The organism is Streptomyces sp. NPDC091412 (genome assembly GCF_044756885.1).
Taxonomy (GTDB): domain Bacteria; phylum Actinomycetota; class Actinomycetes; order Streptomycetales; family Streptomycetaceae; genus Streptomyces.
Map to the genome: position 1 here is coordinate 194,983 of NZ_JBIVTV010000011.1, position 42,888 is coordinate 237,870.

The following is a 42,888-nucleotide window of genomic DNA, read 5'->3' on the forward strand; positions in this document are numbered from 1 at the left end:
CCGTCCCCGCAGAAGGCGACGATGTCCCCCCGCTCTTGCAGTTCGCGCACCTTCGCCGCCTTCTCGGCCGGCAGCACCTCGGCGAGTACATGCTCGATGCCGACCTGCTCGGCGATCGTCGCGGCGGTGGCGGCGTTGTCGCCGGTGAGCATCCACACCTGCAGCCCCAGCGCCTTCAGCTGGGCGACCGCCTCGGCCGACTCCGCCTTGACCGTGTCGGCCACGGTGAGCACGGCGGCCGCGGCTCCGTCGACCGCGACGAACATCGGCGTGCGGCCGGCCGCGGCCTCGGTGGCGGCGGTGACCTCCAGCGCGGCGACGTCGACGCCACGGGCGGCCATCAACGCGGCGTTGCCCACGAGAACGTGCTTCTCGCCGACGACGGCGTCGACGCCGTGCCCGGGAACGGCGTCGAAGGAGCGCAGCGCCGGCAGGTCGAGGGAGCGAGCGGTGGCGGCGACGACGATCGCCTCGCCGACCGGGTGCTCGCTGCCGGTCTCGGCGGCCGCCACCAGAGCCAGAACGTCGTTCTCGGTCCAGCCGTCGGTGGTGGTGATCCCGGTCAGGGAGGGCTTGCCCCGAGTGATCGTGCCGGTCTTGTCGAGCACCACGGCGGTGACGCGTCGTGCGGTCTCCAGGGCGTCACCGTTGGCGATGAGGATGCCCAGCTCCGCGGCGCGGCCGGTGCCGACCATCACCGCCGTGGGCGTGGCCAGACCGAGCGCGCAGGGGCAGGCGATGATCAGCACCGCGATCGTGGTGCTGATCGCCGTCGTCAGCCCTCCGGTGTCCGGGCCGAGCAGCGCCCACGCGACGAAGGTGGCCGCGGCCAGGCCGAGCACGATCGGCACGAACCAGGCCGAGACCCGGTCGGCGAGGCTCTGCAGCGGCACCTTCCCGCCCTGCGCCTCTTCGACGAGCCGGACGATCTGCGCCAGCGCGGTGTCCGGGCCGACCGCGGTCACCCGCAGCACCACCGTGCCGGTGCGGTTGATCGTGGCGCCGATGACCTGGTCGCCGACGGCTTTGTCCGCCGGCAGGCTCTCGCCGGTCAGCATGCTCTCGTCGACCGCGGTGGCGCCGTCGGTGACGACGCCGTCGACCGGTATCTTCTCGCCGGGCCGGACCCGCACCAGGTCGCCGACGACGACCTGTTCGACCGGGATGTCGACCGCGGTGCCGTCGCGCAGCACACGGGCGGTCTTCGGCGCCAGCCCGACCAGGGCGGTGATCGCCGCGGTGGTCTGCTTCTTCGCCTTCGCCTCCATCCACCGGCCGGCCAGGACGAGGGCGAGGACGACCAGCGAGGTCTCGAAGTACACGTGCAGCGGCAGGCCCCACCGCTCGGCGGCCGCGGGCCAGAGGGTGACGAACGTGCTGTAGGCGTAGGCGACCCCGGTGCCCAGCGCCACGAGGGTGTTCATGTTCGTGCTGCGGTGCCGCGCGGCTGCCCAGGCGGCACGGTAGATGTCCCACCCGGCCCAGAACTGCACAACCGTGGCGACCACGAGGATGGCCGGCATCAGCCAGTCCATCGCGTCGAGGTGGAGCGGCACGTACATCAGCACCATCAGCCCGAGGCCGGTGGCAAGGGTGATCTGCCACGTGCGCTTGAGTGACGTCAGGTGTGCCTCGCCGTCCCGTTCTTCGCTCGGCGCGGGGTTCGCGGCGTTCACGGCGGCGGGCCGGGTGGCGCGGCGCGGGGTCGCGGTGTAGCCGGCCCGGGTGATCGCCGCGGTCAGTTCCTCCAGCCCCGCCCGTGCCGGGTCGAAGTGGACGGTGGCGACCTCGGTGGCCAGGTTGACCTCCGCGGCCGCCACCCCGTCGACACGGCGAAGCGCCCTCTCCACCCGGCTCACACACGAGGCGCACGTCATGCCGCCGATGTCGAGGATGCATCCGGCGGTCGCCTGGGGCGCCGCGGTGGCGGTCGGCGCGTTGATGGTCATTGCGGTCTCCTGGTCGGGCGGGGCAGGGGGCTTCGGCTGATCGTTCCGGGGTGCGGCCCGGCTTCGGACCGGCGATTTCGCCGGGTTCGTGGCCGGGTCACCGGCCGGCGGCCGAGTCGGCGTACGCGCTTGGGGGCCAGGAGGCGAGGATCTTGGGCCGGAGTGTGGCGCCGAGGCGTTGGTAGAAGCGCTGCGCGTCGGCGTTGTCGACCTCCATGCCCCAGCGGATGAGCAGTCGCCCGGGCGCGGCCGACGCGGCGAGGGCGGCCATGAGACGGCGACCGGTACCGGCGCCGCGGTTCCCGGGGCGGACGTAGAGGTCGTCGAGGTTGAGCACGTCGCCGCCGGTCCACAGGTGCAGTTGGCGGACGGAGGAGACGTAGCCGACCGCCCGGCCGCCGCGCTCGGCCAGAAGGACGATCACCTCGGGGCGTGCGAGCAGGGCGCGCCACTGATCATCCGTGACGTGCACGTGCGCCGCCTGGTCCTCGTGGGCGGCTATCTCGCGGACCATCGCAGCTACGTCGACGGCGTCATCCGTCGTGGCCCGGCGGATCGTGACCTCGGACATCATGGGTCTTCCTTTCGTGGGGTGCGGCGGCGGACGGGGCGGACGGCGCCGACCGCCGCGGTCGGGTTCATGCGACGCCGCAGGTGTCTACGACGTCGCCGGGCCGGCGTGGGACCTCAGCAGTGGGCGTACTCGTGCGGACGTAGCAGCATGGCCACGGCCATGGCCGGGAGCATGAGCAGGTGGCCCCACAGCATCAGGTCGCTGGTGTCGATGAGTTCGAGCGCCAACGGCACGAACAGCACCAGGAAGGGCACGTACATGGCCGCGCCCATTTCGGCGATGGGCCGCCGGCGGTGGCCACGGAACCTCATCCACGCGGACATGGCCACGGTCATGTTCGTCGCCATGATCAGTGCGCCGGTGTACGGGTTGTGCATCAGTGCGACGGCGCCGAGAGCGTCGAGGACGAACATCCAGACCGGGTGCAGCACGACCATGCCGACGGCCATCGCCACGGTCATCTCGGCGAAGTGCAGGGCGAACTTCTTGGCGCTCAGGCGATGGCCGTTGTGCGTGACGGCGTCGGTGGGCGCGGGGGCCGCGCTCGGGGTGGTGGCTTCGGTGTGCACGGTGTGTCTCCAGGGATGGGAGCGGGTCACGGGACGAGGGCGTGGCCGGCCTCGTCGACCGCGGCGGCGATGTCGGCGCGGTCGACCGGCTGGGAGGCGGTGACGGTGACGCTGCGGGTGGCCAGGTCGACGGTGACGGACTCGACGCCGGCGACGCTGGAGATCTCCTCGGTGACGGAGCGCGCGCAATGCGCGCAGGTCATGCCGCTGACCTCGAAGGTGGTCGAGCCGATGAAGGTGCGGGGGGTACCGGAGAGCAAGGGGAACTCCTCGAGTTGTTGGTGGTGGTGCGGTCAGGTGGAAGAGTCGGCCCGGGAGCGGGTGTGTCTCACCGGGGTGCACGGCGTGCTGCGATGAAGCAATCTCCGCCTTCGCTTCGGCGCGCTCGCCGACGGTGTCGAAGGTGACCGGCGCCGCGCGGCCCACGCGTTCATCGAGCGGGCGGCGGGGACTGCGCATCCCGCGTCCGCCAGGCGACCACGGCCAGCCAGATCATCCACGCCACGTCGAGGACGAAGGCCAGAACGATGGCGATCGTCTCCGTTCGCGAGAAGCCCGCGGAGCCGACCACCCAGCCCTGCACCAGATAGGTGAGGCCGGAAAGCCCCATCAGGTGGCCGATGGACCGCGGGACCCAAGCCGTCCGCATGACCGCGGCCGCGAACAGGAGCAGTGCGAGGCCCAGGGCGAAGTTCTGGTAGCTCCTCACCCCCCATTCGAGCCAGCGGATCGCCTCGGCGCCCGCGAAGCGCGCCGGCTTCTCGGCGTACGGGGCGCTCGCCCACGCGTTCACGGCCTGTTTGAGGGCGACCCCGTCCACGGCCTGGAGGACGCCGTAGAGCGCCAGTGTCGCCACCGCCGAAGCGGCACCGAATCGCCCCGCCCATCTGGCTGTTCCAGCCTGGACGTCCAGGGCGAAGAACAGGGCGACCAGTCCCGCGAGGAGCACCGCCATGCCCGCGAACTGGCCGAGGTGGACGACCGTCCAGATCCCGCTGTCGGCGTACTCGGTGAACACGGCGGGGTGGTTGTTCGCGTCCCCATCGGTGTGGAACTGGGTGACCGCGATGTACAGGAGTTGTCCCACGAGCAGCAGCGTGGCGGGCAGGCGCAGCGACGTGCGGCGCGCCAGGGTTTCGGTGTGGGCGGGGGTGGCGCTGAGAGCGGGCAGTGTGCTGGGCACGGCAGGCCTCCGGGTGGCGTGCGGAATGGGCGGAGTCATGGGACGAGGGCGTGGCCCGCCTTGTCGACGGCGGCGGCGATGTCGGCGCGGTCCAGGGGGCGAGAGGCGATGACGGTGACCGTCCCCGCGGCCAGGCCGTTGGTGACGGTGCCGACGCTGTCGATGGCGGCGATTTGTTCGGTGACCGCGCGCCGGCAGTGCGCGCGGGTCGTGTCCTCGGCCTCGAAGGTGGTCGAGGCGATGTGGGTGCTGGGCTGCAAGGGCAATTCCCCGAGGTGCTGGTGGTGGTGCCGGTCAGGTGTAAGCGTCGGCCCGAGGGTGGGTGCGTCTCACCGGGGAAATCGCCGGGTTTTCCGCCAGGGTCGGCCCGGTCGGGGACGGTGCGCTCCGTGGCTGCTGACCGTGGCGCAGGGCTTGCCACGGGGGACGGCGAGCGCGGTGAGGACGAGCAGGGTGGCAAGGACGCCGACGGTGACGGCGAAAGCCCGGTTGTAGGCGGCGATCAGCCCGGCCTGCGTGGCGAGGTCGCCGGCTGTCGCGGTGAGCCCGGCGACACCGAGCGCGGCGCCGATCTCGTGGCAGGTGATCGTCAGCCTCGAGGACGGTCCGGAACCCGTGGCGGGCACGTCGCCCGTCGCAGCGACGTCGATGGCGACGGACATCGGCCCGACGCCGGCGCCGATGGGCAGGAAGCCAGGCGGACCGACGCCGGCGTCGGAAGTGCCGACGGCACCGGCGGCCGGCAGCACGCCTGCGGCCGGCCAAGGCGCCGCCGAGGACCAGGGTGCGGGCGCCAGGGCGTCCGAGTTGTGCGCGGCCAGCGCATGGCGCGACCGAGTTGTGCGCGGCCGGCCCACGAGGCGACCGGTGCCTGTGCGAGGGGGCTCCGGTTCGGCGGCGGGGTGGGCCGACGGGGCTCCTCCTCGGAATCGGGGTGATGGTCAGCTGCCACGCTCGCCGCAGGTGATCACTTGCGCCGGTGTCTTCACCGGCGCGTTCGGTACCGTTGGGCTCGTGCTGGCCGGACGTGACCCTGAACGCGCGGCGATCGCCGCCCTGCTCGACGCCGCACGCACCGGCAGCGGCGGCGCGCTGATGGTGCGTGGCGTCGCCGGGGTCGGCAAGTCGGCGCTGCTGGCCGACGTGTTGGCAACCGCGTTGGACCTGCGGGTGCTGCGCACCTCCGGCGTGGAGTCCGAATCGCCGCTGGCCTTCGCCGCACTGCAACGGCTGCTGTGGCCACTGCGCACCCGCATCGATGCCCTGCCGGCGCCGCAGGCTGCGGCACTGCGCGCGGCGATGGGTGAGACCGAGGGCGAGGGCGACCGCTTCCGCGCGTTCCTCGGCACGCTGAGCCTGCTCGCCGACGCTGCCGAAGAGGCGCCGCTGCTGGTCGTCGTCGACGACGCGCACTGGCTCGACGACGCGTCGGCCGCGGCGCTGCTGTTCGCCGCCCGCCGACTGCAGGCGGAGCGCGTGGCGCTGCTGTTCGCCGCCCGCGACGGCGACGCCCGCGAGTTCGACGCCGGGGACCTGCCCACCATCGTTCTCGACGGCGTGACCGGTGCCGACGCCCACGCGCTGCTGTCCGAACACACCGGGACCGACATCGATCCGGCGGCTCGCGACCAACTGGTGGCGGGCACCGGCGGCAACCCGCTCGCGCTGGTCGAGCTGGCCGGGGTGCTCACCGCGGACCAACTGGCCGGCCGGACGCCGCTGCCCACCCCGCTGCCGCTGACCGGCGGTGTGGAGCGCGCCTTCCTCGACCGCTACCGCCGCCTCGACGAGACCGCGCAGCGGTTCCTGCTGGTCGCCGCGACCGACGACACCACCCGCCTGACTGTGGTCCGCGACGCCGCCGAGCGCCTCGACGCCGCTGATACCGCCCTCGACGCGGTGGAGCTGTCGGGGTTGCTGCGCGTCGACGGCGACGCCGTCTCCCTCCACCACCCGCTGGTGCGCTCGGCGGTCTACCGGGCGGCCACCAGTGCGCAACGCCGTGCCGCGCACCGTGCGCTCGCCGACGTGCTGACCGGCGACCCCGAGCGGCGGGCCTGGCACCTGGCCGCCGCCGCCGACCGGCCCGACGAGGACGTCGTCGCCGCCCTCGACGGGGTCGCCGAGCGCGCTGCGGCCCGCGGTGGCCACGAGGCGGCGGCCGCCGCGTGGGCCCGCGCCGCCGAGCTCACCGCCGGCGGTGAGGCCCGCGGCCGGCGGCTGTACCGGGCCGCGTCCTCGGCCTGGCTGGGCGCGCACCCTTCGCGCGCCTCGGCGCTCGCCCAGGCCGCCGCGGCAGACGTGACCGATCCGCCGGCGCGTGCGCAACTGCTCGCGTTGCAGGGGCAGATCGAGTGGAACACCCGCTCGCTGAACGACGGCTTCGACCTCATCCTGCGGGCCGCCGAGGTCGCCGCCGACGGGGACGCGGCACTGGTGGCGCAGCTGGCGATGCTCGCCGCGTCGCTGGCGGCGTTCGGCGCCCGGTCCCCGCGCGCGGTGGACCCGACCGCGCTGGTGGCCGAGCCCGCGCCGGACGCGCCGCCCCAGGTGCGGGCTGCCTGGGCCCTCCTGCACGGCTTCGGCGCCGTCGCCCGCAGCGACTGGACTGCCGCCGCGGAATCCTTCCGGTCCGCGTTCGTCCTCACCGACGACGCCCCGGTCGAGGACCACCTGCTGCAGCCCAACCTGGGCATCGCCGCGATGCTGATCGACGACGACGAACGCGGACTGCGGCTGCACGAACAGCAACTGACCGCCGCCCGCCGCGCCGGCGCGCTGACCATGGTCGAGCACGCCCTCACCCGCGGGGCCCACTTCCAGATCGCTACCGGCGCCTGGCCGAAGGCGGCCAATGCCGCCGCCGAGGCGCTGCCGCTGACCGTCGGCACCGGCCACCCTGGGTTGACCGCACTGCCCACCGCACAACTCGCCCTGGTCGCGGCGCTACGCGGAGACGACGTCACCGACCGCCATCTGGACAAGGTCACCGAGATCAGGGACAAGCACCCGGTCGGCATCACCGACGGCCTCGTCGCCGACCTGACGCACTGGACCCGCGGGCTGCGCGCGGCCACGCAGCCCGCCTCCGCGCTGCACCATCTCGAGCACATCGAGGGGCCGGCCTGCCGCCGTCTGGCCGCTCTCGACCTGTTCGACGCCGCCATCCGCGGCAACCGCCCAGGCCTCGCCCGCACTTGGCTGGCCGAGCTGGAGCATTTCGCCGCGGGCACCGGGCTGCCGGCCGCGACCGCGGTCGTCGAACACGGCCGTGCGCTGCTCGCAGCCGACAGCGACGCCGAGGCTCACTTCCAGCAGGCACTGACCGCGCACGCCGGCTCGCGACGGCTGCCCAACCGGGCCCGCACTCATCTGGCCTTCGGCGAACACCTGCGCCGCGCCCGCCGCAGGGTCGACGCCCGCGAGCATCTGCGCACCGCGCTGGCGCTGTTCGAGGGCCTCGGCGCTGCCTCGTGGGCTCAGCGGGCCGCGCAGGAGCTGCGCGCCTCCGGCGAGAGCGTCCGCCGCCGCGACGTCGCCACCGCCACCGAGCTGACCCCGCAGGAGCGCCAGGTCGCCGCCCTGGTCCGGCAGGGCCTGTCGAACCGGGACGTTGCCGCGCAGCTGTTCGTCAGTTCACGCACCGTCGACTTTCACTTGCGAAACTGCTACGCCAAGTTGGGCGTCGCCTCCCGCGCCGAGCTCACCGCTCTCCCCCTCGACCTGTGACCGGCACGGATCTGCGCCTTCCACCCGAGTTCAGGACCGGTGCCGCACGAAGCCGACGTAGGCGTAGGCGAACCCCTCGCCCGCGCGTGGTGCCCGGGTCCAGGACCGCGTGGTGAAGGTGCGGAGCCTGCCCCCGGTCAGCGCGAAGCGGGGCTGTGCTCACGGATGCAGGACTTCACCCCCGACCAGCTCCACCACGCACTGACCCGGCGGCACGTCGTGCGCGCCACTCGCCCCGGCAGACCCCTGCTGCCGCCGAGGCCCGGGGGGTGCACCTGCGCCGCGAGCACCGGATCGGGCCGGTGCGGCCGGCCACCCCGTACTTCCGTCACCCGGCCCCCAACCAGCCGGATGGGCTCGCAGTCCTCGCCGCACGGGGCTCCTCGGGGAATCCGTGTGCGTCTGCCGTCTACTCCGCCGCCACGATGCGTTCGACCGCGGCCGTCACCAGTTGTTCACGCTCTGCTTCCGTGAAGACGTCCGGCAGGGTGAGCTGCTCGACGATCAGCCAGTTCAGAGCCAGTATGAGCAGCTTGACGGCCATGGCGTCGCCGGGGAGGCCGGAGGCCTCGTGGTAGGCCACGTTGGCGTCGACGTCGGCCCGGACTCGCTCGGTGAGGACCTTGCGCAATTCGGGGCGGCGAGTGGCCTCCAGGCGGAGTTCGAGCAACGCGAGGTAGCCGGTGCGGAAGCGGGCGATGCGGCCGACGAGTTCACGCATCAGCTCCGCGTAGGTTTCCCGGTCACGGCCGGCCGCCTGCTGGCGGGCGATCGTGGCGTCGTCGGGCTTGAGCCGCTCGTACACACGGGCGCCGGCCTGGGTGAGCAGGTCGTCGCGGCTGGCGAAGTAGTTGGACGCGGTGCCGGCCGGTACGGCGGCCTCGGTGTCCACCGCCCGGAACGTCAGACCACGTGCGCCTTCCCTGGCCAGCACCTCGATCGCGGCGTCGACGAGGGCGGCGCGCCGCTGGTCGTTTCGCCTCACCATTGACATCACTCCATCTGTAGTACTACGTTCAAACCACTTCATCTAGAGTACTACGTATGGAGCCATCAGAGATGCGAAAGCTCGTGTACTACGTCGGTGTCACGCTCGATGGCCGCATCGCCGGCCCCGGCGGCGAGTACGACTTCTTCCCCGCCGGCGACGAACAGCAGACTGCCGCCTACTTCTCCTGGACCAACACGCTGTACCCCGAGACCGTTCCGACCGCCCACCGAGCCGCCGTAGGCCTCACCGACGCGCCCAACCGGCGCTTCGACACCGTCGTCATGGGCCTCGGCACCTACCGCCCCGCCCTCGACGCGGGAATCACCAGCCCGTACGCGCACCTGCGTCAATACGTGGTATCCAGCACCCTCGAGCCGGACACCGACCCCGCCGTCACCGTCGTCCCGGGCGACCCACTCGCCCTCGTCCGCGAACTCAAGCGGCAGGAGGGCACCGGCCTGGACATCTGGCTCTGCGGAGGCGGCAAGCTCGCGGGCGCCCTCCTGCCCGAGATCGACGAACTGGTGGTCAAGCACTACCCGGTGGTCGCCGGCGCCGGAATCCCGGCTTTCGACGGCGCCTTCAACCCCACCGTCTTCCATGTCGCCGAGCGCACTGCCTTCTCCAGCGGCGTTACTCTCACCCACCTCACCCGCCGCTCCTGACTTCGGAAGCGTGATGTCGTTGGGGGCTGACGGGGTGTGACCGTCACGGTAAGGAGCTACGGGTGAGCGTGCGCTCGGTTCGGCGGTGGCGCCGAGCCTGGCAGGACGCCGGCATGAACGGTTCCGGAACCGGCGTCGTCCGTCACGGTGCGGCGCGGGGCACGGCGGTGGGCTCCGGCGGGACCGGCCCGCGGCGTGCTCGCCGTCAGGTCAGCGTCAGTTCCGGCTTGTACATGTCCAGCCACAGTGCCAGGTTCACGGTGCGTTCGAGACCGCGCCGCGAGGCCAGCGTGACCTGCGGGGCGTCCCGGTGGGCGGCTTGGTGGACGCGGTCCCGGTCGAGCAGGTCGAAGACCGGGTGGGACGGGCGGGCGAGGATCTCCCTGACGTGTTCCTGGATGGCGACGGCGTACTTCGGGTCCTGCGTCGACGGGTAGGGGCTCTTGGTCCTGTCGTACACGGACCGCGGAAGCAGGTCGGCGGTCGCCTCCCTGAGCAGGCTCTTCTCCCGCCCGTCGAACGACTTCAGCGACCAGGGAGCGTTGTACACGTACTCGACGAGCCGGTGGTCGCAGAACGGCACCCGCACCTCCAGCCCGACCGCCATGCTCAGGCGGTCCTTGCGGTCCAGCAGGACCCGTACGAACCGGGTCAGGTGCAGATGGCAGATCTTCCGCATCCGGTACTCGAAGTCGCTCTCCCCGTCGAGGCGGCGGATGTCCGATACGGCGGCGCAGTAGCTGTCGGCGACGTACGTCTTCAGGTCCAGGGCTTCGGTGAGAGCGGGGCTCAGGACTCCGGAATCGCTGCCGAAGCGCTGGGCCTGGGCCATCCATGGGAAGGTGTCGGCGCGCCGGGCCTCCTCGTCGAAGAACTGGAGGTAGCCCCCGAAGACCTCGTCGGCCGACTCGCCGGACAGCGCGACCGTGGAGTGCTCGCGGATCGCCCGGAGGAGCAGGTAGAGCGAGGAGTCCAAATCGCCGATGCCCACGGGCAGGTCGCGTGCCCGGATCGTCTCCGCCCGTACGTCGAGGTCGGCGAGGGACTGCGCGTCGAGAAGGATGTCCTGGTGCTCGGTGCCGGAGGCGTGGGCGACGTCGTGCACGAACGGGCTGTCGGGTGTGGCGCGCAGCTCGTCGGCGATGAAGTCGTCGGTGTGTCCCACGAAGTCCACGGCGAAGCTGCGCACCTTCTCGCCGTGCTCGGCCAGTTGGCGGGCTGCCAGGGCGGTCAGCGCGGAGGAGTCCAAGCCTCCCGACAGCAGCATGCAGCGGGGGACGTCGGCGACGAGCTGGCGGCGGACGATGTCGTCGAGCAGTGAGCGCACGGTGGCGATGGTGGTGGCTCGGTCGTCGGTGTGCGGACGGGTCTGAAGTTGCCAGTAGACGTGTCGGCGCATCCCCTGCCGGTCGACGGTGACGACGGAGCCGGGCTCCAGTTCGCGCATGCCGTCCCACACGGCGTGTCCGGGCGTCTTGACCATCGCGAACACTTCCCGCAGGCCGTCGAGGCGGATCCGGGCGGGGGCCAACGGATTGGCGAGGATGGCTTTGGGCTCGGAGCCGAACAGCAAGCCGTCGGAGGTCGGGTAGTAGTAGAACGGCTTGATCCCCATACGGTCGCGGACCATCACGAGCCGGTTGTGGCGGCCGTCCCACACCGCGAAGGCGAACATGCCGTTGAGCCGTCTGGCGAGCCCCTCCTCCCATTCGAGGTAGGCGTGCAGGACCACCTCGGTGTCCGAGTCGGTCGTGAAGCGGTGGCCCAGACCGGTCAGCTCTTGGCGCAGTTCGGTGAAGTTGTAGGCCTCCCCCGAGTAGACGAGCACCACGGTGCCCTCGGGTGTCCGGACGCTCATCGGCTGCCGCCCGCCGGGGAGGTCGATGATCGCGAGCCTGCGGTGGCCGAGGGCGGCGGGCCCCTCGGCCCAGGTGCCGCAGTCGTCCGGGCCCCGGCAGGACATGGTCTCGGTCATCGCGTCCAAGGTCGCGCTCTCGGACCTCAGATCACGGTCGAAGGACACCCAGCCGGTGATCCCGCACATGTGTTACCTCCCGCGTCCGGCCTCCGGGCCGAGCCCGCTCACCTGCGGCCTCTCGCAGCCAATCCCGGCGAACCAGTTTGTGTTCAGCTAGGGGACGAGCGTGTGTCACGTGCGGAACAGGGTCAGCCCGTCCGCACCCTGGTCGGCGCCGCCCGCCCCGTCGGTTCGGACCGGCTTTGCCTTGCGGGTACACGCCTACGAGCCTCGCCCCGACCGCCGGGTTCCGGGCCGCGGCCGTCGACTCCCGGCCCGCAGTAAAGAATTACCCAAGTTCGCGCGCCGCGCGTCCGGCCCAGCGGTTTTCGCCTCCATTCGGGTGGAAGGACTGTCCAGCGAATGGCTCTGTCCGGAAATCGGTGGTCGCGCTGCGTGGCGGTCACCGCAGGAGGATGCGAAGGCGGAGGAGGGCGAGGCCTGCGCGGCCGGGCCGCTGCCCCGTGATCCGTTCGGTGCGGGTGGTGATCGGCTTCGGCCGCGGGCCCCTTACATGTGAGGGAATCGCTCGCATCCAAGATCGCGCGCGTTCGTGGAGGAGATCCCCCTGTGAACAGGCCTCAGCGGACTGTGCCGTCCCTTCCGACCGTCATCTGGCCGACCCAACCCCCCGCACGGTCTGGCGGTGTCCACTGGCGCGAAGCCTGTGCCTCGCACTGCCCGAGCGCTCGAGGTCGGAGCCGAGCCGGATTTCCCCTCCCTGCCAGCGCTCCCGCAGCCAGCGGTCGTGGCTGGCCAGCACGATCGCGCCGGGGCCGGTGCCCAGCGCCGCCTCCAACTCGTCGCACAGGCGCGGCGACAGGTGGTTGGTGGGTTCGTCAAGCAGCAGCAACTGCGGCGGTCGCGCCACCAGCAGCGCCAGCGCGAGCCGCCTGCGCTGTCCGACCGAGAGCCGGCCGACCGGCTTGTCCAGGTCCGCTTCGTGCATCAGACCGAGCGAGCCCAGCGGTACTGCCTCGGCCCGCTCGGCTCCCAGCGCCAGCTCATAGGTGTCCCGGACGGACCGGCCCGGACGGGCGAAGACGGTGTCCTGGGCGAGCAGGCCCACAGTCAGTCCGCGACGCCGCCGCACCTCGCCCTCGGGCGCGAGCCGCCCGGCGAGCACGGCCAGCAGAGTCGACTTCCCGGCCCCGTTCCCACCGGTGACCAGCAGACGGTCGGTCGCCGAAACCTCCGCACTCACCGGTGCGAGCCGGCCCGGTACCCGTACGTCGTCCAGGGACACCAGCGGACCGTCGTCCTCCACCCCCGGTGCCGCGAGCGCCGTGCCCTTGAAGCGCAGCGGCTTCGGTGGCTCACCGACCTGGGAGCGCTCCAGCTCCTCCAGGCGGCGGACGGCGTTGCGCACCCGCCGGGAGATCTGGCTCTGGACCCGGCCCGCACGGTGGCCGTAGCCCATCTTCTCGTTGTCGCGCGGTCCCCGGTCCGGTGCGACGCGGTGCGCGGTGACCTGAGCAGAGACCCGCAGCGCGGCCAGTTCCTCCTGTTCCTCGGTCCAGCGTCGCTCCCAGCGGTCCCGCTCGGCACGCTTCTCGGCCAGGTACGCGCTGTAGTTGCCGCCGTAGCGGACCGGGCCGTCCATCGCGGGGTCGAGGTCGATCAGGTCCGTGCACACGGCGTCCAGAAAGGCCCGGTCGTGGCTGGCCACCACGACGGCCCCGGGCAGGGCGCGTACCTGGTCCTCGACGAAGGCGGCGGCACCGTCGTCGAGATGGTTGGTCGGTTCGTCCAGCAGCAGCGCGGAGGGTCGCCGGACCAGCAGCGCGGCCAGCGCGAGCCGGACGCGCCGGCCGCCGGACAGCGACCCGAGCGTCCGGTCGTGTCCGAAGGCGCCGAGGCCGAGGCCGTCGAGCACGAGCGCGGCACGCCGGTCGGCGTCCCAGACCTCCCGTTCCTGGGCCTGTTCGAGCCGGACGCCGTACGCGTCGAGCAGGCCGGCGTACTCGGGCGCGTCCTGCGCGGTCCGCGCGACCAGCTCGCTGAGCCGGTCCAGCTCGGCGAGGTCCTCCCTGGCCTCGCGCAGGGCGTCGTCGAGTACGTCGGCGATCGTCGCGTCGGTGTCGTACGACATCTCCTGCTGAAGAAAGCCCAGGTCGGGCGGGCGCGTGACGCTGCCGACGTCGGGCTCGTCCGTCCCTGCCAGCAGGCGCAGCAGGGTCGACTTGCCGACGCCGTTCTCCCCGATCAGCCCGATGCGGTGCCCGGGCGAGGCGGTCAGGGAGACACCGTCGAACAGGCGCCGGTCGCCGAGAGTGTGGACGAGGTCGTGGGCGAGCAGAGCCGGTTGAGGCATGGGGTCCGTCCAACGTGATCGGTGCTCGGCCCGCGGGGCGGCATGCCTCGGACGCGGGCCAGGTCGACACGCCGGCGGCTCACATCTCAGGGGCCCCCGTCTCCTTCAGCTCGCCGTCGGCCAGCCGCAGCCACCGGTTCACGCCGATCTCGCGCAGGAACCGCTCGTCGTGGCTGACCACCACGAAGGCCCCCTGGTAGGAGTTCAGGGCGCCCTCCAACTGGCCCGCGCTGACCAGGTCGAGGTTGTTCGTCGGCTCGTCCAGGAGCAGCAGGTGCGGAGCCGGTTCCGCGCACAGCACGCAGGCCAGGGTGGCGCGCAGGCGCTCGCCTCCGGAGAGCACCCCGACGGGCAGATGGGCGCGAGGCCCCCGGAAGAGGAAGCGGGCGAGCAGGTTCATCCGGTCGGCCTCCGGCCGCTTCGGGGCGTGGTCGGCGAAGTTCTCGGCGACCGTACGGTCCAGGTCCAGCAGGTCGAGGCGCTGCGAGAGGTAGGCGATACGGCCGTCGGCCCGCTTGATCTCGCCGCTGTGCGGTGTCAGATCGCCGTTGAGCAGACGCAGCAGCGTGCTCTTGCCGGCACCGTTGGGACCGGTCAGCGCGATGCGCTCCGGGCCCCGGACGGTCAGGTCGACCCCCTGGCCGGCGAACACGTCCTTCTCGCCGAGGCGGGCGCGGAGTTGCCGGCCGAGGAACAGATTGCGTCCGGCGGGCACGTGGGTGTCGGGCAGGTCCAGCGTGATGCGCTGCTCCTCGCGCAGCGCGCGCCCGGCCTCGTCCAGCCGGGCCTTCGCCTCGCTGACCCGGCCGGCGTGCATCTGGCCCGCCCGGCCCGCGGACTCCTGCGCGCCCCGCTTCATGTTGCCGGCGAAGATACGCGGCAGACCGGCGTTCTTCAGGTTGCGGGCGGCGTTGCTCTGCCGGCGTTCGGCGCGCTCGCGGGCCTGCTGCATCTCCCGCTTCTCCCGCTTCAACTCCTGCTCGGCGTTGCGGACGTTCTTCTCGGTGACTTCCTGCTCGGCCCGCACAGCCTCTTCGTACTCGGTGAAGTTGCCCCCGTAGAAGCGCAGTTCGGCGCGGTCGAGTTCGGCGACGCGTTCCATGCGGTCGAGCAGGGCGCGGTCGTGACTGACCAGGAGCAGGCAGCCGTTGAAGTCCTCCAGCACGTCGTACAGCTTGTGCCGGGCGTCGAGGTCGAGGTTGTTGGTGGGCTCGTCGAGCAGCAGCACGTCGGGCCGCTTCAGCAACTGGGCGGCGAGACCGAGAGAGATGACCTGGCCGCCGCTGAGGGTGCTCAGGCTGCGATCCAGGGTGAGGTCGGTCAGACCGAGGCGGTCGAGTTGAGCGCGGGTGCGTTCCTCGATGTCCCAGTCGTCGCCGATGGTGGTGAAGTGTTTTTCGTCGACGTCCCCGGACTCCACGGCGTCGATGGCCTGGATGATCGCGGCGACGTCCAGCACCTCGGCGACCGTGAGGTCGCCGGTCAGGGGAAGGCTCTGGGGGAGGTAGCCGAGGGTGCCGGCCACGGAGACCGACCCGCTGCCGGGCCGCAGTTCACCGGCGATGAGCTTGAGCAGCGTGCTCTTGCCGGCACCGTTGGGCGCGACGAGGCCGGTGCGGCCGGAGCCGACGGTGAAGGACAGGTCCTGGAGGACGAGAGTGTCGTCGGGCCAGGTGAAGGACAGGTTCGAGCAGACGACGGAAGCGTCGGACATGGAGGTGACCTCGTGAGGAGGGGGCAGGGAAGACACTTCTGCCCCGGCAGCAGACAGAGGGAAAGAGGGGACGACAGCGAGGCCACGTCGGCGGCGCTTCCACGCACCAGTCCGGTGGCCTGTCGGGTCCGGGTATCACCCGGAGATGTCGTCGTCCACCACCATGTCTCGGCTCCTCAACAAACGATCAACGTCTCTACCAGTCTAACAACAGGTTGCGTTGGGCCGGAGACACGAAGGATCACCCGGTCCGGACCACGGCCGGCCGCCGCGCCCAGGGCCTGGCGGGCGGCGGTACCCGGTCCCGGATGGGCAGTCGCCGGATCCGCGGGCCACGGCACGTGGAGATCGCGGATACCCCGCGAGCTCGTGATCGGCAATCTGCGTCCCTGACAGGCGTGGTTCGGCGGGCCCGGTCCCCTGTCGCGATTGCTGATCGATCACGACGCCCGGGTCTGTCCGCCGTTCTCTCCTCCATCTCCCTGGGGGTTGGGAAGCACTGGCGGACCGTCGGTGTCCGGTGCGGCTCTGGCCACCATCTCGGCGAGCCGCCTGCAGGCCTCTTCGATCTTCTCCTGGGTCTGGTTCCGCTCGGTGATGGCCGCGGCGAGCAGCAGCGCGGTCAGCGCGGCGGCACCGTTGAAGGCCTGCAGTGAAATCATGTCGGTGAGCAGCGTGTGCCCGGCGAACGGGCCTGCCCTGCGCGTGACGGCGAGGATGGCGAACGTGGATACGGCCAGCGCGCAGGGCGTGGCTCCGGCGCGCTGGAAGCGGAAGGCTGCCCAGGTCAGCAGCGGGAACCCCAGGAAGAGCAGCGGCGCGGGGAAGGTTTCTAGGAGACCGACGGCGATGGTGGCCGCGACAAGCAGCGATCCCTCCGCCCATCCGGATCGGGGGATGTTCTTCGGCCGGCGCGCCGAGCGGAGGACGAGCAGCAGCGGCGCGACCAGCAGGACGCCCATGGCGTCGCCGGTCCACCAGACCCACCACGTGAGCCAGAATCCGCCGGGGGGCAGCGCGTGGGCGAGACTCAGACTGCTGCTGCCCACGGTCGCGCTGATGAGCATGCCGGTGAGCGCGCCGAGGAAGACCAGTGCGAGCGCGTCCTGGAAGCGGTTCATCTGGGTGCGGAACCCGCTGCGGCGAAGGAGTGCGTAGGAACAGAGGGGCGCGAGTGTGTTGCCTGCCGTGATGGCGAGCACGGCGGGGGTCGTCGGTCCCAGTGGGATGTCGATCAGGAGGGCGCCGAGCGCGATCCCGGGCCAGACCCGCAGTCCGAACAGGAGCAGGCCGGCCAGCGCGATGCCGGTCGGAGGCCACAACGGCGTGACCTGGCCGCGCATGAACTGCTGGAGGAGTCCCAGCCTGCCGGAGACGTAGTACAGCGCGGCAACGGCGACGATCCGCAGAGCCGTCGTGCCAACGCGCCGGAGCCCGTCGCGGCTCGCCACAGTCATCGGGAGGTTTTCCCCTCGGCTCTGCTCTCTCGTCCCCTGTTCGCTGACCCTCCCGGATCCACGACACCGCCGCTCATCTGTATGACCTTTCACCATGTGCTCTGCCGGGATTGCTTCGGGTGACGGAGCGATGTGCGACCCGAGGGGTCTGCCTCTCAGCCGCAGGGGCTCCGTGCGGCTTCAGCGCGGGGTGCGCACGGCGAGGATGGCCATGTCGTCGTGTGCGTCGCTGGGGTGGTGGTCGGCCAGGGCCTGCACGAAGTCCTGCAGAGGCAGGGCCGCGTGTGTGGTGGCGAGTTCGGCGAGCTCGTTCAGGCTCTCGTCGAGGGGATGGTCGGGATGCTCGATGAGGCCGTCGGTGAAGAAGACCACGGTGGTGTCCGGGGACAGGGGGTGGGTGTGATCGGGGCGGGACAGCCCGACATCGACGTTCAGCGGTAGTCCGGGCTCCTTGAACAGGTACTCCGCCCGGCCGCCCGGAGCGATCAGCAATGGGGGGAGGTGGCCTGCCGAGCTCCAGTGCAACCTCCAGGCAGCCCCCGCGGGTTCGATGCGCGCCAGGCTCGTGGTGGTGACGGGGTTGTCGGTGATGGCCTCCAGGGTGCGATCGAGCTGGGCGAGGACCGCGCTGGGCGGAGTCCGCAGGGTGAACAGCAGAGCGCGCAGCATGTTGCGGGTGGAGGCCATGGCGGCAGCGGCATGCAGATCGTGACCGACCACGTCGCCGATGACGACGGCCACCGCGCCGTCCGGAAGGAGGATCGCGTCGTACCAGTCCCCGCCCAAATGGTGGGGTTTGGCGGCGGGCCGGTAGATGGCGGCGGCGTCGAAGGGCCGCATGTCGGGCAGCGCCGGCAGCAAACGCCGCTGGAACTGTTCGGATCCGGTACGAACCTGTTCGAAGAGCCGGACGTTGTCAATCGCGATACCGGCGGCACGGGCGAGGGCAACGACGATGGTCTCGTCGTGCACGTCGAAGGGCTGTCCGTCGCGCCGCTCGGAGAGGTAGAGGTCTCCGAAGATGTCGCCGCGGACGCTGACGGCGACGCCCAGGAGGGTGCGCATGGGCGGGTGGCCAGGTGGCAGGCCGACCGACGACGGATGCGAGGAGATGTCGTCCACCCGCAGGGGTTCGGGGTGGCGGATCAAGTGTCCGAGCACGCCCCGACCGCGGGGAAACCCCGCCTCTGCCAAGGACGACCGTTCCTGCTCGGACAGGCCGACGACGATGAACTGCGCCAGGGACTCGCCGGACGCGTCGAGAACTCCCAGTGCCCCGTAGCGGGCGTCGACCAGGTCCATGGCGGTGGTCACGATGCGGTGCAGTACCGCGGGCAGCTCCACCTCCCGGGTGATGGCCACCACCGCCTCCAACAGACCCTGCACGCGGTGCTTGGCGCCGGCCAGAGCGCGCAGTTGCTCATCGATCCGGCCCAGTTCGCTGTCCAGACGCGCCAGCAGGTCGGGGCGGGGCGGCCGCTCCGCCCCTTCCCCCTTCTTGCCCGCCATCATCACGATCGCCCGCTGGACCGGTACTCGCCCTCGGTGGACTTCAACGGCTTGCCGCACGCGCTGCACGGGGCGGTGGAAGCCACCGCCGTGGCCTTGCGCTCCTCCCGCTCGGTAAGGATCTGGAGCAGCGGCTTGGAGCCCCCTGCTTCGGCGATCGCAGGGCCCACCCCGATCAGCGGGATCTCCGTCTCCGGCAGCGGCAACCGCCGCGGCGGCACCTGATACTCAAAGCCGGCCTCGGCGTCCTTGTCGGTGGGGGCGGCCTTAGCGGGGCTCATGCGCTCGTGCCCTTCTTCGATGTGGTGCGGGGTGACCGGCTTCGGCAGCCGGTCGTACGTGGTCATGTCCGCGAGCGGGCGCGGATCGGGTGGCGGTCGCCGGGCGTGCCGCGAGGTGGTCTTCGCCCCCTCAGTCGGACTGTCGCCCAGCTCCTCACAGGTGGCGTTGCACCGGCGGGCCGCGATGGCCACCAGGTCGATGCCGACCGAGTCGAAGCCGAGAACAGCCTGCATGCCGCCGACGACCGCCGCGGCCGGCGACTGCCGGCGCGACAGCAGCACCTCGATCAGCACCCGGGTACCCACATGTCCACCGGCCACGGTCTTCGCCGCCGAACAGAACGCCTCACGAGTGGCGGTGAAGCCGCCCTCGGCCCGGGCCTGCGCCAAAACGGCGGCCCGGCGATCGCGCCGGGCCTGACCAGGAGAATCTCCAGGATGTCGTGGCAGGTGTAGCGGCGAGTCGGCCTGATGTGCCGGGCGGCGAACTGCCGCCCGCCCAAGACCAGCACCTCGTTCGCTCGCCGGACAGTGATCCCGCCATCGCGGTGCAGGGCCGACATCGGGCCCCGCCCACTGTCGTAAACCGGTGCCGAAACCGTGGGATCCGCCGGGTCGCCACGACGGATCCGTTCGTACAGCCACTCACGCGAGCGGTACACCCCGGCCTCCTGGCACGACCGTGATCAAACAAGACCACAGCCTGACACGGCCCACCGACCCGGCCGGCTCATTACTCCAAAAGCGGCATGCCGCACCCGGGACGAAGGAGGCGGGAGGCCATTGCCCCGGACCGCGTGGGGCGGTCGGTCGGTATCGACGCCGACGTCGTACAGCGGCGGCAGCCGCTGCGGGGCGCCGGTGGTCCTGCTGGTCGAGTCCAGCGTTCCGCCGCCCCGGATGATCGTCTTCGGCGTCATCGACTTCGCCTCGCCCTCGTCCGGGCGGGCGAGTTCCTGAACTACCACGTCACCGTATGCGACGCCGTCCCGCCTTCGTGACCCCGCACGACTTCCCCGAGGCCGACGAGATCGTCGTCGACTGCGTCAACCCGCTCGGCTTCGACAAGCCGGGTGCGTACGCGCTGAGGCCCGAGAACGGCAGTGCCGCCCAGCGGGCCGCCTGCTCGTGCCCCCCTCCTCGCAGCCGCTATCGACGAGCGGCAAGCGACGGAAGAAGACGATGCGCGTTGTCGCGGTTGATGCAGCGGCGCTGTTGCTCGTCGAGGGCGGGGTCGTTGTCGAGCGCGGGTGCGGTGACACCCGTGACCAGATGAGCCGGGGTGGGGGGCCAGTCACTGCCGTAGAGGATCCGGGAGGGATCCACGGTGGACAGCAGACTCGGCGTGGCCGAGGGGGACATGGGGCCGGCCGTGTCGTAGTAGAAGCGGTGCAGGTAGTCACGGACCCGGGCGCGGTCCACCTTGGGCGTCAGATGGTCGCTGAACACCTCCACGCGGCTGGCGATGTAAGGAAGGAAACCGCCTCCGTGCGGCAGGATGAAGCTGAGGTTCGGGTAGCGGTCCAGGGTCCCGTTGATGATGAGACTGATCGCCGCGCGCGTCGTGTCCATCAGGAAGTCGCACAGGAACGGCGGCACACCCTCCAGCTCCGCGCCGCCTCCGGGTACGTCCATCGGGTGCGTACTGACCACGGCCGAGCGTTCGTTGAGCTCCGCCAGGATTCTGTCCTGGTCGGGGTGGCCCAGATAGACGCCCTTGGCGCTGGTCCGCACGCTGACGCCGATCGCCCCGAGGTCGTCCAGTCCATGGGTGAGCGACCACATCGACAGGTCCGGACTGTCCAGGAACAGCGGTGCGTAGAAGGCGAAGCGATCGGGATGGCTCTGGACAAGGTCGCTGGCGGCTTCCAGGGCGACAAGGGCGCTTTCCTTGCGCACCTTCGGATCCTGGAGGCGGCCCAGCATCGCGACGGTGAAGACACTGGTCCGGATGCCTGCCTCGTCCATCATCCGGAGAGCTGTGCCGAGGTCCCACCGGGTCCACGGCGGCAGCCTCCGACGATGGACGATCTCTTGTTTTTCCGCCCAGTCGAGCCATTCCGGCGCGGTGTAGTGGTGGTGTACGTCCACACGCTCCCGGCGTGCGTCGCCCTCCCCCGCCGCCGTCGGCCCGCTGTCGGCTATACCGGCCAGTGGGGCCGTGCCCGCCGCCGTCTCTAGTGATGTCATGGACAGGCTCCCATTTCTGTGGTGACGCAGGAGAAGTCACTCCTGTGCGGCTCGGATCGTCGAGCCGCGGTGACGGTCAGCGCCCGAGGATCTGCAGAAGAACGCCGGTCAGTTCCTTTTCCATGTCCGCCGTCTCGGCCTCGGCCCGCCAGGCCACGAAGCCGTCCGGCCGCACCAGCACCGCGCCTTCCTGTGCGACGCCATACACCGAGGACCAGTCCGCAGCGCCGCCGGTGTCCAGGTCGTACTCCACTCCGTCGCCGATGGAGTAGACGTCGAGCGGTACGTTGAGCCGCGCACCCACACCGCGGGCCGCGGTGCGCCAGCCGGGCCTCCCGCAGAGCAGGACGAAGGAGCGCTCGTACAGGTCAACGGTGGAGACCTTCGCCCCGTCGCGTGTGACCCAGAGATGCGGTGCACGGCTTCCGGGCTCGCCGTTCAGGCACAGGACGTCGGGGATGACGGGGTCCTCCGCGTTCGCGCCGACCATCGCCCGCGAGGCGTATCGGTAGCCCAGCGCCACGGTCATCAGATCAGCGGTGTCGTTCGACGCCGTCCTGGCGGAGTAGCCGGGGTGCTGTTCACGAGCGGCCTGAAGGGTCGCTCGCGCGCTGGTGGTCTGAGCCACCGGCCGGCGCTCTGCCTCATAGCTGTCCAGCAGCGTCGAGCCCGCCCAGCCGCGGAGGACCGCGGCGATCTTCCAGGCGAGATTGTGCGCGTCCTGGATACCGGTGTTGGATCCGAACGCCCCGGTCGGCGGCATCTCGTGGGCGGAGTCACCGATGAGGAAGACACGTCCGTCCCGATAGCTGTTCGCCACGCGGTCCGCCGCATGCCACGGCGCCCTCCCGGTGATCTCCACATCCAGATCGCGCACCCCTGCCGCCGCCCGGATGTGGTCGGTGATCCGGGCATCGGTGAAGTGCTCCAGTGTCTGCCCGCGCTCCGGGAACCAGGGCACATGGAAAACCCACTGCTCCTCGTTGTCCACGGGCAGCAGCACGCCTTCGCCGGTGGGGTCGGTGACGTAGCAGACGACGAACTTCTGCTCCCCCGCGACCTCGCGCAGCAGCTTGCTGCGGAAGGTGACGCTGACGTTGTGGAACAGATCTCCCGATCCCGAGTGCTCGATCCCGAGCCGCTGGCGGACGGGACTGCGGGGACCGTCGGCGGCGAGCAGGTAGTCCGTCCTCACCGTGTACGTCTCACCGGTGTCCCTGGTTTGCAGAACGGCCCGCACCCCGTCGTCGTCCTGGCTGAAGGACAGCAGTTCCGTGCCGAAGCGCACGTCTCCGCCCAGGTCGCGGGCGCCTTGCAGCAGGACCGGCTCCAGATCGTTCTGGCTGCACGCGCAGCGGATCGTCGAGCACAGGTCCGCCTCCGGCGGCCTGCCCGTGATCCGCGCCGAGAGCCAGCGCCGGTTCTCACCGCGCAGGGTGTCGACCTGAAGGATTCCATGGTTCTTCGACAGCGTGGTCGCGGCCTTCCGGATGTGCGGCTCAAGGCCGGCGGTCCGGAACAGTTCCATCGTCCGCATGTTGTTGCCGCGGCCGCGCGGATGTGCCGACGTGGCGGCATGGCGCTCGACGACACAGTGCTCGATGCCAAGGCGCCCGAGGAACACGGATGCGGACAGGCCCACGAGTGAGCCCCCCACGACCATGACGGGCACATACTCGTTGCCGCGATCGTTCATCGCGTTTCTCCTCTGGGATCAGCATCTCCGCAGCGCGGTGCCCGATGGGTTCCATGACTCGCTCTCAGTTCTTTTGCCATGCGCGGCGAGCCGATAAGCAGCGATCACCCGATCAGCGGAGAATCCGCCTCGCCGCAGCCTGTGGACACGGACCCCAACGACCGCGCGAGAGGCCGGTGGGTGCGATCGGGCGAATTGCGTTTACGTACGGGATCCTTCAGGGGACCGGTGGATCGTAAGTCGTACATCTGCTGTCCCGTGGCCGGGGCGGAAGCTGCTGTGAGAAAGGCCGGGATGATGACTCAGCTCGACGAACGGGACACGACGGACTCGACAGCGGACGCGATCGCGGCGGCCTCGCGCGGTTCAGCGGCGTATCGCGCCAACCCCTATCCGGTGTACGCGTGCCTGCGCGAGTCGGCCCCGGTGTGCCGCCTGTCTCCCCCGCACGGGGTGGAGACCTACCTGATCACCCGGTACGACGACGCCAAGGCCGCCCTGACGGATCCGCGCATCAGCAAGGACATGTACGCGGCCATGGACGCGTACCACACCATTTTCGGCGACTCGTCCATCGCGCTCGACGACAACATGCTCTTCTCGGATCCGCCCAAGCACACCCGGCTGCGCCGCATCGTCAACCGCGCTTTCAGTCCGCGCCGAATCGAGTCCTTGGGTCCTCGTATTCAGCAGATCACCGACGAATTGCTGGACCGCTGTGACACCGACGCACCCATCGACCTGCTGTCGTCCTTCGCCTTCCCGCTCCCCCTCATCGTGATCTGCGAGCTCATCGGAATTCCCGAGGAAGAGCGCGCGGAAGCCCAGAAATGGTGCACCACCGTCGCACGCACCGGATTCAGCAAGAAGGACAAGGAAAAACTGGCACAGGCCGAGGGAGCTCTGCGGGACTACTTCGCCGATCTCATCCTGCGCAAGCGCGAGAACGCGTCCGACGACCTTCTCAGCGACCTGATCCGGACGCAGGACGAGCAAGGCGCCATGACTGACGGCGAGCTTCTGTCGACCCTGTGGGTGCTGCTCTTCGCCGGCCACAAGACGACCGCGTACCTCATCGGCAACGCCGTCTTCGACCTGTTGACCCACCGCGATCAGCTGCAGGAGGTCCTGGAGGATCCGGAACTCCTGCCGAACGCCATCGAGGAGGTCATCCGCTTCGAGGGATCGGTCGAGAACGCGACGTTCCGGCACGCGCTGGAGGACATCGACATCAGGGGAACGCTCATTCCCAAGGGGTCCCTCGTGCAGATCGCGGTCGCCTCCGCGAACCGGGATCCGGAGAGGTTCGCCTGCCCTGACACCTTCGACGTGAAGCGGGAGGGTCTGCAGAGCGCGCACCTCGGCTTCGGCAGCGGGGCGCACTACTGCCTCGGTGCGCCGTTGGCCAGAATGGAGATGCGAACGGCGTTGACCACGCTCTTCGAGAGGTTCCCGAAGATCGAACTCGATTTTCCGGCGTCCGAGGCCGAATGGCTCAAAGTCCCGTTCCCCGCCTTCCGGGGACTGGAGAGGCTCCCTGTCGCACTGGCTCCGTGACAGGTCCTCAGGTCCTCCACAGCCGGGCTCGAGCAGTTCGGTGAGGTGACCAGGGTTCGGGGGATTCCGGCTCCATGAGGTGAACACACTTCGGGCGGGCCATACGACCACACAGCGACGGGCCTTCGGCGCGCACCATGCCGAAGGCCCGTCGCTTCACCATGTGCGGAGAGCCGCCGGCGTCGCGTTCAGGTCGGTCACGCGCGTCCGGTGGTGGGGCTGCCGGACAAGCAGCGCGAAGGTCGGACACCGCGTGCTGCCCTCGCGGAGGCGGTCGTCGGTGTGCCGCTCGCGACGGAGGGGACCGGCGCAGCGCCGCAGGCGTGCCGTCCAGCCGCAGACGCCGATCCGCCGAGCCGTCCGGCATCCACGCTCACCTCACCCGGTACGCACTCTGGTCACGGGCGTTCCCTGTGCGCTATACCTTCTCCGCGTGATTGGTTGTGCTTGATTCAGCGGCGTATCAAGCAAGTTCAAGCAAGCGCCCCACGCCGATCGACGTGTGCGAAGGGATCGACATGAGCGCTCCATCCCGCAGACGCAAGGCTTTCCGTTCCAGAGGGGCGGTCCTGGCCGCCACGGCTCTGTTCGCCGTCCTGGCGGCCGAGATCGGACCGGCCGCACCGGCCGGAGCGGCGACGGCCACCGCGTCCGGGACCCCGACCGTCATCGGGGCGGTCACCGGGTTCTCCCGGTCCGGCGCCTCCTACACCTTCACGGCGGGCACGGCGAAGGCCCGGGTCGGCTTCGTCTCGGCCGACACCTTCCGCATCGAGGTGGCCCCGGACGGCACGTTCACCGACCCCGTCGGCGGCGACATCGTGCTGCCGCAGGGCGATCCACCGGCCACCCGCTGGACCGACCGCGGTGACCGCTACGAACTGTCCACGAACAAGGTGACCCTGCGGGTGTACAAGTCGCCACTGCGGTTCGCCCTGTACCGCGCCGACGGCACCCGCCTGTGGGAGGAGACCCGCGGCATCACCTGGGACGGCACCGCCACCACCCAGACGCTCACACGCGGCGCCGACGAACAGTTCTACGGCACGGGCGAGCAGAACGGCAGCGGCAACACCTCGCACCGCGGCAAGACGCTCAAGGTGGGCGTCGACTACAACTGGAACGAGGGCGGACACCCCAACTCGGTGCCGTTCTACCTCTCCTCGGCGGGCTACGGCGTCTACCGCAACACCTACGCGCCCGGCACCTACGCGTTCACCGACCCGGTCACCACCACCGAGCAGGAGAACCGGTTCGACGCCTACTACTTCGCCGGCGGTTCCACCAAGGACGTCATCGGCCAGTACACCAAGCTCACCGGGCGCCCCATGCTTCCCCCGGTCTACGGCCTGGAGGTCGGCGACTCCGACTGCTATCTGCACAACGCCAACCGCGGCGAGCGGCACACCCTGGACGCCCTCAAGGTCGCCGACGGCTACGTCAAGAACGACATGCCGCTGGGCTGGATGCTCGTCAACGACGGCTACGGCTGCGGCTACGAGGACCTCGCCGAGACCGCCAAGGGCCTCAACGACCGCACGATGCAGATGGGTCTGTGGACCCAGGACGGTCTGGACAAACTGGCCGACCAGGTCAAGGCGGGCCAGCGGGTGGCCAAGCTGGACGTCGCCTGGGTGGGCTCCGGCTACAAGTTCGCCCTGGACGGGTGCAAGGACGCCTACCGCGGCATCGAGGACAACAGCGACGCGCGCGGCTTCACCTGGGCCCCGGAGAGCTGGGCCGGCGCCCAGCGCTGCGGCGTGCAGTGGAGCGGTGACCAGTCCGGCAGTTGGGACTACATCCGCTGGCAGATACCCACGTACGCCGGCGCCACCATGTCGGGTCTCGCGTACACCAGCGGCGACGTCGACGGCATCTTCGGTGGCAGCGCCAAGACCTACACCCGCGACCTGCAGTGGAAGTCGTTCCTGCCGGCCGTGATGACGATGGACGGCTGGGCCGCCAAGGACAAGCAGCCCTACCAGTACGGGGAGCCGTACACCAGCATCAACCGCAAGTACCTCAAGCTGAAGGAATCCCTGCTGCCGTACATGTACACCTACGCGGCGCAGGCCAACCGCACCGGTGTGGGGGCCGTACGGCCGCTCACGCTGGAGTACCCCGACGACCCGAAGGCGGCGAGTGACGCCGCCAAGTACGAGTTCCTCACCGGCGAGGACTTCCTGGTCGCGCCCGTCTACAGCGACACCACCGTCCGCGACGGCATCTACCTGCCCAAGGGCGACTGGATCGACTACTGGTCCGGGCGCACCTATCACGGTCCGACCACCGTCGACGGCTACCAGGCTCCCCTGGACACCCTGCCGCTGTTCGTCAAGGCGGGAGCGTCGATCCCGATGTGGCCCGGCATCAACTCCTACCAGGACCGCACCGCGGACTCCTCGCTCGCCTGGGACGTCTACCCGCAGGGCCGCACCTCCTTCACGCTGTACGAGGACGACGGTGTCACCCGGCAGCACCGGCAGGGCAAGTACGCCGAGCAGCGGGTGACGGTGACCGCCCCGGACAGCGGAGCGGGAGCGGTGCGCATCGCGGTCGGCGCCGACGCCGGTGACTTCGCCGGCAAGCAGAAGAGCCGCCCGTACCGGTTCACGGTGCACACCGGCTCCGCCCCGCACCACGTGGGCCTGGACGGCGGTTCGCTGCCCCAGTTCACCTCCAAGGCCGCCTTCGACGCCGCCGACCGGGGCTGGTGGTACGACGCCTCCGACCGGGGCGGTGTCGTCCAGATCAAGACCCGCAGCATCAGCACCGACCGGGCCTTCCAGGTCGACGTGGACGGCGCGAGCGCGGTGGGCGGCAAGGTCCCGGGGGCGACGGGCACGGTCTCGGTCGCGCCGCCCGCCGAGACCGGCGCCGGCGTGTCCGAGAAGGTCACGGTCGGGTTCACCGCGGGCAGCACGGGCGCCGGGGCCACCGAGTTGTCCGTGAGCGCACCCGACGGCTGGACCGTCTCGCCGACGCGGTCCGTCGGCCGTCTGGAGCCGGGGAAACGGGCGAGCGCGGAGTTCACCGTGACCGCGCCGGCCGACGCCGGTGTGGGCGAGGCCGTGCTCAGCGGCACCGCCCGCTACCGGGCGGCGGGGCAGGACACGGTCACCACGCAACGGACGGCGGTGCGCACCATGCCGGCCCCGCCCAAGGGTGACGCGTGGGCCAGTGATCTGCCCTGGCTGAACGCCACCAACGGCTGGGGACCGCCCGAACGCGACCGCAGCAACGGAGAGTCGGCGGCCGGCGACGGCCATACGCTCACCCTGAACGGCACCACCTACGCCAAGGGCATCGGCGCGCACGCCGACTCCGACATCGAGTTCTGGCTCGGCGGCCAGTGCTCCTCGTTCACCGCCACCGTCGGCATCGACGACGAGATCAACGGCTACGGCGGCGTGTCCTTCTCCGTCGTCGCCGACGGAAAGACGCTGTGGTCCTCCCCCACCGTCAGCGGCAAGTCCGACCCCGTGCCGGTGAACGTACCGCTGGACGGCGCCCGCCACGTCCATCTCGTCATCACCGACACCGACGGAACGAAGTCCGGCGACCACGGCGACTGGGCGGACGCGAAGTTCCACTGCGCCTGACACCGCCGCGGCGGCACCCCGACCAGTCGTACCCCCGACGCTGCCCGGCCCTCCGGGACGCTGTCGGCTGAGCCGGGACGCTGCGTGACGTGACGTCGGCCGTCAAGACCGAGTTGTGGTCTTGACGGCCGACGTTGTCGTAGAGGGTGGGACGAACTCAGGACGTACGGCGGCGGTCCGGCGACGAAGGCACGCCGCAGCGGGTGGGATTCGGAGGTCTCCGTGCTCCCGCAGGACTGGGGTTCGGCCCTCGGGTACGAGGGCCGCCGCCCTCTGGGGCGCCCGGGTCGCCGGCCTGAACCACTCGACCTTCCCCTGCGGCCACTTCATGGCGGAAGAGGCCCCCGACGTGATCGCGAAGTCGCTGCGCGATCTGCCGGCGCGCTGAGCCCCCGACCGGCCCGAGAGCGCGGTGGCCCAGCGTCAGCGGTGGCTCAGAACATTGACCACGCGGCCGTTGGGGTCGCGGACGAAGAACCGCCGTACGCCCCACTCCTCGTCCTGCAGGGGGTGAACGATCTCCGCGCCGCTGTCCCGCATGATCGCGTAAGCCGCCTCCACGTCGTCGACTTCGACGCTCACATCGGGGGTAACCGGGGCGGTTCTGTCGCCGGTCATGAAGCTGACCTGGGCTGCCGGACTCGACGGCGAGGCAAGCGTCATGATCCAGCCGAGATTCATGACCTCTTCAAAGCCCAGCAGTCCATAGAAGTCCCGGCTCTCCTTCGCGGCCTCTGACTGGATGATGGGCATGACACGGCGAACGGCCATCGACGACTCCCGAAGAGAACAGACACGGATCCAGGACTGTCCAGGGGTACTACGGCCGGTCCGTCACCGCACGCACTCCCGCAACACGCTTCAGTCCCCGGTCTTGATGAGCGGCACATCTCGTTTGACATCCTCCCCTCCCTGAAGGGAGGGGATTCCTGGCTCAGGCTGCCTCCGGGAGCAGCGCCCCCGGAGGTCTTACGCCCTCGACACCAGCCGGGATGAGACCAGCCCGGACCAGCATCACGCGGGCGGAGTTCTTGTCCCTGGGGGACACGACTCCGCACGCGGTGCAGGTGTAGGTACGTTCCGAAAGAGGAAGTGCGTGCTTGGTTCTCGCTCCGCACGACGCGCAATCCATGGTGGTGTGCGCGGGATTCACGAGACGGACGTCCCGCCCGTGCTTGCGGCCCATCTCGATCAGGGCCTGCTTGGTGGTGCCGATCGCGGCGTCCGCGGCCTTGCGGGCCATGGTGGTCTTGGCGAGGAACTTCGGCCGGAAGTCCTCAACAGCGATGGCGTCGTGGTCGCGGACGACATGCTTGGCCCACTTGCGGGCGGTGTCCTGCCGCTGCCGCGCAACCTTCTTGGAGACCTTCGCGGCCTGCCGCTGCGCCTTCCTGTAGCCCTTGGACGCGCCCTGCCCCTTGGCGGGCCGGCGGCGGGCCATCATCCGCTGATACCGGACGAGACGCTGCGCGGCCCGCTTGCCGTGTTCGGCGTGCGGGAGGTCGTGCGCGTCGCTCGTGGTGGTGGCGGTCTCCTTGACGCCCCAGTCGACACCGAGGACCGCGCCCGTGGCGGGGAGCGACTGCACCTCGGCGGCGACGACGAACGACGCGTACCAGTGCCCGAGGCTGTCCCGGTACACCCGCACCGACGACACAGCCGCAGGCAGCCCACGCGACCACACCACCGACACGGCGATGCCGCCCGCAAGGTGCAGGCGGCCGTCCTTCAGCCGGAACCCTCGGGTGGTGTAGTTCAGCGTCGGCTCGGCATCGCGCTTGCGCTTATGCCGAGGCATGCCCGCGCGCTGCTTTACCGGCAGGCGACGTTCGATGTCCTTCAACGCCTTGGAGCGGGACTTGGCGAAATCCCGGATCGTCTGCTGCTGCGGGACACTCGCGCCGTCCCGCAGCCACGGCAGCTTGCTGCGAGCTTCGGTCAGCATCTTGTCGAGCTTCGCCGGACCGCACGTCAGCTTGCCCTCGGGGTGCACCCGATTGTGCGCGTGCACCTGCCGGGACGTGGCGACGCATTCGTTCCACACCCACCGGCACCGGTCCCACTCGGCGAGCAGCGCGGTGCGAGCGGTCGACGACACGCGAAGCCTGAAGGCGTACCGGGCGTGCCCGGCATCCTTGGCCATCTGCGGCATCGTCATGGCATCATTTTAGCATGGCCGATGAGAAGAGAATCTCCCTCCGACTCCCAACCGACCTGCACGCACGGCTGGTTGAACAGGCCCGTTCAGACCGCCGGTCCCTCAACTCTGAGATCATCCACCTGCTTGAGGTCACCCTCGGCCCGGCTGGTGGAGATGACCAGTCGCCTTGAAGGCGATTCGTCTTTCCTTGTACTGCTCCGCAGGAGTTCGATTCCTCCCCGGCCAGAAGGCCGGGGCTTCCTCGAAGGAGGCTCGGTGAACTCCCGGAACCCGACGCTGTAGTACAGCCCGCGCGCCTGGGGATGCCCCGGCGCCCCCAGACAGGCCACCGTCATGTGATGGGCCCCGGCCTCCCGTGCCAGATGCATCCCGTGCAGCAGCATCGCCCTGACCAGTCCGAGCCGCCGGTAGTCCGGATGCGTTCCGACCGGCTCGAATTCGGCGGCCCTGTTCGCCTCGTCGAGCCACATGATCGTCGACGCGGCCATCGTTCCGTCCGGCGCCTCCACCAGGACGTGCAGGTCGCCGCGATACGGCGGTGTCCGCCGGACGCCCTCGTAGCCCTCGGCTGTATACGGTGACGGAGCCCAGGCGTCGACATGGGCCTGGACCGCGGCCTGTGGCCCGGCCTCGTCGGCGGTGCGGAATCGGAATCCGTCCGGCAGTACCGGCTGTTCCACGTCGTCGAGGTCCCGCTCATTGAGTTGAGTCCAGGAGCCGGTTTCGCCGAGCGAGGCCGGATCGGTCTCATAGCCGTGCGCCGCCCATCGCTTCAGGGCGAACTCATCGGCGGCCTGCGGCATCACCGTACGCTCGATGCCGACCGTCACGCCGTCGTACCAGTCGATCACCTCGTCCACCAGCTCGCGATGGTCGGGATGGACCTGATGTCCCAGATAGGCGCTGGTGACGTCCTTCACCGACCCGTCGCTCCGCCTCACCCGGTGTGGCAGACAGGCCCGACAACGCGCGCAGCTCCGCCGTGGCCAAGCGGCTCGGCATGACACACGAGGGCGTGCGGCGCGAGTACTGGCCCTACGGCGGCACCCGTCACGACAAGGAGCTCTGGGCGATCCTCGCCCCCGAATGGCGTGCGCATCGCCAGTGACCGGCATGAGCGAGGCCGACTCCACCCTGGTGGTCACCATCGCGCTCACCTGCTACAGCGCCCTCATCCCCTGCACCGCGGCGCTGTCGGACGGGTTCGGCCGCAGAAGGATGCTCCTCGCGGCATCCTCCTCGCCGTCCTCTCCCTGGCCGGCGTCGTCGCCTCGCCCACCACCGCGCAGAACCAACTCCAGACCGAGAACTAGAAACCCAGGTCGCTCAGCCCCGGGTGGTCGTCGGGACGACGGCCAAGGGGCCAGTGGTACGTGCGTTCGTCTTCCTTGATCGGGAGGTCGTTGATACATGCCAGGCGGACCCGCATCAGGCCCTGCTCGTCGAATTCCCAGTTCTCGTTCCCGTACGAGCGGAACCAGTTGCCCGAGTCGTCGTGGCACTCGTAGGCGAACCGTACGGCGATGCGGTTCTCCTCGAAGGCCCACAACTCCTTGATGAGCCGGTACTCCTGCTCCCTGGTCCACTTCCTGGTGAGGAAGGCGACGATCTCCTCGCGCCCGTTGACGAATTCAGCACGGTTACGCCAGCGACTGTCGACCGTGTAGGCGAGGGCCACACGCTCGGGGTCCCGGGTGTTCCACGCGTCCTCGGCGAGGCGGACCTTCTCGATCGCACTCTCCCGGGTGAACGGGGGAACAGGGGGCTTCGCGGCCATGAATTCTCCCAGAGCGTCACGGTTTGAAGATCCGGTGCCCGCCTCCGGCTGTGCACCGGCCGCGCAGGCCAAGCAGTCGGAGGCAAGCAGGCGTTCGGCGATTCATTCCATACCGATCACCCGCGTGATCGCAACAGCGGCTCGGAGGCGGCCGGGCTGCGCAGTCAGGTCATTCGGCGGCCGTTTTTGTCCTCTCAGCCGACGAGTCGCCCGTCCGGAAACAGGGGGTGGAGGGCCAAGCCCCACGAGACTGCGGCGTAACGCCCTCACCGCCATGCCGCCCACTCCTTCACCGCGAAACGGCCGCCGACGCGTCGCACTTCGGCTGCGCCCGGCCCGGGGAAATGCGCGGGGAACAGCAGGGCGCCCCGGTCCGCGGTCTCCCCCAGCACCCGGCGTCGGCTGTTCCGAGCGCGGGCTTCGTCCTCGTCGAAGCTGGGGCAGTCGTCCGGCTCCGCGATCTGCAAGGGGCTGTGCAACAGGTCCCCGGAGAACACCGCTCGTTCAGCGCCCGACCGCAGCCATACGACGGAGGAGCCGGGCGTATGACCGGGGGCGGGCTCGATACGGAGCTGGGTGTCGATGTCGTAGTGGTCGCCCTCCCACAGCACGGTCTGTCCGGCCTGGTGCACGGGGGCGACGCTGTCCTCGAAGACGTTGGCCATCCGGGCGCCGGAGCGGGTCCGGTGTCCGTTGGCCGGGTTCCAGTAGTCGAAGTCGGCGCGCGCGATGACGTACTGGGCGTTGGGGAAGGTCGGCCGCCACTCTCCGTCGTCGGTCAGGCAGGTGTTCCAGCCGACGTGGTCGCTGTGGACATGGGTGCAGATCACCGTGTCCACGTCCTGCGCGCGGACGCCCGCCGCGGCCAGCTCTCCGAGGTAGTTCGTGTGCAGATGGTGGAAGGACGGCATGGCCGGGCGCTCCCGGTCGTTGCCGACACCGGTGTCGATCAGGATCGTCCGGCCCTCGCTGCGGATCAGCCAGGTCTGGATCATCATGTGGACCTCGTCCGCGGCCGGGTCCAGGAAGGTGGGGGCGAGCCACTTCTCGTGCGCCCGCCAGTGCTCCACGGGCACGTCGGGGAAGACGTAGTCGCGGGCGCGGCCTTTGGCGGGCAGCTCTACGACACGGGTGATCTCCACGTGTCCGAGCGTGATGGTGTCCATGCCCCCAGCCTGCGTGCCGCACGACGCGGGCGCCATCGGTCACGTGACCGCGCCTCGGAGGCCCCTGGTCAACGCCTCGGTCACTCAGTCGGGCTCACGAGTACTCACAGGATGTCCGGCTGCGGACGGTGATCCGTGGCGTACCTTCCACGACGGTTCGGGAGGTGGAAGACGGTGTACGGGCGGCGGAGCCGGGCGTCGCCGGACGGCACATGAGAGAGGGGCCCGCGATACGTCCAGGCAGACGCGGACGCTCAGGGCGTGGTCGACTGGAGCATGGCGCTCAAGGGCCGGCGATGGCTGCGTGGGCGATCTACAGGACAGCCTCAGGGGAACGTCCCGAGCAGATCGGGTGCCCCGGTCCGGAAGGCAGGAGGCGATTGCCGTGCACGTCCAACCCATTCTTGTCACTGGCGTTGGTGGCGGCGTCGGCGGAGTCGGGCGAACGGTCCTCGACCGGTTGCATGCGAAGGACGTGCCGGTCCGGGCTCTCGTGCACCACGACGACGAACGGACCTCGGACCTGCGGGCCATGGCCGGCGTGGACGTGGTGGTCGGCGACCTCACCCGTGGCGCCGACGTGGTGGAGGCGCTGGCGGGCTGCCGCCGGGCTTATTTCGGGATGAGCGTGTCGCCCTCCTACCTGGAGGCCGCGACGACGGTCGCCGCGGCCGCTCGGGAGGACGACAGCCTGGATCTGCTGGTGAGCATCTCGCAGATGACGGTCTCGCAGATGGACCTCACCAGCGATACCGAGTCCCACCAGCAGCGGCTGCACTGGCTGGGCGAGCACGTCCTCAACTGGTCGGGGGTACCGGTCGTCCACGTCCGGCCCACGGTGTTCATGGAGAATCCGCTCTTCGCCCGGGTCGCCGTCGCCTCGATCCTGCGGGACGGCACGATTCGCCTCCCGTTCGGGTCCGCCCGGACCTCCCCGGTCGCCGCAGCCGATGTGGCGGAGGTCATCGCACGCCTCTTGCTCGACCCGGCTCCGTCGTCCGGCCGGGTCCATGAGCTGACCGGGGCGTGCTCCCGTGACATGGCCGCGATCGCGGCCGAGTTCTCCACTGCGCTGGGCCGTACCGTGACCTATGTCGACGTGCCGTACGAGGAGTGGCTGGAACACGACCTCAAGAAGCTGGACCTGCCACCCCACGTCTTCGAGCACATCGCCACGATGGCGCGGCTGCACGCCGAGGGCCGGTACGACCGGGCCACGAACGACGTCGCCGAGCTCCTCGGACGCCCCCCGCTGGGGTTCGACGCCCTCATCAGGAACATCCCCGCGCTGCAGTCGTAGCCGGATTCTTCCTGGAAGGCCCGGTCAGGCCAAGGGTGTTGCGGTCCCCGCCGCACGCGGTTCCGCGTTCTAGGAGGCCGTCGGCGATGTGCGGGCGGAGTCGGCGGCCGTGGCGGCTTGGAGGACGAGGTCGGTGACCGCGTCGGGATGGGAGATCATGGCCACGTGGGAGGAGTCGATCTCCACCGTGTGAGAACCGGCGCGCCTCGCCTCGAAGCGTTCCTGGTCCGGGTTGATGCTCCTGTCCTGCTTCGCGACGAGGGCCCAGGACGGAATGGACCGCCAGGCCGCCGCCGTGGCCTTCTCGGAGAACGCGGTTGTCGCGACGGGCCGTTGGGTGGCTGCCATCAACTTCGTCGTGCTCTCCGGCAGGTCGGCGGCGAAGACCTCGTGGAGCTTGTCCGGCCGGATGTACAGGTCGGTTCCGCTGACGCCGTTGGCGCGGAATGGGACTGATGTGGTGGCGGAGGCGAGTGGAGAGGGGAACCGGGCGGACAGCGTATCGCCGCTCTCGCCCTTGTCGGGCATCTGCGCCGACACGTACACCAGGGACTTGACCCGTGGGTTGCCGGCTGCCGCCGAGCTGATGACGGCGCCGCCGTACGAGTGGCCCACCAGCACGATGGGGCCCTTGATGCCGTCCAGCACCGAGGCGATGTAAGTGGAGTCGTTGGACAGACTCCGCAGCGGGTTGGCGGGCGCCACGACCGTGTAGCCGCGGCGTTCGAGTCGCGCGATGACACCGTTCCAACTGGAGGCGTCCGCGAACGCCCCGTGTACCAGGACCACGGTGGGCTTGCTGCCGCTCGCGTCGGCGTCGGCGGCGGCCGGGGCTGTCGCCGACGTACACAGAGCCACCGCGCACCCAGTGACCACGAAGGGGGTCCGACTTGTGCGACGTATGAGGCCGAGCACCACAGATGCCGTCATGCAGGCGTTCCTTTCCGTGAGGCCCCCACCGCCCGAGCATTACTCCATCCGCGGCGAGAGGCCCGACGGCAAGGGCCGACAGGGTGAGGCGAGCGGAGCATTCGAGTGAGAGAACGCGCCGCGGGTTTGCGAGAAGTCTCCGGGCTTCGGTAGCGCACCTACAGCGGCAGTCCACAGCAACGGCTCTCCGCGCAGGATCCGGAAGCAGCGCCAGTTCCGACTGACATCCAGAAGTGACGTCACACCAGTGCCGGACGCGGCACCACGCACGGTCCGGCATGCCCGACCCGACCGCGCGATGGCGCCACTGAGCCGCGCTCGGATGCGCCATGTCGGCCGGTCAGCCGGCCACTGCCTGCATTCAGCCGTTCAGCCGTTCAGCCGAGGCCCCTCACCGGCGAGCCGACGCCGTGGCCCCGTCTTCCGCCGCCCCACCGGCCACCCGGCCACCCGGCCACCCGGCATGGTTGCGGGCGGCATGCGCAGCGCTCGGCGCCGTAGCAACCTGGAGGCATGGCCGTGATCCGTCCGCGATCACGTGCCCGTGGTTGGCGGCGTGGGTCGGGTCGCTGTGCAGGGTGACGACCCGCGCTGGTGCGCGACGAAAGGTGACCCATGAAGTGCGCAGTGATCGGCGGTACCGGCCTGATCGGGTCGCAGGTCGTGAAGAAGCTCAAGGCGGCGGGACATGAAGCCGTGCCGCTCTCGCTGTCCACGGGCGTGGACGTGATCAGCGGCCAGGGCTTGGAGGAGGCGGTGGCCGGCACCGACGTCGTCATCAACCTCACGAACTCCCCGACCTTCGACGAGGCTTCCCTGACGTTCTTCCAGACCTCCATGGACAACATCCTGGCCGCCAGTCACAAAGGCGGGGTCGGGCACGTCGTCATCCTCTCCATCGTCGGCACCGACCAGGTGCCCGACCTCGTCTACTACCAGGCCAAGACCCTGCAGGAGAACATCCTCAAGGCCGGGCCGATCCCCTACTCGATCGTCCGCGCCACCCAGTTCATGGAGTTCATCGACGCCATCCTCTCCTCGACCACGGAGGGCGACACCGTCCGCCTGCCCAGCACCCCGATCCAGCCGATCGCCGCCCAGGACGTCTCCGACACCGTCGCCGAGGTCGCCGCCGGCTCTCCTTTGAACGGCACCCGCAACATCGCCGGGCCCGACGTCTTCTCCCTCGACGAACTCGGCCGGATCACTCTGAACGCCCACCCCGACGGCCGCACAGTCGTCACCGATGACACCGCGGGCATGTTCGCCGCCGTCCACGGTGACGCCATCACCGCCAAGGGCGACGCCCGTATCGCCCTCACCCACTACAGCGACTGGCTCGCCTGAACCCACCCAGCCCACCCTGCCGGCGTCACGGTGGGTAGGCGCCAGGCACGCTGTATGGTTGCTGTGTTCGTGCTGGATCAGGGATTGAGAACCACCGAGGAGGTGAGGTTGATGACCGCGCTCCAGGCCAGCGTGCGCAGCGCTCGGGTCTCCCTCACGTCCCGGGCCGTGGCCTGACCTTCCTGTCCGCCCTGGTTGAGAGCGTGAGCTCCCGGGGCATCCACACGAACATCTCCTGAAACGGATCTTCCATCGTCATGGGCAACACCTGGATCACACGCGGCGAAACCAGCGCCGACATCGCCGCCGTCCGCGACATCAACCTCGCCGCCTTCCCCACGCCTGCGGAGGCCGGCCTCGTCGACGCTCTGCGTGCCGACCCGACCGCCTGGATCGAGGGCCTCTCCCTCGTCGCAGCGGACGAGGCCGGCCGCCCGGTGGGCCACGCCCTGCTGACCCGCTGCCACATCGACACCACACCGGCCCTGTGCCTGGCCCCCTGCGCCGTCCGCCCAGAGCACCAGCGGACCGGTGCGGGCACCGCGGCCATCAGCGCGGCCCTGACCGCAGCGAGGTCACTGGGTGAACACCATGTGGTCGTCCTCGGGCACCCGGCCTACTACCCCCGGTTCGGGTTCACCCGTGCCTCTGACCATGGCATCGGCCTGACCATCGACGTTCCGGACGACGCCTTGATGGCACTCAGCCTCGACGCCGACCATCCACTCCCCAGCGGAACCGTCCACTACAGGGCTCCTTACAGTGCGCCTGACCTGCGGTTTCCCTCCGACCTGCACGAATAGCCACCGGTTCGGTCCGTGTCGCCTCGTCCTGGCCCGCCTCAGGCCGTTTCAGCCCGCCGTCGTGTTCCCGCGGGAACACCGCGCGGGAACCGTGAACGCGTAGTGCCCTGACCAGCTCGTACCCGCCCCGGGCGCCGCGAGCCCGCGTCGGCCGCCATGTTGACCGAAAGCTGTCGCGCACTTGGCCCTGTTCACGAGTTCGGGCTCTGGCTCAAGACGATCCCGGCGGGGGCGCTTCGTTCGTGCGGTGGATTCGCGCTCTTGTCGCGGTTCGTTGTTACTGCTCGTCGCCGGCCGGTCTGGCTCGGTCGTCGATGGTGATCTTTACGGGTTCGGCCTCAATCCTGTGATCCGGGTTGTCGATGATCTCTTGCACGGCGCCGGCGAGGCGGCCGTAGAGGTGTCCGGCGATGGCCCGCGTGACGGGGCTGAGGTCGGTACGGCCGACCTGATCGAGGCGGATGAGGGCGGCGACGATGCTCGGCCCGGAGATACGGACGTTCACGATATCTGCGGCGTCCTTCACGTCCCCGGGGATATGAAAGTGCGGGTCACTGCTGGCGTGCTTGACGAGGAACGCCCATGTATCCCGATGTGCTTGAAGGTTGGCGGCGGAGATGCCAGCTGCTGCCCGTAGCACGATCAGGTCTGGCGGCTCTTCGATTGCCGCGGGCGACTGACTTGGGGCGGGTTGTCGGCGTTCGGCCTCTGCTGGCGCCAGCGGGGTGTTCTCGACTGACGCCGACGCGGGATCGGGCGCTGGCGCTTCGACCGGCCGGGTGACGGTGCGAAGTTGCCCTTCGAGTTGGCTGATGGCGCCGCGGACGGCGACTAATTCGTTACCGATGTGGGCGAGTGGTCCGGTGGCTGTTTCGTTGGTGCGGGCCAGAGCGTCGCGGGCGACGGCGCGGACCTCGGCGAGGCCGGTGTTGATGGCGGCGGTTGTGTCCTGCCGGATCTGGTCGATGGTGTGTTGCTGGTCGGCGACCTGTTGCCTGACTGCGGCGAGTTCGGTCGTAATCTTGCTGAGCTGATCGGTGATCTGGCGGAGTGAATCTCTGTCTCCACTGCCGAAAACCACGTTCCCCCCTCATGGTCACCAGTGACCATGAACAGAGTGGAGTCGGGTCAACTTATCGACAAGGATGCGATTGAGCCACAACTGACACCTCTCCGTGTGGGCGCACGTTCGCCTCGGGTCGAACGCCGGGTGACGGCCCTGCCACGACTGTCACGGCCTGATGACCGCCGGCCGGACCTGCCGCCGGGGAGGCGTCGGCCGGGGCATGCTCGCTGCTCCGAACCAGCAGAAGGGGGAGCTCATGCTGACCAGATTCCGGGGCGCCGTGACCGCGGCCGTCATGGCGGGTGCGCTCGCGATGCCGGTCGCGGTGGCAACCGATGCCGCAGCTGCGTCGTGTGCCCGGCATTCGACAGGTGTCTGCAAGGCCAATGCGGTGCATCCGCGTGGGGCGACGGCGAAATGCAATGACGGCACGTACTCATACAGCAAGACGTTCCGGGGGACCTGCTCCCGCCACAAGGGCGTGAAGTACTGGTACCGATACCCCGGCAGGCGAAGCGGCCCCGCCCGGAGAAGATCTGGGCGGGGGTTTCGTCATTGTGCGAGTACCCCGTCGAGACGCTTGTTGGCGGCCTTGAGGTATTTGAGACCGATTTCCACCTCGGACGCCATGAGGTCGAAACATGCCTGGTCGCCGCTGACGGCGCCCAGCGTGCAGGCGGTGGCCGAGTTGGCCGGATACTCGAAGGCGAGGCTCCAGCGTTTATTGGTGGCCATGTCGGGGAGCCGTGGGCGAGGCCAGGGCAGAGGTGGGACCATCCCCGCGGGCGCGGGGAGCACCGGCCCTGACCGAGACGACCGACCCGGACGCGGGGACCATCCCCGCGGGCGCGGGGAGCACGCCAGCTTGGCGGCGCGGCGGGTGGCGACGGCGGGACCATCCCCGCGGGCGCGGGGAGCACTTAGACGTCGTCTCAATTGGTGTTTGCGGCGCGGATAGTCGCTGGCAGTCGGGCCGCGGGGGGCTGTTGAATGCTTCGGTGAGCAACTACTGGACACCCGCTCATCACGCTGTCGAGCACGAGGATGCGGAGACCCTGGCCCGGTTGCTGGCCGGCGGTTCCGATCCCGATGAGGTCTTCAGCAACATGACGTTGCTGACGCACGCGATCGACGTCGAGGGCGACGGCTCACTGCAAAGCGGCGAACCACTGACCATGCATACCACTGCTGTGCTGCTGGCTTTTGGAGCTGATCCGGAGCTCGCGGATCCAGACGGTCGCACCCCGATAGAGATGGCCAATCATTACGGCCACGACCTGGCGGTGAGGCTGCTGGAGGCTCACATCAACGGGCGAGCCGCCGGAAACAGATGAGGGTGCAGGCGATGCTCGTGAAGGCAAGGAAGTGCTCGGCCTTACGCTCGTAGCGGCGGTGGAGACGGCGGCAGCCGGCGAGCCAGGACATGGTGCGTTCGATGGTCCAACGGTACCGGCCGAGCCGGGTTGAGGACTCGATGCCTTTGCGGGCGATGCGGTGCCGGATGCCGCGCTTGCGGAGCCATCGGCGCAGGTGGTCGTAGTCGTACCCCTTGTCCGCGTGGAGCTTGGCGGGTCGCCGCCTGCGGGGGCCACGGCGGGAACGAATGGGTGGAATCCCGCGTACGAGCGGCTCGAGCGCCTGACTGTCGTGGAGGTTCGCGCCGGAGATACCGACGGACAGGGGTAACCCGGTCCGCTCAGTGATCAAGTGGATCTTCGATCCTTTCTTGCCCCGATCGACAGGATTCGGACCTGTCAGATCCCCCCTTTCAGAGCCCGCATGTTCACCGAGTCGATCGCGCAACGCGACCAGTCCAGGTCGCCGCGCGAGCCCAGCTTGTCGAGGACCAGCCGGTGCAGCTTGGCCCACACCCGAGCCGCGGACCACTCGGTGAAACGCCGGTGCGCGGTCGGCCCCGACGGGCCGAAGACCGGCGGCAACTGCCGCCAGGTACAGCCTGTCGTAGCGACGAAGATGATCGCCGCGAGGACCTCGCGGTCACCGTGCCGCCGCCGACCCCCGCCTTGAGGCCGCGTCGGGGATGGAGGCACCACCCGCTGGAAAAGGTCGTACAACTCGTCCGGCACCAAGCGTTCCACGATCAGCACAGGCTCAGACTACTGATCACTCCAAATGAGACGACGTCTTAGAGGTCGTTTTCACCTGAAATAGATGTTTATGTAGGGATTTCTTCCGCGCCTACGTTTGTTGCGGGCCGGATCGCCGAGGCGACGGATACTGCGGGGACACATGATGTGACGTATGAGGCCGGAGGTGGCTTGCGCCTGTCTCATTCCAGGACGCCGCATTCATCCCGTGCTTCCACAAGGTACAACGCGCGCCTGGGCGCACGTGGCTGCCAGCGGTACGTCCTGAGTCATGGCGGAACGACGTGCGTATCCGAGTGATCTGTCCGATGCCCGCTGGGAGTTGATCGAGCCGGTGCTGGCGGCCTGGCGCTTCGAGCGCCGAGGTCGGGCCCTGGACTTCGGCCGGCCGCCCGAGCACGAGCTGCGCGAGATCATGAACGCGATCTTGTATGTCGACCGCACCGGTGTGCAGTGGCGTTACCTGCCACACGACTTCCCGCCCTGGGAAACCGTCTACGGCTACTTCGCCAAGTGGCAGAAGGAAGGCATCTTCGCCCAGCTCAACGGCCTTTTGCGGGAGCGGGTGCGGCAGAGGGAGGGCCGAAGCGCACAGACATCGGCCTGCGTGATCGACGCGCAAAGCGTCAAAACAGCGACCAGCGTTCCCGCCGCGAGCCAGGGCACGGACGCGGCGAAGAAAATCGTCGGCCGAAAGCGGAGCATCATCACCGACACCCTCGGCCTCCTGCTCGCGGTGCTGGTCACTGCAGCCAGTGTCCATGACTCCGCCGCAGGCCAGACCCTCCTCGACCAGGTGGCCGCCGCCCATCCCACGATCCGCAAGGTCTGGGTCGACGGCGGCTACCGCAAACACTTCGTCGAGCACGCCGCCACCCTCGGCATCGACCTCGAAATCGTCCAACGCACTCCTCGGGCCAAGGGGTTCACGCCGATCCCGAAACGCTGGACGGTCGAGCGAACCTACGGCTGGCTCATGCTCAACCGCCGCCTGGCCCGCGACTACGAAACCCTCCCCGCTCGCTCCGAAGCCATGATCCACCTCGCTATGACAGACCTCATGGCCCGCCGCCTTACTGGCGAGAGCACCATCTCCTGGCGCGACCCGACACCACCGGACCAAGGCCGCATCACGGGATGAAACAACGGGAGAAAACGACCTCTTAGCGCGGGGTCCGGCCCGCTTCGTTGTGGTGGGACCATCCCCGCGGGCGCGGGGAGCACGCGGTCGCGGACCGGCACCGTCAGGGATACCCGGGACCATCCCCGCGGGCGCGGGGAGCACCCGTTGATGAGGCCGGGTAGCCAGTTCAGCGCGGGACCATCCCCGCGGGCGCGGGGAGCACAGGGGGTGGCGGAGGTCGACGACCGTGTGGTTGGGACCATCCCCGCGGGCGCGGGGAGCACGCGAGGCTGATGCAGGACTCCATGTCGCCGTCGGGACCATCCCCGCGGGCGCGGGGAGCACACGTCGTTCGGCCAGTCGATGGCCAACACGATGGGACCATCCCCGCGGGCGCGGGGAGCACCGCAGCCACGAGCAGATCGAAGCCGTCCTGCTGGGACCATCCCCGCGGGCGCGGGGAGCACAGAATGTGAACGGGATTGCAACTCGTATGTTGGGGACCATCCCCGCGGGCGCGGGGAGCACCTTACCGGTACACGAATAAGCAGGATGATGGTGGGACCATCCCCGCGGGCGCGGGGAGCACTGCCGGACGGTCTTCTTCAGCCCCATCTCGACGGGACCATCCCCGCGGGCGCGGGGAGCACCCTTGCCCCGATGTGCGCCCCGATGGCGGCTCGGGACCATCCCCGCGGGCGCGGGGAGCACCTCCGGGCCTGGTGGGCGGAGTACGAGGCCGCGGGACCATCCCCGCGGGCGCGGGGAGCACGTCGCCGCGCTCGCCAAGGCGTCGAAGAAGCAGGGACCATCCCCGCGGGCGCGGGGAGCACGAGTAATGGGGCGCCTGGCCCGGGTTGCTCGCGGGACCATCCCCGCGGGCGCGGGGAGCACGCGGCCTCGTTGTCGGCGGTGATCGCCGGGGAGGGACCATCCCCGCGGGCGCGGGGAGCACTTGAGCGCCGCGGACTGCGGGCCGATGGCCTGGGGACCATCCCCGCGGGCGCGGGGAGCACTAGGGCCTGTTCTGAGTTGAGATCAGGGGAGGGCTGGCAGGCTGCGTAACCAGAGGATGGATCCGCGCAGATGGAGCCCGGCGGCATAGCTCTC

Annotated in this window: 35 protein-coding genes, 6 pseudogenes and 1 CRISPR repeat array (1 of these 42 only partly in view); of the genes and pseudogenes, 15 read left to right on the forward strand and 26 right to left on the reverse strand. The window is 69.9% G+C overall.

All coding sequences use genetic code 11. The annotated features are described in order from the left end of the window. From ACIQMV_RS25350 to ACIQMV_RS25380, 7 genes are all read right to left on the reverse strand, one after another. Nucleotides 1–1,949: the 5' portion of a heavy metal translocating P-type ATPase gene (locus tag ACIQMV_RS25350; RefSeq protein WP_402595772.1), read on the reverse strand. It extends 1,309 nt beyond the left edge of the window; the window shows 1,949 of its 3,258 coding nt (coding positions 1–1,949); its start codon is at nt 1,947–1,949; its stop codon lies off the left edge, out of view. A gap of 97 nt (nt 1,950–2,046) precedes the next feature. Then, nucleotides 2,047–2,523 (reverse strand): GNAT family N-acetyltransferase, encoded by a 477-nt coding sequence (locus ACIQMV_RS25355; protein ID WP_216372881.1) that lies wholly within the window; start codon nt 2,521–2,523, stop codon nt 2,047–2,049. Between the two features lie 113 nt (nt 2,524–2,636). Further along, nucleotides 2,637–3,092 carry a hypothetical protein gene (locus tag ACIQMV_RS25360; protein ID WP_401772023.1) on the reverse strand — a complete coding sequence of 152 codons (456 nt, stop codon included), beginning with the start codon at nt 3,090–3,092 and terminating at the stop codon, nt 2,637–2,639. A 26-nt stretch (nt 3,093–3,118) separates the two neighbouring features. Further along, complete coding sequence (locus ACIQMV_RS25365) at nt 3,119–3,352, reverse strand: heavy-metal-associated domain-containing protein (RefSeq protein ID WP_402595775.1); 234 nt, start codon at nt 3,350–3,352, stop codon at nt 3,119–3,121. A 170-nt stretch (nt 3,353–3,522) separates the two neighbouring features. Further along, nucleotides 3,523–4,275 carry a DUF4386 family protein gene (locus tag ACIQMV_RS25370; protein ID WP_402595777.1) on the reverse strand — a complete coding sequence of 251 codons (753 nt, stop codon included), beginning with the start codon at nt 4,273–4,275 and terminating at the stop codon, nt 3,523–3,525. Nucleotides 4,276–4,310: 35 nt separating this feature from the next. Further along, entirely contained in the window at nt 4,311–4,535 is a 225-nt protein-coding gene (locus ACIQMV_RS25375; RefSeq protein ID WP_402595779.1) for a heavy-metal-associated domain-containing protein, read from the reverse strand. A gap of 69 nt (nt 4,536–4,604) precedes the next feature. After that, the gene (locus tag ACIQMV_RS25380) at nt 4,605–4,937 is read right to left on the reverse strand and encodes a hypothetical protein (protein ID WP_402595781.1); all 333 of its coding nucleotides are present in this window, start codon (nt 4,935–4,937) and stop codon (nt 4,605–4,607) included. A gap of 352 nt (nt 4,938–5,289) precedes the next feature. Between ACIQMV_RS25380 and ACIQMV_RS25385 the strand changes: the two genes are divergently transcribed. Then, nucleotides 5,290–8,004, forward strand: coding sequence for an AAA family ATPase (locus ACIQMV_RS25385; RefSeq protein WP_402595783.1), 2,715 nt, complete (start codon nt 5,290–5,292; stop codon nt 8,002–8,004). A gap of 409 nt (nt 8,005–8,413) precedes the next feature. Here ACIQMV_RS25385 and ACIQMV_RS25390 read toward each other — a convergent pair whose 3' ends face one another. After that, entirely contained in the window at nt 8,414–8,992 is a 579-nt protein-coding gene (locus tag ACIQMV_RS25390; RefSeq protein WP_401772034.1) for a TetR/AcrR family transcriptional regulator, read from the reverse strand. A gap of 71 nt (nt 8,993–9,063) precedes the next feature. On the opposite strand from ACIQMV_RS25390, the gene ACIQMV_RS25395 reads away from it, so the two are divergent. Continuing rightward, nucleotides 9,064–9,660 (forward strand): dihydrofolate reductase family protein, encoded by a 597-nt coding sequence (locus tag ACIQMV_RS25395; protein ID WP_402595785.1) that lies wholly within the window; start codon nt 9,064–9,066, stop codon nt 9,658–9,660. A 205-nt stretch (nt 9,661–9,865) separates the two neighbouring features. Here the strand turns inward: ACIQMV_RS25395 and asnB are convergent, their stop codons facing one another. The 6 genes from asnB to ACIQMV_RS25425 form a co-directional block, all read right to left on the reverse strand. Then, on the reverse strand, nt 9,866–11,704 hold the full coding sequence (gene asnB / locus ACIQMV_RS25400) for an asparagine synthase (glutamine-hydrolyzing) (RefSeq protein WP_402595787.1): 1,839 nt from the start codon (nt 11,702–11,704) through the stop codon (nt 9,866–9,868). Between the two features lie 583 nt (nt 11,705–12,287). Then, a complete protein-coding gene (locus tag ACIQMV_RS25405; RefSeq protein ID WP_402595788.1) occupies nt 12,288–13,991 on the reverse strand; it encodes an ABC-F family ATP-binding cassette domain-containing protein in 1,704 nt (567 codons plus the stop codon). Between the two features lie 79 nt (nt 13,992–14,070). Next, nucleotides 14,071–15,705, reverse strand: coding sequence for a ribosomal protection-like ABC-F family protein (gene abc-f / locus ACIQMV_RS25410; RefSeq protein WP_402595789.1), 1,635 nt, complete (start codon nt 15,703–15,705; stop codon nt 14,071–14,073). A gap of 440 nt (nt 15,706–16,145) precedes the next feature. After that, nucleotides 16,146–17,162 (reverse strand): MASE1 domain-containing protein, encoded by a 1,017-nt coding sequence (locus ACIQMV_RS25415; protein ID WP_402595790.1) that lies wholly within the window; start codon nt 17,160–17,162, stop codon nt 16,146–16,148. Nucleotides 17,163–17,342: 180 nt separating this feature from the next. Then, nucleotides 17,343–18,671: a PP2C family protein-serine/threonine phosphatase gene (locus ACIQMV_RS25420; RefSeq protein WP_402595792.1), complete on the reverse strand. Its 1,329-nt coding sequence runs from the start codon at nt 18,669–18,671 to the stop codon at nt 17,343–17,345. Between the two features lie 2 nt (nt 18,672–18,673). Beyond that, nucleotides 18,674–19,342, reverse strand: a complete 669-nt coding sequence (locus ACIQMV_RS25425; RefSeq protein WP_402595794.1) for a hypothetical protein — start codon at nt 19,340–19,342, stop codon at nt 18,674–18,676. A gap of 450 nt (nt 19,343–19,792) precedes the next feature. Here ACIQMV_RS25425 and ACIQMV_RS25430 point away from each other — a divergent pair. Both ACIQMV_RS25430 and ACIQMV_RS25435 read left to right on the forward strand, forming a co-directional pair. Next, a pseudogene (locus ACIQMV_RS25430) lies at nt 19,793–19,994 on the forward strand (XdhC family protein); the annotation flags it as partial. After that, nucleotides 19,974–20,096, forward strand: a pseudogene (locus ACIQMV_RS25435) (NADPH-dependent F420 reductase); the annotation flags it as partial. The pseudogenes ACIQMV_RS25430 and ACIQMV_RS25435, both read left to right, overlap by 21 nt. Nucleotides 20,097–20,101: 5 nt before the next feature. On the opposite strand, the gene ACIQMV_RS25440 reads toward ACIQMV_RS25435, so the two are convergent. After that, nucleotides 20,102–21,142: an amidohydrolase family protein gene (locus tag ACIQMV_RS25440; RefSeq protein WP_402595795.1), complete on the reverse strand. Its 1,041-nt coding sequence runs from the start codon at nt 21,140–21,142 to the stop codon at nt 20,102–20,104. Between the two features lie 76 nt (nt 21,143–21,218). Beyond that, nucleotides 21,219–22,838 carry an FAD-dependent oxidoreductase gene (locus ACIQMV_RS25445; protein WP_402595797.1) on the reverse strand — a complete coding sequence of 540 codons (1,620 nt, stop codon included), beginning with the start codon at nt 22,836–22,838 and terminating at the stop codon, nt 21,219–21,221. 297 nt (nt 22,839–23,135) lie between these two features. Between ACIQMV_RS25445 and ACIQMV_RS25450 the strand changes: the two genes are divergently transcribed. The 3 genes and pseudogenes from ACIQMV_RS25450 to ACIQMV_RS25460 all read left to right on the forward strand — a co-directional run. Beyond that, nucleotides 23,136–24,395 (forward strand): cytochrome P450, encoded by a 1,260-nt coding sequence (locus ACIQMV_RS25450; protein WP_402595836.1) that lies wholly within the window; start codon nt 23,136–23,138, stop codon nt 24,393–24,395. 518 nt (nt 24,396–24,913) lie between these two features. Then, entirely contained in the window at nt 24,914–27,997 is a 3,084-nt protein-coding gene (locus tag ACIQMV_RS25455) for an NPCBM/NEW2 domain-containing protein (RefSeq protein WP_402595798.1), read from the forward strand. 216 nt (nt 27,998–28,213) lie between these two features. Next, nucleotides 28,214–28,385, forward strand: a pseudogene (locus ACIQMV_RS25460) (alpha/beta hydrolase); the annotation flags it as partial. 35 nt (nt 28,386–28,420) lie between these two features. Here the strand turns inward: ACIQMV_RS25460 and ACIQMV_RS25465 are convergent. Together ACIQMV_RS25465 and ACIQMV_RS25470 are read right to left on the reverse strand one after the other, a co-directional pair. Continuing rightward, nucleotides 28,421–28,768: a VOC family protein gene (locus ACIQMV_RS25465; protein WP_402595800.1), complete on the reverse strand. Its 348-nt coding sequence runs from the start codon at nt 28,766–28,768 to the stop codon at nt 28,421–28,423. A 163-nt stretch (nt 28,769–28,931) separates the two neighbouring features. Next, entirely contained in the window at nt 28,932–30,155 is a 1,224-nt protein-coding gene (locus ACIQMV_RS25470; protein ID WP_402595802.1) for an RNA-guided endonuclease InsQ/TnpB family protein, read from the reverse strand. Nucleotides 30,156–30,169: 14 nt separating this feature from the next. Between ACIQMV_RS25470 and ACIQMV_RS25475 the strand changes: the two are divergent. Further along, a pseudogene (locus ACIQMV_RS25475) lies at nt 30,170–30,235 on the forward strand (hypothetical protein); the annotation flags it as partial. A 6-nt stretch (nt 30,236–30,241) separates the two neighbouring features. Here ACIQMV_RS25475 and ACIQMV_RS25480 read toward each other — a convergent pair. Beyond that, complete coding sequence (locus ACIQMV_RS25480) at nt 30,242–31,078, reverse strand: GNAT family N-acetyltransferase (RefSeq protein WP_402595804.1); 837 nt, start codon at nt 31,076–31,078, stop codon at nt 30,242–30,244. Nucleotides 31,079–31,122: 44 nt separating this feature from the next. Here ACIQMV_RS25480 and ACIQMV_RS25485 point away from each other — a divergent pair. Then, nucleotides 31,123–31,266 (forward strand): annotated as a pseudogene (locus ACIQMV_RS25485) (GNAT family N-acetyltransferase); the annotation flags it as partial. Nucleotides 31,267–31,467: 201 nt separating this feature from the next. Here ACIQMV_RS25485 and ACIQMV_RS25490 read toward each other — a convergent pair. Then, nucleotides 31,468–31,935, reverse strand: coding sequence for a DUF1348 family protein (locus ACIQMV_RS25490; RefSeq protein WP_402595805.1), 468 nt, complete (start codon nt 31,933–31,935; stop codon nt 31,468–31,470). Nucleotides 31,936–32,201: 266 nt separating this feature from the next. Continuing rightward, the gene (locus ACIQMV_RS25495; RefSeq protein ID WP_402595807.1) at nt 32,202–33,101 is read right to left on the reverse strand and encodes an MBL fold metallo-hydrolase; all 900 of its coding nucleotides are present in this window, start codon (nt 33,099–33,101) and stop codon (nt 32,202–32,204) included. A 385-nt stretch (nt 33,102–33,486) separates the two neighbouring features. On the opposite strand from ACIQMV_RS25495, the gene ACIQMV_RS25500 reads away from it, so the two are divergent. Then, nucleotides 33,487–34,401: an NAD(P)H-binding protein gene (locus tag ACIQMV_RS25500; RefSeq protein ID WP_402595808.1), complete on the forward strand. Its 915-nt coding sequence runs from the start codon at nt 33,487–33,489 to the stop codon at nt 34,399–34,401. A 69-nt stretch (nt 34,402–34,470) separates the two neighbouring features. Here ACIQMV_RS25500 and ACIQMV_RS25505 read toward each other — a convergent pair whose 3' ends face one another. Next, nucleotides 34,471–35,331: an alpha/beta fold hydrolase gene (locus ACIQMV_RS25505; protein ID WP_402595810.1), complete on the reverse strand. Its 861-nt coding sequence runs from the start codon at nt 35,329–35,331 to the stop codon at nt 34,471–34,473. Between the two features lie 615 nt (nt 35,332–35,946). On the opposite strand from ACIQMV_RS25505, the gene ACIQMV_RS25510 reads away from it, so the two are divergent. Beyond that, nucleotides 35,947–36,678 (forward strand): SDR family oxidoreductase, encoded by a 732-nt coding sequence (locus ACIQMV_RS25510; protein WP_402595812.1) that lies wholly within the window; start codon nt 35,947–35,949, stop codon nt 36,676–36,678. A 77-nt stretch (nt 36,679–36,755) separates the two neighbouring features. Here ACIQMV_RS25510 and ACIQMV_RS25515 read toward each other — a convergent pair whose 3' ends face one another. After that, on the reverse strand, nt 36,756–36,902 hold the full coding sequence (locus tag ACIQMV_RS25515) for a hypothetical protein (RefSeq protein WP_402595814.1): 147 nt from the start codon (nt 36,900–36,902) through the stop codon (nt 36,756–36,758). Between the two features lie 33 nt (nt 36,903–36,935). Between ACIQMV_RS25515 and ACIQMV_RS25520 the strand changes: the two genes are divergently transcribed. Next, nucleotides 36,936–37,481, forward strand: a complete 546-nt coding sequence (locus ACIQMV_RS25520) for a GNAT family N-acetyltransferase (protein WP_402595816.1) — start codon at nt 36,936–36,938, stop codon at nt 37,479–37,481. Between the two features lie 277 nt (nt 37,482–37,758). Here the strand turns inward: ACIQMV_RS25520 and ACIQMV_RS25525 are convergent, their stop codons facing one another. Then, the gene (locus tag ACIQMV_RS25525; protein WP_402595817.1) at nt 37,759–38,562 is read right to left on the reverse strand and encodes a hypothetical protein; all 804 of its coding nucleotides are present in this window, start codon (nt 38,560–38,562) and stop codon (nt 37,759–37,761) included. Nucleotides 38,563–38,860: 298 nt separating this feature from the next. Here ACIQMV_RS25525 and ACIQMV_RS25530 point away from each other — a divergent pair. Next, a pseudogene (locus ACIQMV_RS25530) lies at nt 38,861–39,031 on the forward strand (DUF3761 domain-containing protein); the annotation flags it as partial. Nucleotides 39,032–39,099: 68 nt separating this feature from the next. Here the strand turns inward: ACIQMV_RS25530 and ACIQMV_RS25535 are convergent. Further along, entirely contained in the window at nt 39,100–39,282 is a 183-nt protein-coding gene (locus ACIQMV_RS25535) for a hypothetical protein (RefSeq protein WP_402595839.1), read from the reverse strand. A 263-nt stretch (nt 39,283–39,545) separates the two neighbouring features. Here ACIQMV_RS25535 and ACIQMV_RS25540 point away from each other — a divergent pair, with 263 nt between their 5' ends. After that, the gene (locus ACIQMV_RS25540) at nt 39,546–39,881 is read left to right on the forward strand and encodes an ankyrin repeat domain-containing protein (RefSeq protein WP_402595818.1); all 336 of its coding nucleotides are present in this window, start codon (nt 39,546–39,548) and stop codon (nt 39,879–39,881) included. On the opposite strand, the gene ACIQMV_RS25545 is transcribed toward ACIQMV_RS25540, so the two are convergent. Then, nucleotides 39,853–40,646, reverse strand: a protein-coding gene (locus ACIQMV_RS25545) for an IS5 family transposase (RefSeq protein ID WP_402595838.1) whose coding sequence is annotated in 2 segments (ribosomal slippage) — nt 39,853–40,307 and nt 40,307–40,646 — 795 coding nt in all. Because the reading frame shifts where the segments join, the coding sequence is not laid out codon by codon here. The two genes, ACIQMV_RS25540 and ACIQMV_RS25545, sit on opposite strands and share 29 nt — an antisense overlap. A gap of 280 nt (nt 40,647–40,926) precedes the next feature. On the opposite strand from ACIQMV_RS25545, the gene ACIQMV_RS25550 reads away from it, so the two are divergent. Next, the gene (locus ACIQMV_RS25550) at nt 40,927–41,796 is read left to right on the forward strand and encodes an IS5 family transposase (protein ID WP_402595819.1); all 870 of its coding nucleotides are present in this window, start codon (nt 40,927–40,929) and stop codon (nt 41,794–41,796) included. Nucleotides 41,797–41,850: 54 nt separating this feature from the next. Beyond that, nucleotides 41,851–42,794: direct repeats of the CRISPR family, unit length 29 nt; unit sequence GGGACCATCCCCGCGGGCGCGGGGAGCAC. The last annotated feature ends 94 nt before the right edge of the window (nt 42,795–42,888 follow it).

Excerpts from the sequence above, each read along its gene's own strand:
- ACIQMV_RS25355 (WP_216372881.1), bottom strand. The coding sequence starts at position 2,523 with ATGATGTCCGAGGTCACGATCCGCCGGGCCACGACGGATGACGCCGTC.
- ACIQMV_RS25380 (WP_402595781.1), bottom strand. The coding sequence starts at position 4,937 with ATGTCCGTCGCCATCGACGTCGCTGCGACGGGCGACGTGCCCGCCACG.
- ACIQMV_RS25390 (WP_401772034.1), bottom strand. The coding sequence starts at position 8,992 with ATGGTGAGGCGAAACGACCAGCGGCGCGCCGCCCTCGTCGACGCCGCG.
- ACIQMV_RS25395 (WP_402595785.1), top strand. The coding sequence starts at position 9,064 with ATGCGAAAGCTCGTGTACTACGTCGGTGTCACGCTCGATGGCCGCATC.
- asnB (WP_402595787.1), bottom strand. The coding sequence starts at position 11,704 with ATGTGCGGGATCACCGGCTGGGTGTCCTTCGACCGTGATCTGAGGTCC.
- ACIQMV_RS25405 (WP_402595788.1), bottom strand. The coding sequence starts at position 13,991 with ATGCCTCAACCGGCTCTGCTCGCCCACGACCTCGTCCACACTCTCGGC.
- abc-f (WP_402595789.1), bottom strand. The coding sequence starts at position 15,705 with ATGTCCGACGCTTCCGTCGTCTGCTCGAACCTGTCCTTCACCTGGCCC.
- ACIQMV_RS25415 (WP_402595790.1), bottom strand. The coding sequence starts at position 17,162 with ATGACTGTGGCGAGCCGCGACGGGCTCCGGCGCGTTGGCACGACGGCT.
- ACIQMV_RS25420 (WP_402595792.1), bottom strand. The coding sequence starts at position 18,671 with ATGGCGGGCAAGAAGGGGGAAGGGGCGGAGCGGCCGCCCCGCCCCGAC.
- ACIQMV_RS25440 (WP_402595795.1), bottom strand. The coding sequence starts at position 21,142 with ATGACATCACTAGAGACGGCGGCGGGCACGGCCCCACTGGCCGGTATA.
- ACIQMV_RS25445 (WP_402595797.1), bottom strand. The coding sequence starts at position 22,838 with ATGAACGATCGCGGCAACGAGTATGTGCCCGTCATGGTCGTGGGGGGC.
- ACIQMV_RS25450 (WP_402595836.1), top strand. The coding sequence starts at position 23,136 with ATGACTCAGCTCGACGAACGGGACACGACGGACTCGACAGCGGACGCG.
- ACIQMV_RS25455 (WP_402595798.1), top strand. The coding sequence starts at position 24,914 with ATGAGCGCTCCATCCCGCAGACGCAAGGCTTTCCGTTCCAGAGGGGCG.
- ACIQMV_RS25465 (WP_402595800.1), bottom strand. The coding sequence starts at position 28,768 with ATGGCCGTTCGCCGTGTCATGCCCATCATCCAGTCAGAGGCCGCGAAG.
- ACIQMV_RS25470 (WP_402595802.1), bottom strand. The coding sequence starts at position 30,155 with ATGACGATGCCGCAGATGGCCAAGGATGCCGGGCACGCCCGGTACGCC.
- ACIQMV_RS25490 (WP_402595805.1), bottom strand. The coding sequence starts at position 31,935 with ATGGCCGCGAAGCCCCCTGTTCCCCCGTTCACCCGGGAGAGTGCGATC.
- ACIQMV_RS25495 (WP_402595807.1), bottom strand. The coding sequence starts at position 33,101 with ATGGACACCATCACGCTCGGACACGTGGAGATCACCCGTGTCGTAGAG.
- ACIQMV_RS25505 (WP_402595810.1), bottom strand. The coding sequence starts at position 35,331 with ATGACGGCATCTGTGGTGCTCGGCCTCATACGTCGCACAAGTCGGACC.
- ACIQMV_RS25510 (WP_402595812.1), top strand. The coding sequence starts at position 35,947 with ATGAAGTGCGCAGTGATCGGCGGTACCGGCCTGATCGGGTCGCAGGTC.
- ACIQMV_RS25520 (WP_402595816.1), top strand. The coding sequence starts at position 36,936 with ATGGGCAACACCTGGATCACACGCGGCGAAACCAGCGCCGACATCGCC.
- ACIQMV_RS25535 (WP_402595839.1), bottom strand. The coding sequence starts at position 39,282 with ATGGCCACCAATAAACGCTGGAGCCTCGCCTTCGAGTATCCGGCCAAC.
- ACIQMV_RS25550 (WP_402595819.1), top strand. The coding sequence starts at position 40,927 with ATGGCGGAACGACGTGCGTATCCGAGTGATCTGTCCGATGCCCGCTGG.